Origin of the sequence: Mesorhizobium sp. SP-1A, from assembly GCF_032460275.1 — a bacterium.
GTDB lineage: Bacteria > Pseudomonadota > Alphaproteobacteria > Rhizobiales > Rhizobiaceae > Mesorhizobium.
In genome coordinates, this window is sequence record NZ_JAVXZD010000006.1 from 171,584 (window position 1) to 227,748 (window position 56,165).

The 56,165-nt window shown below is 62.2% G+C and carries 56 protein-coding genes and 1 pseudogene (2 of these 57 running past the window's edge); 18 read left to right on the plus strand and 39 right to left on the minus strand.

Going from position 1 to position 56,165, the window contains the following annotated elements:
- A protein-coding gene (locus tag QU595_RS24215; RefSeq protein WP_315926795.1) for a substrate-binding domain-containing protein crosses the window boundary here: on the plus strand, positions 1-853 show its 3' portion. Its footprint begins 119 nt before the window's first position; 853 of the gene's 972 nt are visible here — the last part of the coding sequence; its start codon lies beyond the left edge, outside the window; the stop codon is at positions 851-853.
- A gap of 774 nt (positions 854-1,627) precedes the next feature.
- Here the strand turns inward: QU595_RS24215 and QU595_RS24220 are convergent.
- The 14 genes and pseudogenes from QU595_RS24220 to cehI form a co-directional block, all read right to left on the minus strand.
- Positions 1,628-2,530, minus strand: coding sequence for a LysR family transcriptional regulator (locus tag QU595_RS24220; RefSeq protein ID WP_210205684.1), 903 nt, complete (start codon positions 2,528-2,530; stop codon positions 1,628-1,630).
- 247 nt (positions 2,531-2,777) lie between these two features.
- Positions 2,778-3,395: an isochorismatase family protein gene (locus QU595_RS24225; RefSeq protein WP_216331786.1), complete on the minus strand. Its 618-nt coding sequence runs from the start codon at positions 3,393-3,395 to the stop codon at positions 2,778-2,780.
- Positions 3,396-3,555: 160 nt separating this feature from the next.
- Complete coding sequence (locus tag QU595_RS24230) at positions 3,556-4,287, minus strand: SDR family NAD(P)-dependent oxidoreductase (RefSeq protein ID WP_216331785.1); 732 nt, start codon at positions 4,285-4,287, stop codon at positions 3,556-3,558.
- A gap of 99 nt (positions 4,288-4,386) precedes the next feature.
- Positions 4,387-5,154, minus strand: coding sequence for a pirin family protein (locus tag QU595_RS24235; protein ID WP_253204095.1), 768 nt, complete (start codon positions 5,152-5,154; stop codon positions 4,387-4,389).
- Positions 5,151-5,714, minus strand: a pseudogene (locus QU595_RS24240) (alkene reductase); the annotation flags it as partial. The gene QU595_RS24235 and the pseudogene QU595_RS24240, both read right to left, overlap by 4 nt.
- 90 nt (positions 5,715-5,804) lie before the next feature.
- Positions 5,805-6,584, minus strand: coding sequence for an IS21-like element ISRsp3 family helper ATPase IstB (gene istB / locus QU595_RS24245; RefSeq protein WP_006955904.1), 780 nt, complete (start codon positions 6,582-6,584; stop codon positions 5,805-5,807).
- Positions 6,574-8,094, minus strand: coding sequence for an IS21-like element ISRsp3 family transposase (gene istA, locus QU595_RS24250; protein WP_032490240.1), 1,521 nt, complete (start codon positions 8,092-8,094; stop codon positions 6,574-6,576). Before istA (QU595_RS24250) ends, istB (QU595_RS24245) begins: the two co-directional genes overlap by 11 nt.
- A 104-nt stretch (positions 8,095-8,198) precedes the next feature.
- Positions 8,199-10,190, minus strand: coding sequence for a TonB-dependent receptor (locus QU595_RS24255; protein ID WP_032490242.1), 1,992 nt, complete (start codon positions 10,188-10,190; stop codon positions 8,199-8,201).
- Between the two features lie 308 nt (positions 10,191-10,498).
- The gene (locus tag QU595_RS24260; RefSeq protein WP_054944279.1) at positions 10,499-10,954 is read right to left on the minus strand and encodes a hypothetical protein; all 456 of its coding nucleotides are present in this window, start codon (positions 10,952-10,954) and stop codon (positions 10,499-10,501) included.
- A complete protein-coding gene (cehA, locus tag QU595_RS24265; RefSeq protein WP_032490241.1) occupies positions 10,951-13,335 on the minus strand; it encodes a carbaryl hydrolase CehA in 2,385 nt (794 codons plus the stop codon). The genes QU595_RS24260 and cehA overlap by 4 nt, the downstream gene beginning before the upstream one ends.
- Positions 13,336-13,437: 102 nt before the next feature.
- Complete coding sequence (gene istB, locus QU595_RS24270; protein WP_006955904.1) at positions 13,438-14,217, minus strand: IS21-like element ISRsp3 family helper ATPase IstB; 780 nt, start codon at positions 14,215-14,217, stop codon at positions 13,438-13,440.
- Entirely contained in the window at positions 14,207-15,727 is a 1,521-nt protein-coding gene (gene istA, locus QU595_RS24275) for an IS21-like element ISRsp3 family transposase (protein WP_032490240.1), read from the minus strand. The genes istB (QU595_RS24270) and istA (QU595_RS24275) overlap by 11 nt, the downstream gene beginning before the upstream one ends.
- Before the next feature lie 451 nt (positions 15,728-16,178).
- Positions 16,179-16,964, minus strand: coding sequence for an IclR family transcriptional regulator (locus QU595_RS24280; RefSeq protein WP_216331784.1), 786 nt, complete (start codon positions 16,962-16,964; stop codon positions 16,179-16,181).
- On the minus strand, positions 16,961-17,365 hold the full coding sequence (gene cehI / locus QU595_RS24285; protein WP_216331783.1) for a gentisyl-CoA thioesterase: 405 nt from the start codon (positions 17,363-17,365) through the stop codon (positions 16,961-16,963). Before cehI ends, QU595_RS24280 begins: the two co-directional genes overlap by 4 nt.
- Positions 17,366-17,451: 86 nt before the next feature.
- On the opposite strand from cehI, the gene cehH reads away from it, so the two are divergent.
- From cehH to QU595_RS24325, 8 genes are all read left to right on the plus strand, one after another.
- The gene (cehH, locus tag QU595_RS24290; RefSeq protein ID WP_109614505.1) at positions 17,452-18,594 is read left to right on the plus strand and encodes a salicylyl-CoA hydroxylase; all 1,143 of its coding nucleotides are present in this window, start codon (positions 17,452-17,454) and stop codon (positions 18,592-18,594) included.
- Between the two features lie 116 nt (positions 18,595-18,710).
- Complete coding sequence (gene cehG, locus QU595_RS24295) at positions 18,711-20,360, plus strand: salicylyl--CoA ligase (RefSeq protein ID WP_216331782.1); 1,650 nt, start codon at positions 18,711-18,713, stop codon at positions 20,358-20,360.
- Between the two features lie 51 nt (positions 20,361-20,411).
- The gene (locus QU595_RS24300; RefSeq protein ID WP_109614504.1) at positions 20,412-21,110 is read left to right on the plus strand and encodes a fumarylacetoacetate hydrolase family protein; all 699 of its coding nucleotides are present in this window, start codon (positions 20,412-20,414) and stop codon (positions 21,108-21,110) included.
- A 3-nt stretch (positions 21,111-21,113) separates the two neighbouring features.
- Entirely contained in the window at positions 21,114-21,761 is a 648-nt protein-coding gene (maiA, locus tag QU595_RS24305) for a maleylacetoacetate isomerase (RefSeq protein ID WP_216331781.1), read from the plus strand.
- 31 nt (positions 21,762-21,792) lie between these two features.
- The gene (locus QU595_RS24310; protein ID WP_253204094.1) at positions 21,793-22,899 is read left to right on the plus strand and encodes a cupin domain-containing protein; all 1,107 of its coding nucleotides are present in this window, start codon (positions 21,793-21,795) and stop codon (positions 22,897-22,899) included.
- Positions 22,899-23,507, plus strand: a complete 609-nt coding sequence (locus tag QU595_RS24315) for a maleylpyruvate isomerase N-terminal domain-containing protein (RefSeq protein WP_216331780.1) — start codon at positions 22,899-22,901, stop codon at positions 23,505-23,507. Before QU595_RS24310 ends, QU595_RS24315 begins: the two co-directional genes overlap by 1 nt.
- A gap of 174 nt (positions 23,508-23,681) precedes the next feature.
- A complete protein-coding gene (locus QU595_RS24320; protein WP_315926823.1) occupies positions 23,682-24,551 on the plus strand; it encodes a transporter in 870 nt (289 codons plus the stop codon).
- Between the two features lie 121 nt (positions 24,552-24,672).
- Positions 24,673-25,560: a LysR substrate-binding domain-containing protein gene (locus QU595_RS24325; RefSeq protein ID WP_216331778.1), complete on the plus strand. Its 888-nt coding sequence runs from the start codon at positions 24,673-24,675 to the stop codon at positions 25,558-25,560.
- Between the two features lie 220 nt (positions 25,561-25,780).
- On the opposite strand, the gene QU595_RS24330 is transcribed toward QU595_RS24325, so the two are convergent.
- The gene (locus QU595_RS24330; RefSeq protein WP_145206853.1) at positions 25,781-26,527 is read right to left on the minus strand and encodes an IclR family transcriptional regulator; all 747 of its coding nucleotides are present in this window, start codon (positions 26,525-26,527) and stop codon (positions 25,781-25,783) included.
- A 175-nt stretch (positions 26,528-26,702) separates the two neighbouring features.
- Between QU595_RS24330 and QU595_RS24335 the strand changes: the two genes are divergently transcribed.
- The 8 genes from QU595_RS24335 to QU595_RS24370 all read left to right on the plus strand — a co-directional run bounded on the left by QU595_RS24335 (position 26,703) and on the right by QU595_RS24370 (position 34,633).
- The gene (locus QU595_RS24335) at positions 26,703-28,271 is read left to right on the plus strand and encodes a 4-hydroxyphenylacetate 3-hydroxylase N-terminal domain-containing protein (RefSeq protein WP_315926827.1); all 1,569 of its coding nucleotides are present in this window, start codon (positions 26,703-26,705) and stop codon (positions 28,269-28,271) included.
- Positions 28,272-28,368: 97 nt separating this feature from the next.
- Positions 28,369-28,962: an FAD synthetase family protein gene (locus QU595_RS24340; RefSeq protein ID WP_145206864.1), complete on the plus strand. Its 594-nt coding sequence runs from the start codon at positions 28,369-28,371 to the stop codon at positions 28,960-28,962.
- The gene (locus tag QU595_RS24345; protein WP_145206855.1) at positions 28,949-29,431 is read left to right on the plus strand and encodes a flavin reductase family protein; all 483 of its coding nucleotides are present in this window, start codon (positions 28,949-28,951) and stop codon (positions 29,429-29,431) included. Before QU595_RS24340 ends, QU595_RS24345 begins: the two co-directional genes overlap by 14 nt.
- 42 nt (positions 29,432-29,473) lie before the next feature.
- Positions 29,474-30,928: an aldehyde dehydrogenase gene (locus tag QU595_RS24350; RefSeq protein ID WP_216331776.1), complete on the plus strand. Its 1,455-nt coding sequence runs from the start codon at positions 29,474-29,476 to the stop codon at positions 30,926-30,928.
- 90 nt (positions 30,929-31,018) lie between these two features.
- Positions 31,019-32,014 (plus strand): dihydrodipicolinate synthase family protein, encoded by a 996-nt coding sequence (locus tag QU595_RS24355; RefSeq protein ID WP_216331775.1) that lies wholly within the window; start codon positions 31,019-31,021, stop codon positions 32,012-32,014.
- Positions 32,011-32,613, plus strand: a complete 603-nt coding sequence (locus QU595_RS24360; RefSeq protein ID WP_216331774.1) for a 2-hydroxychromene-2-carboxylate isomerase — start codon at positions 32,011-32,013, stop codon at positions 32,611-32,613. Before QU595_RS24355 ends, QU595_RS24360 begins: the two co-directional genes overlap by 4 nt.
- 35 nt (positions 32,614-32,648) lie before the next feature.
- The gene (locus QU595_RS24365; RefSeq protein WP_216331773.1) at positions 32,649-33,554 is read left to right on the plus strand and encodes a VOC family protein; all 906 of its coding nucleotides are present in this window, start codon (positions 32,649-32,651) and stop codon (positions 33,552-33,554) included.
- Between the two features lie 104 nt (positions 33,555-33,658).
- Positions 33,659-34,633 carry a LysR family transcriptional regulator gene (locus QU595_RS24370; protein WP_244916212.1) on the plus strand — a complete coding sequence of 325 codons (975 nt, stop codon included), beginning with the start codon at positions 33,659-33,661 and terminating at the stop codon, positions 34,631-34,633.
- Here the strand turns inward: QU595_RS24370 and QU595_RS24375 are convergent.
- From QU595_RS24375 to trbB, 11 genes are read right to left on the minus strand one after another with little or no spacing between them, the layout of a single operon-like run.
- The gene (locus tag QU595_RS24375; protein ID WP_109614488.1) at positions 34,578-34,811 is read right to left on the minus strand and encodes a DUF2274 domain-containing protein; all 234 of its coding nucleotides are present in this window, start codon (positions 34,809-34,811) and stop codon (positions 34,578-34,580) included. The genes QU595_RS24370 and QU595_RS24375 overlap by 56 nt on opposite strands.
- A 2-nt stretch (positions 34,812-34,813) precedes the next feature.
- Positions 34,814-35,944: a TrbI/VirB10 family protein gene (locus QU595_RS24380; RefSeq protein WP_109614487.1), complete on the minus strand. Its 1,131-nt coding sequence runs from the start codon at positions 35,942-35,944 to the stop codon at positions 34,814-34,816.
- A complete protein-coding gene (gene trbG / locus QU595_RS24385; RefSeq protein ID WP_109614486.1) occupies positions 35,941-36,969 on the minus strand; it encodes a P-type conjugative transfer protein TrbG in 1,029 nt (342 codons plus the stop codon). Before trbG ends, QU595_RS24380 begins: the two co-directional genes overlap by 4 nt.
- Positions 36,966-37,655, minus strand: a complete 690-nt coding sequence (gene trbF, locus QU595_RS24390) for a conjugal transfer protein TrbF (RefSeq protein ID WP_109614485.1) — start codon at positions 37,653-37,655, stop codon at positions 36,966-36,968. Before trbF ends, trbG begins: the two co-directional genes overlap by 4 nt.
- A complete protein-coding gene (gene trbL, locus QU595_RS24395; protein WP_216331772.1) occupies positions 37,652-39,010 on the minus strand; it encodes a P-type conjugative transfer protein TrbL in 1,359 nt (452 codons plus the stop codon). Before trbL ends, trbF begins: the two co-directional genes overlap by 4 nt.
- Positions 39,011-39,013: 3 nt before the next feature.
- Positions 39,014-39,301: a putative entry exclusion protein TrbK-alt gene (trbK-alt, locus tag QU595_RS24400; RefSeq protein WP_109614483.1), complete on the minus strand. Its 288-nt coding sequence runs from the start codon at positions 39,299-39,301 to the stop codon at positions 39,014-39,016.
- Between the two features lie 16 nt (positions 39,302-39,317).
- Complete coding sequence (trbJ, locus tag QU595_RS24405; protein ID WP_410000561.1) at positions 39,318-40,085, minus strand: P-type conjugative transfer protein TrbJ; 768 nt, start codon at positions 40,083-40,085, stop codon at positions 39,318-39,320.
- Positions 40,082-42,592, minus strand: a complete 2,511-nt coding sequence (trbE, locus tag QU595_RS24410) for a conjugal transfer protein TrbE (RefSeq protein ID WP_109614482.1) — start codon at positions 42,590-42,592, stop codon at positions 40,082-40,084. The genes trbJ and trbE overlap by 4 nt, the downstream gene beginning before the upstream one ends.
- A 10-nt stretch (positions 42,593-42,602) precedes the next feature.
- Positions 42,603-42,884: a VirB3 family type IV secretion system protein gene (locus QU595_RS24415; RefSeq protein WP_109614481.1), complete on the minus strand. Its 282-nt coding sequence runs from the start codon at positions 42,882-42,884 to the stop codon at positions 42,603-42,605.
- Complete coding sequence (locus QU595_RS24420) at positions 42,884-43,213, minus strand: TrbC/VirB2 family protein (protein ID WP_109614480.1); 330 nt, start codon at positions 43,211-43,213, stop codon at positions 42,884-42,886. The genes QU595_RS24415 and QU595_RS24420 overlap by 1 nt, the downstream gene beginning before the upstream one ends.
- The gene (gene trbB / locus QU595_RS24425) at positions 43,210-44,208 is read right to left on the minus strand and encodes a P-type conjugative transfer ATPase TrbB (RefSeq protein WP_216331771.1); all 999 of its coding nucleotides are present in this window, start codon (positions 44,206-44,208) and stop codon (positions 43,210-43,212) included. The genes QU595_RS24420 and trbB overlap by 4 nt, the downstream gene beginning before the upstream one ends.
- A 444-nt stretch (positions 44,209-44,652) precedes the next feature.
- Between trbB and QU595_RS24430 the strand changes: the two genes are divergently transcribed.
- Positions 44,653-45,939, plus strand: a complete 1,287-nt coding sequence (locus QU595_RS24430; protein ID WP_216331770.1) for a prolyl oligopeptidase family serine peptidase — start codon at positions 44,653-44,655, stop codon at positions 45,937-45,939.
- A gap of 56 nt (positions 45,940-45,995) precedes the next feature.
- Here the strand turns inward: QU595_RS24430 and QU595_RS24435 are convergent, their stop codons facing one another.
- The 13 genes from QU595_RS24435 to QU595_RS24495 all read right to left on the minus strand — a co-directional run.
- Positions 45,996-46,448, minus strand: a complete 453-nt coding sequence (locus QU595_RS24435; protein ID WP_109614477.1) for a CopG family transcriptional regulator — start codon at positions 46,446-46,448, stop codon at positions 45,996-45,998.
- Between the two features lie 4 nt (positions 46,449-46,452).
- A complete protein-coding gene (locus tag QU595_RS24440) occupies positions 46,453-48,438 on the minus strand; it encodes a conjugal transfer protein TraG (RefSeq protein WP_109614476.1) in 1,986 nt (661 codons plus the stop codon).
- 24 nt (positions 48,439-48,462) lie between these two features.
- The gene (locus QU595_RS24445; RefSeq protein ID WP_216331769.1) at positions 48,463-50,202 is read right to left on the minus strand and encodes a relaxase/mobilization nuclease domain-containing protein; all 1,740 of its coding nucleotides are present in this window, start codon (positions 50,200-50,202) and stop codon (positions 48,463-48,465) included.
- Positions 50,203-50,445: 243 nt separating this feature from the next.
- Positions 50,446-51,213, minus strand: coding sequence for a lytic transglycosylase domain-containing protein (locus tag QU595_RS24450; protein WP_315926843.1), 768 nt, complete (start codon positions 51,211-51,213; stop codon positions 50,446-50,448).
- Positions 51,214-51,549 (minus strand): DUF736 domain-containing protein, encoded by a 336-nt coding sequence (locus QU595_RS24455; protein ID WP_109614473.1) that lies wholly within the window; start codon positions 51,547-51,549, stop codon positions 51,214-51,216. It abuts the gene before it with no gap.
- 45 nt (positions 51,550-51,594) lie between these two features.
- Positions 51,595-52,140, minus strand: a complete 546-nt coding sequence (locus tag QU595_RS24460) for a S26 family signal peptidase (protein ID WP_109614472.1) — start codon at positions 52,138-52,140, stop codon at positions 51,595-51,597.
- Positions 52,137-52,622: a DUF2840 domain-containing protein gene (locus QU595_RS24465; RefSeq protein ID WP_315926846.1), complete on the minus strand. Its 486-nt coding sequence runs from the start codon at positions 52,620-52,622 to the stop codon at positions 52,137-52,139. The genes QU595_RS24460 and QU595_RS24465 overlap by 4 nt, the downstream gene beginning before the upstream one ends.
- Entirely contained in the window at positions 52,619-52,873 is a 255-nt protein-coding gene (locus tag QU595_RS24470) for a hypothetical protein (protein WP_109614470.1), read from the minus strand. The genes QU595_RS24465 and QU595_RS24470 overlap by 4 nt, the downstream gene beginning before the upstream one ends.
- The gene (locus tag QU595_RS24475; protein WP_109614469.1) at positions 52,870-53,613 is read right to left on the minus strand and encodes a DNA-methyltransferase; all 744 of its coding nucleotides are present in this window, start codon (positions 53,611-53,613) and stop codon (positions 52,870-52,872) included. The genes QU595_RS24470 and QU595_RS24475 overlap by 4 nt, the downstream gene beginning before the upstream one ends.
- Entirely contained in the window at positions 53,610-54,263 is a 654-nt protein-coding gene (gene parA, locus QU595_RS24480) for a ParA family partition ATPase (RefSeq protein WP_109614468.1), read from the minus strand. Before parA ends, QU595_RS24475 begins: the two co-directional genes overlap by 4 nt.
- The gene (locus QU595_RS24485) at positions 54,260-55,435 is read right to left on the minus strand and encodes a replication initiator protein A (RefSeq protein WP_315926850.1); all 1,176 of its coding nucleotides are present in this window, start codon (positions 55,433-55,435) and stop codon (positions 54,260-54,262) included. The genes parA and QU595_RS24485 overlap by 4 nt, the downstream gene beginning before the upstream one ends.
- An 18-nt stretch (positions 55,436-55,453) precedes the next feature.
- Entirely contained in the window at positions 55,454-55,735 is a 282-nt protein-coding gene (locus QU595_RS24490) for a helix-turn-helix transcriptional regulator (protein ID WP_109614466.1), read from the minus strand.
- A gap of 140 nt (positions 55,736-55,875) precedes the next feature.
- On the minus strand, positions 55,876-56,165 hold the 3' portion of the coding sequence (locus QU595_RS24495) for a DUF2285 domain-containing protein (protein WP_244916211.1). 217 nt of this gene lie beyond the right edge of the window; only the last 290 of its 507 coding nucleotides appear in the window; its start codon lies off the right edge, out of view — the gene reads right to left on this strand; the stop codon is at positions 55,876-55,878.

Below are 56,165 nucleotides of genomic sequence, written 5' to 3' on the forward strand. Positions count from 1 at the left end.
GGTCACCACCATCGAGCCGTGGCGCGCGCAGTTCAACAAGGACATATTGGCGGAAGCCGCCAAGCATCCGGACGTGAATCTCATCATCACCGACGGCGAGGACAAGACCGAGAAGCAGGTCGCCGATGTCGAGAACCTCATCCGCCAGCAGGTCGACGCCCTGCTGATTTCGCCGAAGGAATCGGCCGGACTGACAGGCGTCGTGCAGGAGGCGATCGAGGCCAAGATCCCCGTCTTCGTGCTCGACCGCAACGTCGACACCAAGGACTACACCCAGTTCGTCGGCGGCGACAACAAGCTGATCGGCCGCGCCGCGGGTGAATACGCCGTCGAGCTTCTGGGCGGCAAGGGCAAGGCCAAGGGCAACGTCGTCGAAATCTGGGGCGGCATGGGCACCGAGCCCGCGCATGATCGCCATGACGGCTTCCACGAGTTCACCGACAAGGAGCCTGGCATCAAATATCTGCTCGACAAGCAGTCGGGCGACTGGAAGCAGGATCAAGCCTACAACATCATGGCCACGGCACTGCGCAACAACGAGCACATCGATCTCGTCTACGGCCATAACGATCCGATGGCTTACGGGGCCTATCTGGCCGCCAAGGATGCCGGACGCGAGAAGGAGATGAAATTCATCGGCATCGACGGCCTGCCGAACGAGGGCGTGCAACTCGTCAACAAGGGGGAACTGACGGCAACCTTCGTCTACGCGACGCCGGGTGCGGAAGGGCTGCGTCAGGCGATCAAATATCTGAACGGCGAGAAGGTGGAAAAGGAAGTCATTCTGCCAACCAAGAAGATCACCAAGGAGAACGCCGCGGAGGTCCTGAAGGAAAACGGAATCAATCCGTGAGCCTGGCCGGCCCGACGGCACCGTCGGCATGTGTGCAGTTGCATCCATACCCGGCTGTCTGAGGCGGCTTGAGAGTGGTTGGCTTCAGTTTCCCCTGCGCTGATTTCGGCGGGCCATTTGGCGCCGGCTTTGAGGGTGGCTGGATCTGGCGCGAAGTGGATTGCGGATAGGCATGCAAAAGCGCCCCGGTTGGAGCCGGGGCGTTTGAGGTTGGGGAGTTTGGTTGCGGGGGCAGGATTTAATCTTTACTTGCGCTCGGCCTGTCCCCTCCACTCCATCCTACTATATTTGAAAAGGGTAGAGACTGGAGAATTACTTCGTGCAGCAGCGTAGGATCGGCGAAACACAACTAGGTTGTGAATGGGCGGCGTTTGGAAGACATGCTGACTGTTGCACTCAATAAAATTCTCACGAAGATATCCTACGCTAGCGCGAGCGCGATTGAAATCCCTTACCGCGGCAATCTCATCCCGACCTTCGACGGGGACCCGCAAGGCAAGATCACCCTCCCCCATGCCTCGACCCAATGGCGCAGCCGTTCCGGCCGTCGTGTCAAATGCCGCACCACGGGCCAAACAGCCAAAGTAATCAGGGCCAACGGGACCAGTGGAATCCGCCGCGGCTGGAAGGGTGGTGCAAAACGCACATTGAGGATGCCGCCTTGCGGCAGGGGAACCACCTTGTCGCAGTTGGCGCTGCAGCGGCGTGATGCGCAATGTTCCTGCCTGCGGCGTCGCGCAAGGTCAACTCACGCCCTACCCCGTGGTCTCAAAGTTATGAGGTAGGCTGAGCTATAGGCTGATTTTGCTTCGTACACTCACGCAGGAGTTCGATAAAGCGTTGGGTTTTGGCCGGCAGCAAGCGTGTCTCGGTAACCGCATAGACGGGAACCGGCGTAGCTTGCCACTCTGGTAGAACGCGGCGTAGCTGTCCGCTGGCCAAGTCCTCGGCGACGATTTCTTCCACCAGCATGACGATGCCCAGATCCAGCGCAGCGAGGCGACGCATCATTCCGATGCTGTTGAGCTGGAACCGACCCCCGACCGTGACGTCGACTGTCTCTGTTGCGTTATGCAGCGTCCAGATATTAGCGGACGGCCGCATGCGCAGGCATTCGTGGCCAGACAGATCGGCTGGCCTGCTGGGTTCGCCGTAAAGTTCCAAATAACGGGGCGATGCGTAAAGATAGCGCTGAAGAACGGCGATCTGGCGGGCGATGAGATTAGAATCCGGCTGCTCTCCTATGCGGATTGCCACATCGATGGGCTCGGTCACCAGATCTACACGGCGCGGCGTCAGGTCGAACTCGAAGCTTATGCCTGGATAGCGCCGGGAGAATTCGGCGATTTGGGGAGCGAGGAACGTCACCGCCAAATCCACCGGCAGGGAGACACGCAGCAAACCGCTCGGCTGAGCCAGCATTTCACCGAGATGCTCGTGGGCAAGCCTCGCTTCGTCAACGATCCGCTTGCATCGCTCGAAATAAATCTGGCCGGCTTCCGTCAGTTCGATCCGGCGCGTCGTGCGATGCAGCAGACGCAGACCGATCGCCTTCTCAAGCATGCCGATCCGGCGGGACAGGGTGGAGTTGGGCATTCCCATCGTTTCGGCCGCCCTGCGAAAACTGCGCGCCTTCACGACCTCGACGAAGAGAGCCATGTCATTCAGAAATGCCACATACATTGCTCCGTCAGCGGGTTAATTTGTGGACAGATGTCATTTTTATACCAGTTCCCACCTGATGAACAGCGCAACACCCCCCACGCCTGAGATGCAAGCGCGATTTAGCCATGCCGCTGCCCTCGCGATGCCGTTGCTGACCATCCTGTCCAAGCCATCGGACAGGATGGTTTCTGCTTTGTCACGATCAGCAAGCGTGTAAGGGATTCCCGAACACCGTACTGACGTGTTCGGATCTGGAGCCTCAGCCTTTTGCAGCGAAGAAGCTGGCAGCGAGATTGCCGTAGAAGGGCAGATGCTCGCCCATGATCTGTGCGAGATCCTGACCGGTAGCGTTACGCCAGTCGCCTTGCAGCTCGGCACCGACAGCGACCCAGGTGATCGGTTTGATGCCGGCCTGCACCATACGCGCCACTGCGACCTCCTGAACAAGCTTGTTCCAGGTGCCAGAAGCGTCGATCACCGCATAGACGTCATAGCCGGCCTTGATCGCCGACAGCGCGACAAAGGCGACGCAGACCTCGGTGGATACACCGGCCACAATCAGTTTCTTGCGGCCAGTCTTTTCGACGGCGGCGACGAACTCGGCATTGTCCCAGGCATTGATCTCGCCGGGACGAGAGATGACCGGAGCGTCAGGAAGCGTTTGGGTGATCACCGGCAGAACAGGGCCGTTCGGTCCATCGCTGGCGCTTGTCGTAATGATGGCGGGGAGCTTGAAAGCCTTGGCGAACTTCACCAGTCCGGCAACGGCAGTCAGGTATTCAGGGAGGCTCTGGTCCTGAACACCGTTCGACAGGCCGGTCTGATGGTCGACAAAAAGGACAGCGGCATTTTCCGGTGTAAGGCGGTCGTAGCTCATAATGATTTCTCCTTTGGTGATCCGGCGCCCTGGCCGGGTTTCGTTCGCTTGAATGCGAAGAGTAAGATGGAGAGGCTTTCAACAGGCGGCAGTCGCAAACTCCAAGATCGCGGCCCGAACGATCAGAAAGAGCCACCAACATAAGGGCCTAGATTTTAGCTCAGATTCTGACTTGTCCCCCGTCCGTCGCAATGGTCTGGCCCGTGACGAAACCGGAGTCCTTCGAGCAGAGGAAGGAGACGACACCCACCAGATCCTCGGGCTCGATTACGCGGGGAATGGCCTGCTGCTTGGGGAGGTATTCGAAGATATCCTCGTTTACACCCCGCATCGTTGCTGTGTTCGTCAGGCCGGGTGCGATAACGTTGGCCGTGACACCGTCGGCGCCGATCTCGCTGGCCAGCGCGCGGGTGAAGCCGATGACGCCGCCCTTGCTGGCGATATAGGCCGTCATCTGCGGCGCGTTCAGCCAGAAGGTCGTGCTGGCGACATTGACGATGCGGCCGTATTTGCGCGCCCTCATGCCCGGCAGGAAGGCCTTGCTCATCAGGAAGGGGCCGTCGAGATTGACGCCCAGCACCTTCTTCCATGTGGCGAAATCCGTGTCCTCGAACGATTTCCAGGGGTAGATTCCGGCATTGTTGACCAGCGCCGTCACCGGCGGCAGCGCCGCCTCGACGGCAGCGGCGAACTGAAGCGTCGAGTCCGGCGAGGTCACGTCGACGACGGCCGAGTAGAACTTCCTCCCCTCGGCTTCCACGATGGCGCGGGTGGCATTGGCTTCGGCGACATCGGCAACGGCGATGTCGAATCCGTCGGCGGCAAGCCGTTTTGCATAGAACTGGCCGATGCCGTTTGCGGCCCCTGTAATGACGGCGGTTCCTTGGGTCATTGTACGTCTCCTTCGAAAATCGGGTTGAGAGGAAGACGTGTCGAGGGCTGGATGGCAGGCGGGCCAAGCCTCGCGATCGGCACGTGTAGTTTTGTCGGTTCAGCGGGAAAGGACATTCCCGCTGAACATGCCGCCCTTGAAGACCGGCGCGGCGGTGTCGGTGGTGAACAGCACGAGATCGGTGTCGACCTCAGCCTCGATCACCTGGGCCTTGTCGTCCAGCACCAGGCTTTCGCCCTCGACCAGAGTGGTTGTCCCGACCGATGCGCGGCCCGCGAAGACATACAGCAGCCGTGTCGCGCCGGAGACCGGCGCGTCGGGCAACGCCAATGAGCCGCCGGCGGACAGATGGCTGTCGTGTACCCAGGCGGCGGCTCGCAGTTCCAGCGGCGCCTCGCCCTTTGGACCAGCGATCAACCGCCACTCATCAAGGCTGACCTCCTCGGGGAAGTCATGGAACTGCACCATTGGTTCCAGATCCGGATCACGTGGGCGGATGAAGATCTGGAGGCATTCGATGTCCTCGGTTCCCGTCATCTTTTCTTCGTGCTGGAACGTGTGTCCAGCATTCATCAGCATCAGCCGGGTCTTCGTCAGCGCTTCCTCGTTACCGACCGTGTCGCGGTGCAGCATGGTGCCGGCCCGCATATAGGTCAAAATCTCATCATCGCGGTGCGGATGCATCGCGATGAATCCTCCCGGCCCGATCCGCGCGTGATCGATCCGACCGATCGCACCGATGCCGCTGTCGCCCTGACCAAGCGTCACACCGGGAAAGAGGATCTCGATCCCGAATGCCCCTGCCCGGTGCCCACGCTTCATGCTGCGATCGAGTTTGACGGGTAAGATTTCCTTGACGAGGGTCATTTCGCACCCGCCATTTCGGATAACGTCGGGTAATCGATATAGCCCGCGCCGTCGGGGCTGCCGCCGTAGAAGCTGCCGCGGTCGGGCACGTTCATCGCAGCACCGATCTTGAGCCGCTCGACGAAATCGGGCGTCGACAGGACAAACTGGCCGTAGGCTTCCAGATCGGCGAGCCCAGACTTCACGTCCGAACCGACGTTTTCGAGCGCACGATCAGGGCGATTGAGAATCAGCGCCTGATCCCACAACCTGCGGATATCCGCGAGCAGCGCCTCGTTTCCGAAGTGCATGATGTGGACAAAGGCCAATCCCAGCTTATTCAGTTCGCGCACGAGATAGCGGTAGAGGTCCGGCCCTTCCGCACCCTCGTCGAGGCCACCGAGCGTCGCGCCGGGCGAAAGGCGGATGCCGGTGCGCTCCGCGCCGATCTCTTCCGCCACGGCCCGGGCCACCTCTATGGCGAAACGGGCACGATTCTCAATGCCGCCGCCATAGGCATCGGTGCGAAGGTTGGCATTGGGAGCGAAGAACTGCTGGATCAGATAGCCGCTGGCCCCATGGTGTTGAGTTGCACTGAGAAGTGACCCGGGATTTTCATTGAGAAGTGACCCGGGAGGGCGTGGATGATGTACTGCCTGCGACGAGCAGGGTCAAGCGGGTGATTTGTCCTTTCTGGATTTTGGGGCGGCGGAACTGGCTCTGAAGCGGAAGCTGTCATTGCCGGTTTCAAGGATATGGCAATGATGCGTGAGGCGATCCAGCAGGGCGGTGGTCATTTTGGCATCGCCAAAGATACTGGACCACTCGCTGAAGCTCAGGTTGGTGGTGATAACAACGCTGGTCCGCTCATAGAGTTTGCTGAGCAGATGGAACAGCATGGCCCCGCCTGAAGGGCTGAAGGGTAGATATCCCAGCTCATCAAGGATGACGAGGTCGAGGCGCAACAGACGCTCGGCCAACTGGCCCGCTCTGTTTGCGGCCTTTTCCTGCTCCAACGCATTGACCAGATCGACGGTGGAGAAGAAGCGGATCTTTTTGCGGTGATGCTCAACCGCCTGGACGCCCAAAGCCGTCGCGATGTGGCTTTTGCCGGTGCCTGGTCCGCCGATCAGTACGACGTTGTCGGCGCTATCCATAAAGTCACCACGGTGAAGTTGACGCACGAGCGCCTCGTTGACCTCACTGACGGCAAAGTCGAAGCCTGCCAGATCCTTGTAGGCCGGGAACCGGGCTGCCTTGATCTGGTAAGCAATGGACCTGACCTCCCGCTCGGACATCTCCGCCTTGAGAAGCTGTGAGAGGATCGGAACGGCAGCATCAAAGGCTGGCGCGCCCTGCTCGATCAGATCACCAGCGGCTTGCGCCATGCCATACATTTTGAGGCCACGTAGCATGACAACCACAGCGGCGCTGGCCGGATCATGACGCATGGCGTAACGCCCTCAGCGTGTCGTAGCGTTCGACATCGGCAACAGGCTCCTGGGCGAGGCGCAGGGCCTGCGGGGCATCGATTGGGGATGCCGGTGGAGCCTTGCCATCGATCAGGCGGTGCAGAACATTGAGGATGTGGGTTTTGGTCGGCACCCCAGCTTCGAGGGCCAGTTCGACGGCGCTGAGCACAGCCTGTTCGTTATGCTGTAGAACAAGGGCGAGGATTTCGACCATCTCCCTGTCACCACCGAGCCGCTTGAGCAGATGCCCCTGCAGTTGCCGGAAGGCTTCGGGCATTTCGAGGAATGGCGCCCCATTGCGCAAAGCGCCAGGCTTGCGCTGAACAACTGCCAGATAGTGCCGCCAGTCATAGATCGTCTGCCCCGGCTTCTGGTGAGAACGGTCGATAATCCGGTTGTGCTCGCACAAGATTTGCCCCTCGGCCGCGATGACCAACCGATCAGGATAGACCCGCAGGCTCACTGGCCGGTTCGCAAAGGATGCAGGAACGCTATAGCGATTGCGCTCGAACGCGATCAGGCAGGTCGGCGACACGCGCTTGGTATGTTCGACAAAGCCATCGAAGGCCCGCCCCATCGGCATCAGGCTGATAATCTCAACGGCGTGCACATCGGCAACTGTGCCGGGGAGGACGCCATGCTGGATTTCTCCCCATTGTGCGATGCACCGCTCTTCCAACCAGGCATTGAGGGCATCAAGATCTGGGAAGTTGGGCATTGGCTGCCATAACCGTCGACGCGCATCCTGAACGTTTTTCTCGACCTGACCTTTCTCCCAGCCTGAGGCCGGATTGCAAAAATCCGTTTCGAACAGGTAGTGGCTGGCCATGGCAGCGAACCGCGCATTGACCTGTCGGACTTTGCCCTGGCCGATCCGGTCTACAGCCGTCTTCATATTGTCGAATATTCCACGCTGAGGCACGCCGCCCAGCACCCGGAAGGCCTGCGTCAGTGCGTCGAACAACATCTCGTGCGTTTGCAGCAGATAGGCTCGCGTGATGAACGCCCGACTGTGGGAGAGCTTGGTATGGGCCACCTGCAGCTTGGTAGGCCGGCCATTCAGAAGGGCGTAATCTTCACTCCAATCGAACTGAAAGGCCTCACCGGGCTGGAAGATCAGCGGTACGAATGTGCCGCGCCCACTGGTTTGCTTTTCATATTGGCGTTCGGTCTTCCACGAGCGGGCGAAGGCGGCAACACGGCTGTATGATCCCTCGTAGCCCAGCTTAACCAGATCTGCATGTAGCTGCTTGGCTGTTCGCTTCTGTTTGCGCGACTTGCCAGATTCCACCCGCAGCCACGTCGTCAGTTTTTCTGCAAACTGATCAAGCTTGCTCGGCCGTTTGGGAACCTTGAACGTCGGCTCCACCGCGTCATCGCGCAGATATTTGCGGATCGTGTTGCGCGATAATCCAGTCCGCCGCCGGATCTCGCGAATGGGGATGCCTTGCCGAAAATGCCAGCGGCGGATCACACTGAGTAGGTCCATGTCGATCACTCCGATGCCTCCTGACTGTCAGCCAGGGGCGAGGAAAACATGGGTCAATTCTCAGTGAAAACTTATAACCCTCCCGGGTCACTTCTCAGTGCAACTCAACAACGTGACTTCCAATCATAGCGCCCGCCCACAGTAACAAGGCCAGAATCTATCGATATGTCGTAATAGGCACCAGCACTGACGGCATATTTAGGTGCGGTAGGAAGCCTGTTATCTTCAAGATCTATTCCTTGCACTGGGATACCGTTGATGATCTTAGTGTCTGGCAAGAAAGTAGGGCGCGAGTCATCGCGTGAGAAAAAATCGTCAAACCTAGCATCCAACCAAGAAGCATTCAGATCGACACGAAAAGCTTGGACCGGGCGAATTTTCAGCTCCGCTTCAAAACCATTTATCGTCGCACGGGCCGCATTTGTGACTAGAACGACGGCGCCCACGGCCTGATTTACCTGTAAATTCTTATACTTCATGTGGAAGCCCGCCAGATTCGCCTGCAGGGCGCCCCCGAGATAGTTCCCCTTGAGGCCTATCTCCATATTTGTATTGGTCTCGGGGTTGAACGCAATCGCATTAGCAGCGGCAGAATACCCTCCGCCCTTATAACCCGTGCCGTATTTTGCGTAACCAGTGACGTTCGCATTCACCTTCAGCGAAGCACCTAACTCATATGTCGTACGGCTCCAGCTTTCGCGACCTGCGGCCGGAGACACGCCAAAATTGCTATAATTCTCGATTGCTTTCCGATCGCGAGAATAGCGCAGGCCCGCGAAAACGCGAAACGCATCAGAGATCTTGTATTGCGCCTGTCCGAAGGCGGCATAGGACGTAGACTTGAGCGAGGATGCACCAGCATCATAAACGACCGGACCCAGGACATCGAGAGGCGGCGGCAGGGTGCTGATCGGTATTGAGAAGGCCTGCGACGAGCGCTCATGGAAATAGTTCGCGCCGAGAATCAGGCCCAACGGCCGTGCTGGATCCGATGCGTAAATGAGCTCTCCAAACGTTTGCTTGGCGTTATTCAGCGCGTAGGTCGACGTGTGGTCGACAGCGGTACCGTCTCCATCCGTCAGGGTCTCAATGCGCGTCTCTCCATATGAGGCAGTCGCCTTGATCTGCCCCTGCCCTATGTCGAGCGTCGATATGAGCGTGGCAAATTTTGCCTCATTATTCTTGTAACCGTAATTGTTATAAACCTGACGCTTATCGAGATTGCCCAACGGCGTGTTCGCAACGACCGGAGGCAACACGCCGCTTGGTGTGCCCGTCAGCCATATAGAGGGACCGGCCCCCTTATCCTTCATATATTCGAGCGACAGCCTCGTGACGAACGCTCCCGTTCCAGCTTCGAGCTGGGCGCGAATGGAAGCGCTGTCCGCATCGTCCAGCCTGGACGGCACCGCACTGGAGCCCGAGGACGCAACGAGATTCTTGGTATAACCCTTGTTATAATTTTGGCTGAGCGACAGGCGTCCGCGCAGCCCCTCGACGACGGAGCCGCTGACATAGGCCGAACTGCGCACCATCGCGGGATCGAGGCCGAACGATGCTTCGACGCCATAATGAAGATCTTCCGTCGGACGTTTGGGGATGATGTTGATCGCGCCGCCGGTCGCGTTGCGACCGAACAGAGTTCCTTGGGGACCGCGCAAAATTTCCACACGTTCGACATCGTTCATTGTTGCCAGCGCCAACACCGATTGGCCGAGATAGACACCATCGGAGTGGACAGCCACGCCGGCATCCGAACCCGCCGCGAATTGGCTGTTGCCAACACCTCGGATCGCGATGTTGGCGTTGTTGAACGAGGTGCTGATCTGGATGTTCGGAGTGGAAGAAGCTAGATCTGCCAGGTTGGCGATTTGATTTTCCCTCAGCGCATCTCCGCCGATAGCCGTGACAGCGATCGGCGTGTTTTTAACACTGTCACTGCGGCGCGAGGCTGTCACGACGATTTCGGCGCTGTCTCCATCTGCATCAGAAATTGAAGATGCCGTTTCAGCATTACCCGATAGGGCCTGAGCAACTGACGGGCTTGCGAGACCCGGCAATATGATCGAAGCACTTATCAATAAATAGCTGCGCATGTCGGTCTTCCCCCGCTTAATTTCGCCTGTGTTGGATCGACAGGTCGTTCGGCCGAGGCAGGGCGGACCGCCCCCACCGTATCGGTCGGCAGTGCGCGTGATGAACCTATTCTCGAACTTCCATCGATCGATACAGGTATTATCCGGCCAGCACCTTTATGGCTTGTGCGCGAGCGACGTTTCAGTTGTGCTGAAGGGAACGTTAGCTTGAGCTGGGTCAAGGCGCGTCGTCTCTTGCCAGACTGCGGATCCTGACTCCTCCGCCATGGGCCGGAAGGGATCAGGCATGGACAAAAATCGGGTTGAAGCTAAGGCCTACACCGCATCAGGATATGTACGCGATCACGCTTACCTTGATCACCAACATTGTGATCGAGGCTGAACGCAACTGTCACGTCGGAAGCGCGCTGATCAAGAGGGGTAAGGTGCAGCCGTCGGAGATCCCTCGCCCTGCCACTGAGCTTCTGCACATCCATATGAAGCGCGACACGGTCGCCTGCTCCATCAATGATGGCGGCACGCAACGGCGCTGTTACGAAGCCCTGATTGATGATCTCGACGCTGAAGTCTCTCGCATCGCCGCATTTCGGTTGGAGCGGTAAGGGCTGGTGTAGGGCCGCGCTTACGCGCGCCTCCGGATTGATGGTCACGACGATATGAGCATCCTGCCCGAGCGCTTCGGACTTGTCATTGTGATGCTGGTGATGGTCCTGCGCGCCGGCAACCGAGGCCATGAGCAGGAGCGGCCAGGCGATCCACTTCACGTTAAGTCGCTTTCGGCGATGATCCGATCATAAGTCTGGCGCGCATGATCATATGCCGCGGCCGCGTCGGCCAGTTCCGTATCGCGGATCAAACTGTGCTTCTCATTCCAGAGCGCATCCACGCAGGTGCGTAGCCATTCGGCGCTACGCCGCGAAGCACGGATCGGTTTGTTTCCGATGGTGACGAATACGGGATAGGTATGGCCGGACCCAAGCACCCGCATTGCGATCCAGGAACTGCGGTCGATCTTCTCCTTGAAGGAGATCTGCTGGAGCGAGCCATCGGCAAGCATTTCCTGGCGTTTCACCGCCACGCCATTGACGATAAGCTCGACCGCTACCTTACGGCTGTTGCCGATCCGCGCATGTTCGATGTGCCACGGCTCTTCCGAGGCGTTCTGCACCGTCTCAGGCGATGGAGTCAGTTCGAGCATCGCGGCTATCGTGGCGCTCACCCTGACGTTACTAGCGCGGACAAATGCGAGGGGCTGCTTGCCACTCTCCCGCCCGTTCACCGTGAAATGTAGAAAATGCGTTCTGCCGTCACCCCAGTAGAGGTGGCCATTCTCAAGACCGTCCACCCAGGCGCTGTAACCCGCATCGTCCACTGGCCTTTGTGGCAACTTCACGTAGGTGCGTCCGATCCCCGGCCGAGAGTCGACCGAAGGCACGATACACGGATAATCCGTCTCGCCTGCCATCATCAGCGTGTAACCGCAGTTGAGCAGATGATACCACGCATTGAGCTCAGCAGCAGGGGGACCATTGCAACCTGCCAAGAAATCGACCGCGCCGTGGGTCACGCCAACAATCGCTTCGTTCGTGCCGACGCTGTTGAAAGTTGGAATTTCGTAATTTGGTAGAGCGTTGGTGCCGACTATCATACCAAATGAACAATGGGTGTATCCTACCAGTGCTCCTTGGGCTTTCGCCCATTTCGCCACCGGGAGATTCCAAGATGGCCAGTCCTCCACCGCGTGCGTACCAGGGTAGCTAAGCTCCTTAAGTCTCATCAGGATCAAATGCCCGGAAAGACTTGACGGAAAACCCGAGATCTCGAGATCGTAGCGGAGCATGCTCTCTCGATCTTTCGGCGTGGGCATGGGCTTCCAGTCTGCGTTGTTAGCAGCCTGCAGTTGAGGATGTTCGAGCCGCGCCTCGGGACTGATCGCAGCACCGGAAAAGAACTGCTTCTGGTAGGAATAACCTCCAGCCCAGGTTAAGACCTCGCCAACGGAGAGAGCTTCGCCTCTTATGTGACGGATCATCGTTTCAGGTGCTACCCCTTCGGTAGGCAACATATAATGAGCACAACCTGCGGCGTGGAGATGCGTGTCGCCAGAGTACCAGCCCCATTTCGCCGGATCGATCCATCGTTTGAGCCGCACCGCTATTCGTGCGTCGCTCGCCGAAACGCGAACGGTGGCGCGCTGCACCAGATACTCAGGCCCCCTACGGACCATTATATGATACTCGCCGTCTGGCAGGCGGACGGTCTCGCCATCGGCTCGATATATGTGGGGTTGAAACGCAAGGTCGGGTGCTAGGCGCATCACCTGGGGCGGATAGATATGCTTATTGGCGTCATGGATCATCAGCGATGCCATGCAGCCGACACCATCATCATCGAGGATCTGCAGCTGAATATCGCGAGATGGTTGAGAGACAAAATCGGTTACGAGCGGGTTAGCTACCGATGCGCGACTTACGGCCCCCCAGGTAGGATTGTCCTGCAAAATTCCTGCCCCAAAGCCCAACCTGCCCGTCTTTCTTCCCCGGTCCCTGCTGTAAATCGTGGCGATCTTGTACTCCACGACATTGCCGCTCAGCACTGGCGAAGCTTCGATTTGCGACATCAGCCACATTCGTTCGATGAGGGCTTCCTTTCGAACGGTATCGGCAAGATAGGCCTTCTGCTCAGCGGCGAACTTCGAGGCCTGTGGGAACATCCGCGCAGGCATCGCACTGCCGCTGTAAATTTCGAATGCCTGCGTTAGCGATGATGGGTTAGAGACCCTCACCAAGAACGCGGTCCATCCCTGCTCGACCAAATGGCGCTTCGCTCCGCCTAACGCAGCGGCGCCCATGCCGCCTTTGTCGAGCGTGACCCTAGCGAGTGTATAGCGCTCGAGAAGCGCCTCGGCGGCAATAACTGCCTCAGCATCTTCCCTCGAGAACAGACTCGCCAGCCTGGCCATATCCGCATCGGCAATCGGCTGCCCCATTGCGGCCAGTTGCTCGACCGCGCGTTTCACGCTCGCGAAGTACGGCTGCGGCTCAATTGCGTCAGTCGAGGCGAAGACAGGCCAATGGCTGGCGCCCAGCAGCAATGTTGCGCCTGCCAGAAGTTGGCGACGATCTGGTTTGAATGGTTGGTCCAACGTTTCGCCTTCCTGTTGAGTTGCACTGAGAAGTGACCCGGGATTTTCATTGAGAAGTGACCCGGGTGGGCGTGGATGATGTACTGCCTGCGACGAGCAGGGTCAAGCGGGTGATTTGTCCTTTCTGGATTTTGGGGCGGCGGAACTGGCTCTGAAGCGGAAGCTGTCATTGCCGGTTTCAAGGATATGGCAATGATGCGTGAGGCGATCCAGCAGGGCGGTGGTCATTTTGGCATCGCCAAAGATACTGGACCACTCGCTGAAGCTCAGGTTGGTGGTGATAACAACGCTGGTCCGCTCATAGAGTTTGCTGAGCAGATGGAACAGCATGGCCCCGCCTGAAGGGCTGAAGGGTAGATATCCCAGCTCATCAAGGATGACGAGGTCGAGGCGCAACAGACGCTCGGCCAACTGGCCCGCTCTGTTTGCGGCCTTTTCCTGCTCCAACGCATTGACCAGATCGACGGTGGAGAAGAAGCGGATCTTTTTGCGGTGATGCTCAACCGCCTGGACGCCCAAAGCCGTCGCGATGTGGCTTTTGCCGGTGCCTGGTCCGCCGATCAGTACGACGTTGTCGGCGCTATCCATAAAGTCACCACGGTGAAGTTGACGCACGAGCGCCTCGTTGACCTCACTGACGGCAAAGTCGAAGCCTGCCAGATCCTTGTAGGCCGGGAACCGGGCTGCCTTGATCTGGTAAGCAATGGACCTGACCTCCCGCTCGGACATCTCCGCCTTGAGAAGCTGTGAGAGGATCGGAACGGCAGCATCAAAGGCTGGCGCGCCCTGCTCGATCAGATCACCAGCGGCTTGCGCCATGCCATACATTTTGAGGCCACGTAGCATGACAACCACAGCGGCGCTGGCCGGATCATGACGCATGGCGTAACGCCCTCAGCGTGTCGTAGCGTTCGACATCGGCAACAGGCTCCTGGGCGAGGCGCAGGGCCTGCGGGGCATCGATTGGGGATGCCGGTGGAGCCTTGCCATCGATCAGGCGGTGCAGAACATTGAGGATGTGGGTTTTGGTCGGCACCCCAGCTTCGAGGGCCAGTTCGACGGCGCTGAGCACAGCCTGTTCGTTATGCTGTAGAACAAGGGCGAGGATTTCGACCATCTCCCTGTCACCACCGAGCCGCTTGAGCAGATGCCCCTGCAGTTGCCGGAAGGCTTCGGGCATTTCGAGGAATGGCGCCCCATTGCGCAAAGCGCCAGGCTTGCGCTGAACAACTGCCAGATAGTGCCGCCAGTCATAGATCGTCTGCCCCGGCTTCTGGTGAGAACGGTCGATAATCCGGTTGTGCTCGCACAAGATTTGCCCCTCGGCCGCGATGACCAACCGATCAGGATAGACCCGCAGGCTCACTGGCCGGTTCGCAAAGGATGCAGGAACGCTATAGCGATTGCGCTCGAACGCGATCAGGCAGGTCGGCGACACGCGCTTGGTATGTTCGACAAAGCCATCGAAGGCCCGCCCCATCGGCATCAGGCTGATAATCTCAACGGCGTGCACATCGGCAACTGTGCCGGGGAGGACGCCATGCTGGATTTCTCCCCATTGTGCGATGCACCGCTCTTCCAACCAGGCATTGAGGGCATCAAGATCTGGGAAGTTGGGCATTGGCTGCCATAACCGTCGACGCGCATCCTGAACGTTTTTCTCGACCTGACCTTTCTCCCAGCCTGAGGCCGGATTGCAAAAATCCGTTTCGAACAGGTAGTGGCTGGCCATGGCAGCGAACCGCGCATTGACCTGTCGGACTTTGCCCTGGCCGATCCGGTCTACAGCCGTCTTCATATTGTCGAATATTCCACGCTGAGGCACGCCGCCCAGCACCCGGAAGGCCTGCGTCAGTGCGTCGAACAACATCTCGTGCGTTTGCAGCAGATAGGCTCGCGTGATGAACGCCCGACTGTGGGAGAGCTTGGTATGGGCCACCTGCAGCTTGGTAGGCCGGCCATTCAGAAGGGCGTAATCTTCACTCCAATCGAACTGAAAGGCCTCACCGGGCTGGAAGATCAGCGGTACGAATGTGCCGCGCCCACTGGTTTGCTTTTCATATTGGCGTTCGGTCTTCCACGAGCGGGCGAAGGCGGCAACACGGCTGTATGATCCCTCGTAGCCCAGCTTAACCAGATCTGCATGTAGCTGCTTGGCTGTTCGCTTCTGTTTGCGCGACTTGCCAGATTCCACCCGCAGCCACGTCGTCAGTTTTTCTGCAAACTGATCAAGCTTGCTCGGCCGTTTGGGAACCTTGAACGTCGGCTCCACCGCGTCATCGCGCAGATATTTGCGGATCGTGTTGCGCGATAATCCAGTCCGCCGCCGGATCTCGCGAATGGGGATGCCTTGCCGAAAATGCCAGCGGCGGATCACACTGAGTAGGTCCATGTCGATCACTCCGATGCCTCCTGACTGTCAGCCAGGGGCGAGGAAAACATGGGTCAATTCTCAGTGAAAACTTATAACCCTCCCGGGTCACTTCTCAGTGCAACTCAACAGCCCGTGCTCCATTCTTCATCTTGGGATCGGAAAGCCGCCGTCCGCTTGTTCGCGGTGCGTGCCGGCCCCTGTCCCACGATCAGCAGTAGCTTGGATCAGGAATTAAATCAATCATACGATTTAGTTTGTGCTTGATGAATGAGCCAGACCGGTGGGCTGGCCGGTATCCGGTTTTAGCGCTGCCAGCATTTCGTTCAGCTCGGCGCATCAAGCCGCGCGATGGCGGGCAGCGCTGCGATACCTGAAGCCTCCGCGCTGCCTGCCCATCGGTCACGCCCGATCCTGCTTGGGCTGTGACTGGTTCGCGTCGGCCGCTGACAGGTCTGGAGCGGTTGACGGATCAGTTCGGTTTCGGATTGTGAACTGAATGCTCGTCGCAGAATCTGAGAAGTGCTGCAACCTGTTGCGAACCGGCTTCGATGCCGGTCGGATCGACGCCGACAAGAGTCACGACGACCTGGGCCTCTCCTTGCCAGTCGAGGATCGGAGCGGCAGCGGCGACCAATCCGGGAATGAAACCTCCGTTCACCGAGGCAAATCCCTGTTCGCGGATGGCAGCCCGCAGCATTTCCAGCCCCTCTGCCGTCGAAGGGGTGTCGGGTAGCAGGGAGGGGTTCCGCGCGGCGCGGCGCAACTCGGTCTCGCGGGCCTTATGTATCGCGCCCCTGGGCGCATAGGTGAGAAAGATGCGCCCCGTGGCCGAAGTCAGAAGCGGCAATGTGGTGCCAAGTCCGATAGAAGTCACCGTTGGCGACAGGCCGCGCTGCCAGCGGACTACCGTTGCGCCTTCATTGGCCCAGACCGCCAGTAGCACGGTCATGCCGGTCTGAAGCGCAAGCTCGGGCAGGCCGTCCGCTGAATCGTTTACGAAATCGTGCCGGGCAATGGCGGCCAACCCCAACTGCATGGCCTCCGGTCCAAGGTCATACCGCCCCGAGCGTCCCTGCTGCCTGACCAGCCCCGCAATGACGAAAGAGGCGAGGTAGCGATGTGCCTTGCTTGGCGGCATGTCGCAGCCACGGGCGATATCGGAGAGTGTCATCGGGCCTTGCTGCCTCGCCATGAAGGCGAGGACGCCAAGCGCGATATCCAGCGATTTCAACCCGTGACCAAAGTCCTCCGTCATTTCGTCTTCTCCAGCTTGTCGCGCAGTGCACTGATGTCTCCCGCGACAATACCGCCATTCTCCCGAATGAAAAGGCAACGGACCTCCCGGGCCTCGAAGGCCAGACGCGTGCCGACGCGGCCTTCGTAGACGAGGGTGACGCTCCGGCGTGACCATTCCGCGATGGAGACGCTGACGTCCAGCACGTCGCCGTCTCGAATTGCGCTGCGGAAGTGGGCCTGCGCATCGACGAGGCCAAGACCGGCGCTGCCAAGTTCTTTGCAAATCCCGTGGTGCCCGCCGAGCGGCCGCAGAAGTTTGTGAAAGGCGGCGTCCAACCAGCGAAAAACGTTTGGATAGAAGACGATACCAGCCGGATCGCAGTCTCCGAAGGTGACGTCGGTGGTCAGAACAACCGTCATGATGATTTCCTTTATATAAAACTCATTGCACAATATAGAAAAATAGCTTAGAGAACGAAGAACGTCTAGCGAATTTGGGGGGAGCCATGTCGGCACTGGGCAAGATCGAAATCCTCGGTGGTGGGCCGGGGGGGCTTTACACGGCCATTCTCATCCGCAGGCTGTTGCCGCACGTGAAGGTGCGGGTAACGGAGCAGAACCCGGAAGGTGCAACCTTCGGTTTCGGCGTGGTTTTTTCCGATCGCGCGCTCGATTTCCTGAAGGCCGACGACCCGGATACTCATGACCTCATCCTGCCGCATATGGAGCGTTGGCAGGACATGACACTCAACCTTCCCGACGGCCGGGTGACGCTGGACGGTGTGGGCTTTACCGCCATAGGGCGCCTTGAGCTGATCGAAATCCTGAAGGATCGCGTGCGCGACCTCGGAGTTGAGATCCGCTTCGACACGGTGGTGGAATCGCTCGATGCATTCGATGCGGATCTGGTGATCGGGGCAGACGGGCTGAACTCGCTGACCCGCCGCTCGCTGGAGGCTCAGTTCAGGCCGACCATCGAATATTTCGACAATCATTTCGCCTGGTTCGGCGCATCAATTCCCTTCGATACGCTGACCCAGACCTTCATCAGGACCGAAAAGGGGCCGTTGAGCGCGCACCATTACCGCTTCGCGCCGGATCGCTCGACGTTCATCGTCGAATGCGAGGATGCAACCTTCAAAGCCTTTGGCTTCGACAGGATGGACGAAGGGCAGAGCGCGAAGCTGTGCAGCGATCTGTTCAGCGAGACTCTCGGGGGCACGCAACTGATCACCAACAAATCCATGTGGCGCCAGTTCCCTCGGCTGTGGTGCGAAAGCTGGATCGCCGGGCGAAATGTCCTGCTTGGCGATGCGGTGCACACCGCGCATTTTTCTATCGGATCGGGCACACGTCTGGCGATGGAAGATGCCATCGCGCTTGTTCATGCGCTCAAGGATTTCGGCGACGTGGACGAGGCGCTTGCCCATTATCAGGCCACCCGTCCGCCGATTGCCCGCAAGATCGTGGACGCCGCCAATACCTCGGCAAGCTGGTATGAGAATTTCGGCGAAAAGATGCGCCTCGCACCGATGGATTTCGCGCATGACTACCTGATGCGCTCGGGGCGGATGACCGAAGAGCGTCTGCAAAAAATCGCGCCGAAATTCGCAGCGGATTACGCCAGATACAGCGCCGTAGCCGGCTGATCGCCTGACGGGGCGCTCAGGCGCCTGGCGTTCTCGGAACAATAAACCGGACGGGGAAGCGCGTATCGCACCCGTGCCGGATTCCACCGCAATATCTGGGAGGATATATGACCGACATGACCACCGCATACGCGATCCTCGATCCCGTGGCCGATACGACGCCGGGGTCCAGGGAAATTGGTTACGTCAAAGCCGATCACGGAAACTGCTCGGAACTGCTCTGGCAAAACCTGACACGGAATCCCGACAAGCTGGCGGTGATCGGCCCACTCGGGAACCTGACCTATGCGGAGTTGATCGCCGAAGCCGCACGGTGGGGCAATGCCTTCATCGCCGCCGGCCTGACGCGGGGGGAAAGGATCGCATTTTTCCTCGATGACACCCCTGTCTTTCCGGCGGCCTTCTATGGCGCGGTTCGGGCGGGCTTCGTGCCGGTGCTGCTGAACATCCAGACGAAACCCGATGTGGTCAGCTATTTTCTCAAGGACAGCGGCGCGCGGTTCGCGATCGTCGATGCCGCGCTTGCCACGATCTTCTCCGGCGAAATGCTCGACGGCACCTGTCTCGAAACCACGATTGTCGCCAATGGCTGTGCCGCCGGTGCAGGGCAGATCGATGCCAGTGTATTTTTGTCCGGCCATGCCGATGAGATGGACGCGGCCGCCACTGGCCCGGACGACATGGCTTTCTGGATGTATTCCTCGGGATCGACCGGGCGCCCAAAGGGCATCGTCCACCTGCATCACGATATGGCCTATGTGCAACAAAGTTTTGGGGCACATGTACTGAAGCTTGACGGGGATGACATCTGCTATTCCGTGCCCAAGGCCTACTTTGCCTACGGGTTCGGAAACTCACTGATTTTCCCCGTTTCCGTTGGCGCGACGGCGCTGTGGATGCCGGGGCAACCGCGCCCAGAGGTGGTGCTTGGCGCGATCGAGAAGTATCGCCCGACCGTTCTTTTCGGCCTGCCGACACTTTATACCGCGCTCGCGCGGGCCGACGCGGTCACGCATCACGATCTGTCGTCGCTGCGCAAGTCGATGTCGGCGGCTGAGATCCTCTCGGAAGATATCTACAAGACCTGGAAATCGCTTGTCGGACATGGGCCGACCGAGGGGCTGGGCTCAACCGAGCTGCTGCATATCTACTTGTCGAACGCGCTTGACGATCATCGTATCGGTGCCGCCGGTGCACCGGTGCCCGGCTATGAAGTGCGGCTTGAAACCCCCGAGGGCAAGCCCGCAAGGCCCGGGGAAGAAGGCGTGATGTTCGTCCGTGGTCACTCCTCGACGCCGACCTACTGGAACCGACCCGACAAGACTGCCGAAACCGTGCGCGGAGACTGGATCTATACCGGCGACCGCTTCATCGAGCGAGATGGATACTACTATTTCCAGGGGCGCGCGGACGACCTGATCAAAGTTTCCGGGCAATGGATCTGGCCGATGGAGGTGGAGCGTTGCCTGAACGAACACCCTGACGTTCATGAATGCGCGGTTCTGGCGATTCAGCTTGAGGACAAACGCATGGCGTTGCGGGCTGTCGTCCGTCTTGCCGCAGGCGTCGAGGCCCGGGATGAGCAAACGCTCAAACTGCGGGATTACGTCAAGTCGCAACTCGCGCCGTTCAAATCGCCGCGCCTGTTCGACTACGTGGACGACCTGCCGAAAACCGGCACGGGAAAGATCGACAGGCAGGCCCTCGTGGCGGACCACGCAAAGCATGGCACGTCCGCCGCGCCCCAGACTGAAATGAAGGATTAACTCTCACCCCCGGTTCGAGGGGATGGGACATAATGAAAGAAAGTGCCGCCCATGTCTTACGTTTTTCCCCCAGCCGCACAGGCAAGCGTTGCCGTCGATGGTACGGATGATCGCTTCCCGGTCCGACGCATTTTCTGTGTTGGTCGCAACTATGCCGCCCATGCCCGCGAGATGGGTAAAGATCCCGAGCGCGATCCGCCCTTCTTCTTCACCAAGCCGGCCGACGCCGTGGTGGAGAGCGGCGAAACCGTCGCCTATCCGCCAGAGACCGGGAATTTTCACTACGAGGCGGAACTCGTCGTTGCTATCGGCAAAGGTGGCAGGAACATCGCGGAAAAGGACAGCCTTTCCCATGTCTGGGGTTACGCCGTCGGCAATGACCTGACCCGCCGCGACCTCCAGCTCAAGGCCCGCGAACAGGGCCGTCCGTGGGACTGGGGCAAGGCGTTCGACAGCTCTGCCGTCATCGGGTCCGTGTTTCCGGTCGAAAAGGTCGGGCATCCGTGCAAGGGGTCGATCCGGCTGACCGTCAACGGAGAGATCCGGCAGGACGCCGATCTGGCGGAGCTGATCTGGTCCGTGCCGGAGATCATCTCGATCCTGTCGCATTCCATGACCCTCGCCCCGGGCGATCTGATCATGACTGGCACCCCTGCCGGTGTTGGCCCTCTGGTGCCGGGCGATATCTGCGTCGTCGAGATCGAGGGGCTCGGCACGATCGAGACCCCAATCGGACCGCGTGAGGCATAAGCCATGACGCTGAGGCTGCACAACTTCTTCCGCTCCTCCACGTCAACGCGCCTGCGAGCCGCGCTGAACCTCAAGGGACTGGACTATGACTATGTTCCCTATGTCCTTCGCAACGGGGAAACGCGGACGCCCAATTATCTGGCGAAGAACCCGCAGGGACTGGTCCCTACCCTTGAAAAAGGGGACGGCACCTTCCTGACGCAATCCCTCGCCATCATGGAATGGCTGGAGGAAACCTACCCTCACCCCCCGCTTTTGCCTTCCGAACCGGATGCCCGCGCCAGGGTGCGCGCGCTTTCCTACATGATCGCGCTGGAAATCCACCCGCTGAACAATCTGCGTGTGCTTGCCCGTCTGCACGATCAGTTCGGCGCCGACGACGACGCCCAAAAAGCGTGGTTCACCCATTGGGTTACGCTTACCTTCGACGCGCTGGAAGAGGAACTTTCGCGCGCGAAGGAGACTGGCACCTGCTGCCACGGCGACACGCCCACCATGGCCGATTGCTGTCTCTATGCGCAGGTCTGGAACAACCGTCGTTTCGACATTCCGCTAGCCGGCTGGCCCACGATTTCCCGAATCTTCGGAAACCTCGACGGGCTTCCTGCCTTCACGCGGGCCGCCCCGCCCAATCAGCCGGACGCGGCCTGACCCGCGCCCCCATTCCGTCAAGGAGGTCCCTATGCAGAACGAACAACTCGATCACGAGAGCGTCACACAGGCGATGCAGCCGAAGGACACACCGGAACTGCGCGCGCTTTACAAGAGCTTTGAGGAAGAAAGTATCATTCCCCTCTGGACCCAGCTCGGGGATCTGATGCCGATCCACCCGAAGTCCAAGGCCGTGCCCCACGTGTGGAAATGGTCCACTCTTCTGCGGCTGGCCCGGAAATCCGGTGAACTCGTCCCGGTGGGCCGTGGAGGCGAGCGCCGAGCACTTGGCCTTGCGAACCCCGGCCTTGGCGGCAATGCCTATATCTCCCCGACGATGTGGGCGGCAATCCAGTATCTCGGTCCGCGTGAGACCGCGCCCGAACACCGCCATTCCCAGAACGCCTTCCGTTTCGTCGTGGAGGGCGAAGGCGTCTGGACCGTGGTGAACGGCGATCCGGTGCGCATGTCTCGTGGCGATCTTCTGCTGACGCCCGGCTGGTGCTTCCATGGCCACCACAACGACACCGATCAGCCGATGGCCTGGATCGACGGTCTCGACATTCCCTTTTCTCAACAGATGGATGTCGGCTTCTTCGAGTTCGGCTCCGACCGCGTGACCGACTACGCGACGCCGAACTTCTCTCGTGGCGAGCGTCTCTGGTGCCACCCCGGCCTGCGCCCGCTGTCGGGTCTGCAAAACACCGTGGCCTCGCCCATTGGAGCCTATCGCTGGGAATTCACCGACCGCGCCCTGACCGAGCAACTGCTTCTGGAGGATGAAGGCCAGCCCGCCACCGTCGCCCCGGGCCATGCTGCAATCCGATACGTCAACCCGACCACTGGGGGCGACGTAATGCCAACACTTCGTTGCGAATTTCATCGGCTACGTGCGGGCACCGAAACGGCGACGCGCAACGAGGTCGGCTCCACCGTGTTTCAAGTCTTCGAGGGGGCGGGCGCGGTCGTGATGAACGGCGAGACGACGAAGCTTGAGAAAGGCGACATGTTCGTAGTGCCGAGCTGGGTGCCGTGGTCGCTTCAGGCCGAGACGCAGTTCGATCTGTTCCGCTTCTCGGATGCCCCGATCATGGAGGCCCTGTCCTTCATGCGCACCAAGATCGAGGGGCAGAAGTGATGTCTCTTGCCGAGACGGATCTGGCCGCCCGTGAGGCCCTGAAGGCCCGCCAGGGCAAAGGGGCGCGTTACGACGCCCCCAATGCCCCGGCAGAAGATCTTCTGCTTGCGCGTCGCGGCACAGCCCATTTTGCGCGCAAGTTGATGGAATTGCCGGATGCGGAGCTGTATGCCCCCTCGGCCGTCGAGGGCCTGACCCGCGCCCATGTCGTCGCTCGGATCGGCTATGACGCCCGTCATCAGGCACTTGCGCTCGAAGCATTCGGCAAGGGCGAAATCTACACCCTGCCCGTGCTGGAAGAGCAACAACTGCCGTCGCTCGACCTTGCCGCAACTTTGCCGGCACGAGCTTTGCGGCACCTGTTCCAGCATTCGGAGGTGCATCTGAACGTCTGCTGGCGTGATCTGACGGAAGAGCAGTGGGACATGGAGGTGGTGTTGGTGGACGGCACGACAGTCCCGACCCGCGCACTCCCCGGTATCCGCGCCGCAGCCGTCTGGCAAGGAGCGCTGGATCTGGGCAATGGCATGCGCGACGCGGAATTGCCCGCCGTCGCTCTGCTCGCAGCAGTCCGATCACGGCCCATCGGCAAGATCGGCGGGTCCTGATCCCGGCGTTTTGCCCTCGACACTCCGGCAATGCCGGAAAAATGCGCATCCGACCCGAGGCAGGAATTGCCAAAGGGTGTCGCCCCAGGCTTCGGCTCTCGGCGCAAAAACAGATGCGGAACGGCAGGGACGGTTAGAGGAGACCGTTTCTATTTAACCAAGGGAGGAGAAAGAATGAAAGCCGAACTTATTGCGCTTCTCGCAGGCGCAACCCTGACACTTGCCGCCGCCCCGGCACGTGCTATCGACGTGGCACCGGGCGACTATGTAATTGCACCGTCGGGTACGAATATCGCTCTGCTTTATCTACAGCATCAGAGCGCCGACAGCTTCGAGCTGAACGGCAGCGACATTCCCGGCTCCGAACTCGGAGCCAACGTCATGGTGTTGCACGGGCTGCATTATTCCGAGGCTTTCGGAATGCCCGCGCTCTATCACGCTATTCTGCCTGTCGTGGGATTCGACACCGCGAGAATCGGCGGGGCGGACCAGGGCACATCCGAAGGTGTCGGAGACCTCACTCTGGGCTTTACAGTGTGGCCGGTGCAACCTGACAATCCCGATACCGGGACCACCTTGGGCGTGAGCATGTTCGTGACTGCACCGACAGGCAACTACGACGTGACCGAAATCGGCGCGGGGTCCGGCGCCTGGACGCTGACACCACAGATCGGCCTGGTTCAGGGGCTGGGAAACGGCTTCTTCCTCGACGGGGTCGTGGATGCTGCATTTTCCTTCGACCATGACGAGAATGGCGTGACGGTCTCACGTGAGACCGCCTATCAGGCGCAGATCGCGCTGCGCAAACAATTCTCGCCGACGACCTCGGTTTCGCTGGGCCTGTCCTCGCAAACGGGAGGCAAGGTCGAGATCGGTGGTGTCGATACTGGGTTGCGCACCCGGCGCGATCAGGTTCGGCTTTATGCGAACACATTCTTGACGCCGACAGTGCAACTGCAAGGAATGCTGGCCAAAGATATCGAGGTCGACGGCGGTTTCAAGAGCAGCTCGGTGATCGAACTTCGGCTTCTGAAGCTGTTTTGAGCAAAGCCGGATAGAGCCGCCTTTACTGTGCGGCTCTTCAACTTGCGCGATGCGGACCAGGGAGGCATGCTGAATCCGCTCGCGCTCGGCTCTGCCAAGCAGGACGGGGGGAGGAAGGCGCATGTATCTCAAGAGGTTGAAGTATTTTATCGCAGTTGCCGAAGAACTGAATATTGGCCGCGCGGCTACGAGGCTCGATATTGCACAGCCCCCCCTTTCACGCCAAATTGCCCTGCTTGAGGAGGAATTGGGGGTTCATCTTTTTGACCGCTCGCGCAGCCAGATCCAGCTTACCCAGGCCGGCTGCGTGCTGCGCGACCGGGCCCGCGAGATTATTGAGCGGCTTGAACTGGCCCTGAGCGAAACAAAACGCATCGGCTCGGGCTTGGCGGGACGGCTCAGCATCGGTTTTGTCGGATCGGCCTCTTACAGCGTGTTGCCGGCGTTGATCCGAATCTATCGGCGCGAGTACCCGGATGTGCATCTCAGCCTGCGGGAGATGAACAACGCCAATCTGCAACGTTCGCTGGTTCAACGCGAGATCGACGTTGCCGTGGCTCGGCCCGGGCTTGAGGACGATGAATTCCGCAAAGAACCACTGTGTGTCGAGAAATTCATTCTGGCGTTACCAGAAGGATCCGATTTAAGCAGCCGGGATACGATACGGCTTGCCGATCTGACCGATCAAACAATCATTCTATCTGTCACCCAGTCGCGCCCGAGCTATGGCGCCGTGGTCCTGGACATTCTTTCGCATGAGGGTGTTACGCCGGGCAGCACCGAACTGGCCCCAGATTTTCAGTCCCTGATCAGCCTCGTCTCTGTCGGAGTGGGGATCGCCTTGGTGCCCCAATCCCTAGGTCTCGGGGCGCGGCCGGGCCTGATCTTGCGCCCCTATGAAGGATATAATCCCGGCATAGGGCTGATGGTTCATACCCGTCTCGACAATCGGGCGCCGCAGGTCATGCAGTTTATGGACCTGACGCGGAGATTCGCACGCAAACTTTGAACCGCCCCTAAGCTGGCCAGTTCACGTCTGACGACTGCCTGCCGTTGTTCCATGATGGATCGGGCGGCTTTCGACAGGAACGCACGCGACCCTGGCTGGCGCGCTCGCAAGTCCGGTCTGCCAGGAAGCACTTTCAGAATGTTCCCCGACAGGCTCGACGCCTAGGCCCGAGGCTTTTCCGGCCGAACCAGCCTGACCCGGCGCCAGCGCAAGCCGCTTATTAGTTGGGATCGTGATGGCGCTGCAGACGCAGCGAGACACGCCGCGCGGCTTCCACGACGATGTTGCGAAAGGCCCGAGGCTGAATCTCGTGACGACTGCGCGGAACAACTAGAACCAGCGCCGCAACAGGCTGGGAAATGTGGTTTTGGATCATTGCGCTTACGCAGATGACATCTGGCTCGTTCGCGGGTGGACCGGCGAGAAACCCCTCGCTTGCTATGTCGGCGAGGCGGTTGCGGAAGCTCTCCCGATTGTGGAGTGCGTTTTCGGGCTGGGCGTAGTGATCGAGATATTCGTCTATCTGCTGGTGCGAGTATTGCGCCAGATGCAACAATCCCGGCGGGCTATCATGAAGCGTGACTCCGGTCCCAAGCATCTCGCGCGAGACGCGCAGGGCTTGCGTGCCTTCCAAGGCCTCCAGAATCAGCAGCCGCCCGTGGTCCTCCATCGTCAAATATACGGTCTCGCCATAGCCACGCAAAAGTTCGGCGAGGACCGGGCGGGCGGCCCCCATCAGGGGCGAACTATCCTCAAACGCGCGATGGAGCGTGGCCACTAGCGGCCCGAGGCGATACCGCCCCCGTTCGACCTTTCTGAGCAGGCCAATTCGCCCGAGCCCGTTCACAAGGTCATGCGTTCCGCTGACCGAATTGTTGATCGCACGCGCGAGATCCGTCACGGAATGCTCCGGCTGCTCTGCTGTGAACTGCCGCAACAGACTTCCGACCTTATGAAGCGTTTTCATGGGTACTCCCCTCCCTCCCCGCACCAGCTTTCCGGTATTACCGGAAAAGTATGCGGTATTTCAACATACCTTTCGACAGCCATGCAAATTTTGCAAGGTAGGGTGCTCATTACAGCAAGACGATACGGAATGAGACTTCGGCGCTTCGGTGGCCGGATCTTTGGGAGGAGGAAAAATGAAAGACGATGTCAAGCCCAACGCGGGGGTCAGTGCGACCCAGCCGTACACGGGGAGCGAATATCTCGACAGCCTGGACGACGGTCGCACGATCTTCATCCATGGGGAACGGGTCAAGAAGGTTGCTGACCATCCAGCCTTTCGTAACTCGGCACGCATGGTCGCGCGCTGGTACAACAGGCTGCACGAGAAGAAGGACCAGATCGGTCGGCCGACCGACACCGGCTCGGGCGGCTGGACGCACCCCTATTTCAAGGCAGCCAAGACGGCCGAGGAACTCATCGCGGGGCGAGACGCTATCGCCGAGACGCAGCGCGTGGCGCAGGGCTGGATGGGCCGCGCGCCGGACTACAAGGCCGCCTTCATGGGCACGCTGGGCGCCAATTCGTCTTTCTACGGGGAATATGCCGGCAACGCGAAGGCCTGGTATGCCCGCACGCAGGAACGGCTCGACTACTGGAACCACGCGATCGTCAACCCGCCGATCGACCGCCACCTGCCCGTCGAACAGGCCAGCGACGTCTATATGCAGGTCGAGAAGGAAACCGATGCCGGGGTGGTCGTCTCGGGCGCCAAGGTCGTCGCCACCGGCTCGGCGCTGACGCATTACAACTTCGTCGCCCATTACGGCGTTCCGATCAAGGACAAGAAGTTCGCCCTGATCTTCACCGCCCCGATGGACAGCCCCGGCGTGAAGTTGATCAGCCGCGCCAGCTATGAGCTGAATGCCGCGGTGATGGGAACGCCCTTCGACTATCCGTTGTCCAGCCGGCTGGACGAGAACGACGCGATCCTGGTGTTCGACAAGGTGCTGGTGCCCTGGGAAAACCTGTTCGTCTATGGCGACATCGAGAAGATCAACGCCTTCCTGCCCGCCTCGGGCTTCGGCGCGCGCTTCACCATGCACGGCAGCACGCGCCTCGCGGTCAAGCTCGACTTCATCGCCGGCCTGTTGTCCATGGCGCTTGACGCGACCGGGGTGTCGGCCTTCCGCGGCCCGCAGACCGCCGTGGGCGAGGTCGTGGCCTGGCGCAACATGATGTGGGCGCTGAACGACGCACTGGTGAAAAGCCCGGTGCCGTGGGTCGGGACCGACGGCTACGTCCATCCCAACCTGAATGCCGGCACCGCCTATCGTGTGCTTGCGCCGATGGCCTACATCCGGATCAAGGAACTGATCGAACGCCATGTCGCCTCGGGGCTGATCTATCTGCCCTCCTCGTCGCTGGACTTCGAATCCGAGGAGGTACGGCCCTATCTCGACCGCTACGTCCGCGGCTCGAACGGGATGGTCGCGCTGGACCGGGTGAAGCTGCTGAAACTGCTGTGGGATGCGATCGGATCGGAATTCGGCGGCCGGCACGAGCTTTACGAAACCAACTACGCCGGCAGCTACGAGGCGATCCGCGTCGAGACCATGATGGCGGCCCAAGCCTCGGGCGAGTTGGCGCAGATGCAGCAGACGGTCCGCGACTTCATGTCGGAATACGACCTGAACGGCTGGACAGCGCCCGACCTGATCAATCCCTGGGATGTCAACCGCCTGCGAGCCGGCTTCCAGAAATGAGAGCCGCGATGCGGCCGGTCCGGCCGGCCGCATCGCCGAACACTTGAAGGGGGGGTGGCCGTTGTCTCTGGATTATTCCGGGTGCCAAACGAATGTGATGCGTGACGATCAGTTGGCCCTGCCGGCCAGCATCGTGACGATCGGTGCCTTCGATGGCGTGCATCGCGGCCATCAGGAGCTGATCACCCGCGTCGTCGCCGAGGCGCGGGCGACCGGGCTGCCAGCGGTGGTCTGGACCTTCGATCCGCCGCCCAAGGTGTTCTTCGGCAAGGCGCGGCAATTGACGCCGGTGTCGGAAAAGCTGGCCCGGATCGCCCGGCTCGGTCCCGATTACATCGTACTTTCAAATTTCGGCCACAGCTATGCGGCGCGCAGTCCTGCGGATTTCCTGGCTGATCTATCCCGTATCGGGCCGAAGCGCATCCATGTCGGGGCCGATTTCCGCTTCGGCGCGCGGCAGGCTGGCGACACCGATCTTCTGGCGCGCCACTTCAAAGTCGTCCTTGCGCCCCCGGTGCTTTGCGAACGGGGCGTGACGATCTCGTCCAGCCGCATCCGCGCGCTGCACGAGAGCTGCCTGCTCAGCGAGGCGGCCTCGCTCCAAGGCGAGACTGCGCCTTCCGCCCTGCTCTGTGGGGCGCTGTTAACCAATGACATGAGGTATGAGGAGAGTTTCGATGTCTGGTTTTGACCCGCGCGAGTTGCGCGATGCCTGCGGCCGTTTCGCCACCGGCGTGACGGTAATCAGCACCCGCACCGAGGACGGCGATCACGGAATGACGGCCAATGCCTTCATGTCGGTCTCGCTCGACCCGCCCCTGATCACCATCTCGCTCGACCGCAAGAGCCGGATGCTGGAAAAGGTGCGCTCCTCCGGGCGCTATGCCGTGAATGTCCTGGCCCAGGACATGAAGCCGCTGGCGATGCATTTCGCCGGCAAGCACGACCCGGAGTTGGTCGGGGTCTTTTCCGAGCGTGACGGACTGCCGGTGATCCCGGATGCCCTGGCCGTGTTCCTGACCGATGTCGAGCAGGAAATCGAGGCCGGGGACCACACGCTCTTCATCGGCCGGGTGACGGACATCGGCCGTGAAAACGGAAACCAGCCGCTTGTCTTCAGCGGCGGAAAGTTTGCGACGCTCGCCACGGCCGACGAATAGGACCCGGCAGGCGGACTTATTACTAAAACAGGGAGGATACTCATGGAAACGACTCTGCATATCGACAACGAAGCCCGGCCGGCCAGCACGCAGGCCCGGTTCGAGCGCCGCTCGCCCGCATCGGGCGAGGTGGTGACGATCAGTGCCGCCGCCAATGCGCGCGACGCCAGCGCCGCCATCGAGGCGGCGGAGCGGGCATTCGCCTCGTGGTCGCAGACCGGCCCCGGCCTGCGCCGGGCCCTGCTGATGAAGGCGGCCGACGAGATCGAGGCACGCACCGAACAGTTCGTTGCCGCAATGAAGGCCGAGGTCGGCGCCGGCGAGCTGTGGTCGCGCTTCAACGTCATGCTGGCGGCGAACCTGTTCCGCGAGGCGGCCTCGCTGGCCACCCAGATCCAGGGCGAGACCATCCCCTCGGACAAGCCCGGCACGCTCTCGATGACTGTCCGCCAGCCGGTCGGCGTCATCCTCAGCATGGTGCCCTGGAACGGTCCGGTGGTGCTGGCGGCGCGGGCGATCGCCTATCCGCTGGTCTGCGGCAATACGGTGGTGTTCCGCGCCTCGGAAACCTCGCCCCGGACCCACGAGTTGATCGCCGAGGCGGTCTATGCCGCCGGCTTCCCGCCCAGCACGCTGAACTTCATCACCAACGACCCCAAGGACGCTCCCGAGCTGGTCGAAGCGATGATCGCCCATCCCGCCGTGCGCCGCGTGAACTTCACCGGCTCGACCCATGTCGGCCGGATCATCGCCGAAAAATGCGGCCGCTACCTCAAGCGCTGCATCCTGGAACTGGGCGACAAGTCGCCGATGGTCGTTCTGGGCGATGCCGACATCGAAGGCGCGGTGAACGCCACCATCTTCGGGGCCTTCCTCTATCAGGGCCAGATCTGCATGACGACCGAGCGGGTGATCGTCGAGGAGAGCATCGCCGACCGTTTCGTCGATCTTCTGGCCGAACGCGCCGCGACGCTTCAGGCTGGCGACCCGCGGGTCCAGGCCGCCTGCGCCCTGGGGCCGGTCATCAACCAGAATGCCGCCGACCGGCTGAACGCGCTGCTGAAGGACGCCACCGACAAGGGCGCCCGGCTGCGCGCCGGGGGCCATGCACAGAACACGCTGATGTCCGCCACCGTCCTGGACGGCGTCACCTCGGGGATGCGCATCTACAGCGAAGAGGCCTTCGGTCCGATCCTGCAGGTGATCCGCGTCAAGGACAGCGACGAGGCCGTCCGCGTCGCCAACGATACGGAATACGGCCTGTCTGCCGCCGTCTTCGCCACCGACATCAACAAGGCGGTGTCGGTCGCAATGCGGATTCAGACCGGGTCTGTTCACATCAACGGCTCGACCGTCGCAAACGACGCCCAGGCGCCCTATGGCGGAACCAAGGCCAGCGGCTGGGGCCGTTTTGACGGCGGCCGCGCGGTGATCGAGGAGTTCACCGAACTGAAATGGCTGACGATCGAGTCGCCCTCGCAACAGTATCCGCTCTGACGGCACGACCGGCACGGAGCAGTGTGACCGACGAGAAGATACGGATCAGGCCGGGTATCTGGCGCGATCCCAGAACCGAAAGTGGTAATTATGAAGAAAACTCTACTTACCGTCGATGACGTTACCGGGTGCTGGGCAATCATGCCCACACCTTCGAAACCCAACGCATCAGACATCAATGCAACCGATACCGTTGATCTGGATGAAACCGCCCGCGCCGCCGAGGCTCTGGTCGCGGCAGGCGTAAACGGCATCCTGACGCAGGGCACGCTTGGAGAAGCCGCGACAACGACCTGGGAAGAAAAGCAGGCGTTTCTGCGCACGGTGGTTGAAACGGTCGGAGGGCGGGTTCCAGTCTTCGGCGGCACGACCAGCCTGAACACCCGCGATACGATCCGCATGACCAGGGCCGTGCGTGAGATCGGTGTCGATGGTGTCATGCTCGGCCTTCCGATGTGGTGCACGCCTGACGTGCCGACGGCGGTTCAGTTCTACCGGGATGTCGCCTCTTCCTGCCCTGACGTGGCGATTTGCGCCTACGCCAATCCCGAAGCGTTCAAGTTTGAATTCCCACGGGCTTTCTGGGCACAGATCGCTGAAATCCCGCAGATCGTTTCCGCCAAATACATGAGCACGGCGGCTCTCTATACGGATATCAACCTGACGAAACGCCGGATTCGCCTGATGCCGCTCGATGTGGACTACTATGCGGCTGCGCGGATTGATCCGGAAGCCTGCACGGCGTTCTGGACCAGCGGTGCGGTCTGTGGTCCGTCGCCCGTGATCCAGTTGCGCGATCTCGTCTCGAACGCGCACAGGACGGGAGACTGGAGCAAGGCAAAAGCGCTGACGGACCGGATCGCTTTTACCTATCGCACCCTTTTCCCGAACGGGTCGTTCAGGGAATTCTCGGTCTACAACATCGGAATCGAGAAAGCGCGCATGGACGCTGCGGGCTGGATGACGGCCGGGCCATGCCGGCCGCCGTATCATGTCGTCCCCGAGCAGATTCTTGCCGGCGGCCGTGAATCGGGCCTTCAATGGGCAAAGCTCGCGGCCGAACTTGACGGCGGGAAACCGGCATGAGCAATCGTGCCCTTGATTTCTATTTCGATTTCATGAGCCCGTTTGCATATCTGGCGTTTCAAAAGCTGCCCGGGATATGTGAACGATACGGGCTGGAACTCCGGCCCCATGTCGTCGATCTGCCAAAACTGAAGCTGCTGGCTGGGAATACCGGGCCTGCGAATGTGGCCATTCCGACGAAGATTCGCTACCTCAAGACCGATCTTGATCGTTGGGCAGGCCGCTACGGGGTGCCTCTGAAATTTCCGAAGTCACTGGATACCGGCGCGCTCAACCGCAGTTTTTTGCATGCGCATGACGCGGGAAAAGGACCTGACTTCATCCGGCTCGCCTGGGATGGGGTGTGGGGGAAAGGTGGGGATCCGACAGATCCGGCCCTGCTGGACGATCTGGCCTCGACCTGCGGCCTGAACCCGGAAGAGCTTGCTGCCTGGACGGCCTCGGAGGAAGCCTTCGCACGTCTGAAAACTGCGACCCAGGCGGCGCATGAGGCCGGCGTTTTTGGTGTTCCGACCATGATCGTCGGCGATCAAATGTGGTGGGGCAACGACCGCCTTGCCTTCATGGAGGATGCCCTGAGCCAGGGCATCCGTATCTAACTTTCAATAAACTTCAAACGGAGGAGGAGCCTCTCATGTCCCTGCAAAAACTATCTCATGCGACGCTAAGGGTGAAAAACCTTGAGGAATCGCTGGAATTCCACACCAAGGTTCTCGGGCTGGAAGAGATCGCGCGTCAGGACGGACGTGTGTATCTGACCTGCGGCACGGACGGAACCTATGACCTCGCCGTGACCGAAGGAGGCACCGGCGTCATCAGCTTTGCGATCGCCGCGGATGATGAGGAAGATCTGGCGCACTATCGCCGCCGCGTGGAGGAGGCGGGTGTCGGAGTGCGCGAAATGACGGACCCGGACCCCGGCGTTGCGAAGGTGATCGAATTCGATCTTCCGCCGCAGAAGCAGAAGATGCAGATCGCCCTGCGCAAACCCGAGGTGCGTCAGCACTATTACAATCCGGCCCGGCGTGGGGCCAACCATCTCGGCGGTCTCGCGCCGGTGGATCTGGACCATATCACGTTGCGCGTGGGGCCTGACGCAACGCAAACGATCGAATTCCTCTCGAAGTACGTCGATTTTCATGCGTCCGACATCGTGGACTTTCCCGGCGGTAACGGTCGCCTGGCATCCTGGATGCATGTCGGCGACTACCACCATGATGTCGCGATGTTCGCCGGCGCGCCGCATGAAACCCTCGATCACCTCGCCTGGACCATCCCGAACCTCGAATACATGAAGATGATGCTCGACCAGGTCGCTCGCGGGGGCGTCATGACCGAAGCTGGTCCCGGACGTCATGGGGTCGGTTCCAACATCTACTCGTATTTCTGGACCCCCTGCGGTAACCGCTACGAACTGTCGGGCGAGATGCCGCGCTGCGTGGATCGTAAAGCCGGGCCGAAGATGTGGACTGCCGATCAGCCCACCATCTTCAGCTCGTGGGGGGCACCCTTCCCTGAAAGTTTCAAGACTGGCTCCTGAGCAAGAACTGGTCCGCGCCTCTATGGCGCGGACCAGCGCGATTTGAGCGTCTTTAGTTTTCTTAGGCTCCACTCCGCGCTAGCCGGCCGATGTTGGGGATATTAATGGATTGTGCCGAAACCGAAATGCCGAGGCATTCAGATTGGATTGAGCTTCGCCATCTCCGTTATTTTGTAGCTGCAGCCGAGCATGGAAGCTTTCGCAAAGCCGGCGCCGCACTCGGGCTTTCACAGTCGACAATAAGCCGGTGTATCGCCGACCTCGAAGACCAGATCGGCGCGTCTTTGTTTCACCGGCACACATGGGGCGTGTCGCAGACTTATGCCGGACAGCGTTTCCTTGTGCGAGCCAGGCAGGCCATCAGAACTGTCGGGATAGGAGCGCAAGATGTCGCCTCTGTCGGGCGATCCGAGCAAGGTCGTGTCAAGATCGGCATCTATTCCTCGATCGCTTCCGGCTTTCTTACTGAATTGCTGGTAAGCTTTGGCAAGCGCTACCGCAATGTTAGCATAGAGATGGTAGATGGGAACCCTGCCGAACATGTGGCGGCAATCCGGCAACTCAGCCTCGACGTCGCGTTCATTACCGGAACTCGGGAATGGCCAGACTGTGAACGCGCACCCTTGTGGTCGGAACGTGTGTTCGTTGTCCTGCCCGACAGTCACGCCCTGACCAAGAGGGAAGAACTGGTGTGGCGCGATCTCGCCGACGAAACCTTCATTGTGAGCGAAACCGCCCCAGGGCAGGAGATTCACGATCATTTGGTTCGCTGTTTGGCAGACCTCGGCCGGCATCCCGATATTCAGGTACAGCATATCAGCCGGGACAATCTCGTGCCATTGGTTGCGTTCGGCCGGGGGCTAACGCTGGTAAGCGAGGCCATGACCGTTGCACAGTTTCCTGGTGTTGTTTACCGGCCAATCCTCGGTGAGGTTCTGCCCTTCTCGGCCGTCTGGTCTGCAAGCAACGACAATCCCGCTTTCCGTCGGTTCCTTAGTCTGGCAAAGGCAATGGCCGTCAGACCTACACCTTTGGAGACCGGGCGGAGCGCCGTGCCTTCGCAAACCCCCGATCCGTAGCGATGAAGCGCTCCAGCATCGGCACTATCAGCCTGACGGGATCGGCGGCGGGCTGGCCGCTCTCGCGGGCGAGCACCTCGGCATAGGCGACCAGATCGCGGTGAAGCGGCGCGGGCAGCTCCACCATCACCTTGACGGGCTTGTCGTCGGGCAGCGGGCCGAGTTTCAGCTTGGTCATGGTCAACCTCCGGCGGGCTCGAATACAAGGTCGCGGGTGACGATGATCCTGACCGGGAAGCCCGGTCGGATGGTGAGCGTCGGCGCAACCTGCAACTGGCGCTGGACGATCTGCTGGCCGGCCTGATTGACGGTATCCTGCGCCCCGTCGCGGATGGCGCGGATCAGCCGATCTTCGTCGCTGGTCGCCAGCTCCGTGCCGACTGCGAGCAGCGTGGAGAGGCCAGCCGCCTTCATTAGATCCCACCAATGATAGTCGACGCCATCCTCAAGTCCGGCGTAGCCCGAAGCATCCGCGCCCGGCAGGCGCTCCAGAACGATGGAGCGGCCGCCCGGCAGGATCAGGCGATTCCACACCAAGAGCACCCTGCGCTGGCCGAAGGTCACGCCGTCATCGTATTGGCCGATGATGCGGGTGCCTTGCGGGATCAGCAACAGCGCGCCGGTCGGGCTGTCGTAAACGTTCTCGGTGACTTGCGCGGTGATCTGTCCGGGCAGATCGGAACGGATGCCGGTGATGAGCGCGGCCGGGATCACGGCCCCGGCCTGAAGGATATAGGGCGATGCCGGCGGCGCGACACGATCCGGGGCGACGGTTTGTCGATCCACCGGCCCGTTGAGGAAGGCGGCATGTCGGTTCTGCCCGGACCCATCGGGTTGTTGTCCGCCAATCCCGGCGATACCGGGCATGGCCGTTCCCGCTGTCCCGCCGGAACGCGGCCCCGACTGGAAGAACACGTTGCTGAGGCGGGCCGCTTCTTCCTCGGCAAGACGGCGCTGTTCCTCTGGATCAACGGCGGGCGTCGTGATCGCTGCCGGCATCACTGGCTGCCCTCTGTTCTGTGCCTCAAGGATCGGTCGGCCGAGATCGCCAGGCAGCGCCGGCCCCAGAACGGGGCCGGTGTAGTCGCGCGGCAGACCGGCTAGGCCGTCCGCTGTGGAACGATTTTCCGTTGAATACAGTTCTTCACCTCCAGGCCCTGCATCACGGATCTGGAGCGCATAGATCAGTGCGCCCGAGATGCCGAGAAGCGCGATCCCGCCAACGCCCGCCAGCACTCTCCTGGAAAGGCGAGTGACGCGGGGCGGTTCCGCACGAAGCCGCATGGGTGCGACGGTTTCGGTCTCACTCATGAGGACGATCCTCCTGTGGTCGTGCGGACCGGCGGGATCGCGGCCTGCGTTTGTTCCATACGAACGATCCTGACCACCTGCTGACGGTCGCCGCTGCCAAGGCGCAGCTCGGCCGCGCCGAAGAGGCGATCCACGATCAAAACGTTCTGGTGCACGCGGCTGTTGACGATCTGCGTTTCTCCGTTCGACCCGATGACGAACAGAGGCGGCATTTCGCCCTGCACGATACCGCGCGGGAAAACGACATAAACACGGCGGCCATCGTCGAAGACGGAAACAGGTCGCCATGGCGGGCTGTCGCCCCGCACCTGCAATCCGTAGCGATAATTACGGGCTGCCTCGGCGGGGATGGCGGGCGTGGTCGGCGTGGTCACTCGGCTCCCTGCCGGCGGCGCGGGATAAGCCCATGCCACGGAAGGCATGTAGAGCGCTTCCCGCGCACGCAACTCGATCATGTAGGTGCGCCGGTCGGTGGTCACGACAAGGTTAGTGGAAATGTCCGGGCGCGTCGGTTTCACCAGGATATGGACACGACGGTTCGAGCCTGAGCCGCTTTCGGTGTCGCCGATGATCCAGCGCGTCGTGTCGCCTGCCGCAATCGGTCCCGCCCCGGTCAGGCTCTCGCCCGGCTCCAGCGCGATATTGGTGATCTGGCCGGGCGCTGCATAGACCTGATAGAGCGCACCTTCCGACCACGGATAGATCTGGATCGCGTTGTAGTAGCCTTCTCGGCGCGGCTCGACGCGGGCGGCGGCATTGGCGTTCTCGACGCGGCCGGTCGGCGTGCCGGCTGTGGTGCCGCCGCGCGCCACGGTCCATGCCGGGGGAACGTGCAGGGGCCGGGGCCGGTTGTCCGTGGCGGCGGCCTGCACGGTGGGCAGCGGCAACACGTCGGCGTCGTAGCTGAATTGCGGCGGCTTGTTGGTCGCGCAGCCCGTCAGCATGGTGGCGGAAAGCAGCAAAGCCGCGAAGGCGGGTTTAAGGAAAGCCGGAAACGCGGCTTCGCGGAAAGGCGTGCGGGTCATTGGCTCATCTCCCGCGACCAGTTGATCGCGTTGACGTAGATTCCAAGGGGATTGGCGCGCAGGCGCTCGGCGTTGCGCGGGGTCTGGATCACGATGGTGAGGATCGCGGTCCACCTCTCCGTGGTGGAGAGCTGCCCGTTCTCATAGTGGCGTTCGGTCCAGGCAACCCGAAAGCTATCCGGCGAAGCCCGGATGACGGATGACACCTCGACGGCGACCTGCTGGCGGCCGACGCGGGTAAAGGGATCGTTGTTGCGGGCGTAGTCGTTCAAGGCGGCCGCGCCGCGATCGGTAGTCCACTCATAGGCACGGAGCCAGTTCTGCCGGACAATGATCGCATCTGCCGGGATCGCGCGGACTTGCTCGATGAAGCGGCCGAGATGGAAGGCGATCTGTGGATCGGTGGGGCGATAGTCGGCAACAGCAGGCGCGACGGTTTGCGCTTGGCCGAGACTATCTACTTGTACGACCCAGGGCACGACCGTCCCGCGCGCCGATTGCCAGACAAGAGCGCTGGCAAAGCCTGCGGACAGGATCAGGCAGCCGAAGGCCATGTAGCGCCAGTTCCGTGCCTGCAAACGGGCTGAGCCGATCCGCTCATCCCAGACCTGTGCGGCCTTCTGGTAAGGTGTCTCCGGTTCTGGCGTCTTGCCGTAATGGGTTGCTGGTCGTTTGAAGATGTTCATGTGCGGTCACTTTCGGAAAGACTGACGGAGGAACCGCCGCCGTGGCTGTCGCCGGAACGGACGGCATGGGCGACGGTGGAAGCGCCATGGCTCATGGCCCGGCCGCGCTGCATGCGCTGTGCCCAGGCTGGCGGACTATCGGTGGTCGCAGGAGATGCCGGCTCGCGGGATGTGGTGCCGCCGACCGTGCCCATCGAGGAGCTGCCACCGGAGGCTCCGAACCCGCCCTTGACGCCATCCGAATAACTGGATTTCAGGCTGTCGGTGGCGCGGGCGGCGGCATGCTTCAGGGGCGAGACGGTCGCTGACGCACCCGCGCGCGCTACACCGCCAAGCCCGGATGCGATACCGGCTGCGCCGGACCCGCCCATGGAGCCAAGGGTATAGGCTGATGAGGCAGCGCCGGCGGCGGAGGCGCCGCCGCGCGCGAATGCAGCACCACCGGAGAGTGCGGCGCCACCACCCTTCGCGGCGAGCATGGTCGCACCACCGGCAGCGATTGCCGCGCCACCAACGGCGAGACCCGTGCCGACAGCGGCACCGGCGCTGAGTTGCGGGCCACCAGACACGAGGCCCGTGGCGATGCCGGGTCCGAAAATGCCGAGGCCGAGAAGGGAAAGGGCCGCCAGCACGATGGCCATGGCATCATCGATAGTCGGCGTCGCGCCGCCGAAGCCGGCAGTAAATTGGCCGAAGAGCGTCGAACCGATACCGATTATGACGGCGAGGACCAGAACCTTGATACCACTGGAGATCACATTGCCGAGCACCCGTTCGGCCATGAAGGCGGTCTTGCCGAAGAGGCCGAAGGGAATCAGCACGAAGCCGGCGAGCGTGGTCAGCTTGAACTCGATCAGCGTCACGAAGAGCTGGATCGCCAGGATGAAGAAGGCGAGGATGACCAGCGCCCAGGCGAAGAACAGGCAGAGGATCTGCACGAGGTTTTCGAATACCGCGACCCAGCCCATCAGATCGGAGATGGATTCGAGCAGTGGCCGCCCGGCCTCGAGACCGGTCTGAGCGACGCGACCGGGTCGCAGAAGATCGGCGGCCGAAAACCCGGTGCCCGACGCCATCAGGCCAAGACCGGCAAAGCTCTCAAAGACGATCCGGGCGAGGTTGTTCCAGTTGGAAATGATGTAGGCGAAGACGCCGACGAACAGCGTCTTTTTCACCAGCCGGGCGACCACATCATCGTCAGCGCCCCATGCCCAAAACAGGGCGGCGAGTGTCACGTCGATGACAATGAGCGTCGTCGCGATAAAGGCAACCTCACCGCCAAGCAGGCCGAAGCCGGAGTCGATGTAGCTCGTGAAGATGCCAAGGAAGTTGTCGATGACCCCCGTTCCGCCCATGGTTTAACGCTCCCCGTTCGGGCCGGGAGCCGCCTGCGCGGGCGTCCGACCCAAGAAACGGTCACGGGTCTCGGACCAGGTGCGGAGGCAGTCGGGGTCACTAGCCGCGGCCTCACCCATTTGCTGGCAACGCCTCTGGTCGAGGCGCAGGGGATCGGGCGGAGTCTGACGCGCTGAAGCAGAAGGTGCTGGCGCGGGCGCTTCCTCGCGCGTCGTCTCGATGATCGCCGTGGTGATCGCAACAGCAACGAAAACGATGGCCGCGATCCGGGCCAGCACCTTTCTTTCCATGATCTTCTCCCCCGCCTCAGTTGAACATCTGTGCGTTGCCGGGCTGGTAGCCCGACCCCGGCGTCAGGAAGCGTTCGCGTTGGATGCGCCCCTGTTCGGCGGCGGTCGCCCGCTCCGCTTCCGACAAGGCATCGGCCCGGCCATTGGCCGAGATGACCGCGATCAGGTCGGAGAGCTGCTGCGATTGCAGGGCGAGGAGCTGGTTGCCGGCCTGGGTCGCCTGAAGCGCGCCGGTCGCTCCCTGGCTTTCGCCGACGAGCGTTGCCATCTCGGCACGGTTGGCGTCGATGTTGCCGACAACACCAGCCTGCACACGCATGGCGTCCTGCAAGCCGCCGACGGTGTTCTCCCAGCGAGAGCGGGCATCCGCGACCATTTGGGCGTCGGTCGCGGAGAGCGAGACATTGCCATATTGGCTCTGAAATGCCTGGTCGATCTGGCCGACCTCGAAGGCGAGATTCTGCGCCTGGCCCAGAAGCTGCTGGGTGCGCTGAACGTTCTGCTGGAGCGCCTGAAGCGAACTGTGCGGCAGGCTCGCGAGGTTGCGGGCCTGGTTGATCAGCATCTGCGCCTCGTTCTGAAGCGAGGTGATCTGGTTGTTGATCTGCTCCAGGGTGCGAGCCGCCGTCAGCACGTTTTGCGCGTAGTTGGACGGATCATAGACAATGCGCCAGGCATGGGCCGGGCTCGTCAGCACGGGCGTGAGCGTGACGGGAAAGGCCAGCGTCAGCGCAAACATGGAGGCGCTGGCCATGCGAGAAATCCGGGGCATCGTGCGCGTCATGGGGTAATCTCCTCTTCTTCCAGGGTGAACTCGAACTCGTCCTCATCGAGAATGAGGGACGACAGATCGTCGCTTTCGGTGGCCAGATTGCTGAGGTCCGGGATCAGATCGGCGGCCCAGTCGACGCCGCGCGCTTTGAGCCATGCGGCGAGGAAGCCATCGCGGCCGTGTTCGGCGAAGATCTCGTCGATCAGCGCCTGATCGGATTTTGATGAAACCGCGCAGAGCGCGAGGCCGACCTCGGACAGGCCCAGCTCGAACAGCCGGTTGCCGCGCCGGGACTGGCAGTAATAGTCCCGCTTCGGTGTAGCCCGTGCGAGGATCTCGATCTGTCGGTCATTGAGGCCGAAGCGGCGATAGATCGTGGTGATCTGTGGCTCGATGGCCCGCTCGTTCGGCAGCAGAAGCCGCGTCGGGCAGCTTTCGATGATGGCCGGGGCAATCTTGCTACCATCTATGTCGGACAGGCTCTGCGTAGCGAAGATGACGCTGGCGTTCTTTTTGCGCAGGGTTTTCAGCCATTCGCGGAGCTGTTCCGCGAAGGCGTCGTCATCCAGCGCCAGCCAACCCTCGTCGATGATCAGCAGCGTCGGCCGCCCGTCCAATTTGCCGCCGATGCGATGAAACAGGTAGGACAGGACGGCAGGCGCCGCGCCGGTCCCGACAAGGCCCTCGATCTCGAACGCCTGCACATCGGCGGAGCCGAGATGTTCTGCCTCGGCATCGAGCAGTCGGCCATAGGGACCACCTACGCAATAGGCGCGCAGCGCCTGCTTCAGATCGTTGGACTGAAGCAGCACAGCAAGGCCGGTGATCGTCCGTTCCCCAACGGGCGCAGAGGCAAGCGAGGTCAGCGCCGTCCAGATGTGTTCCTTCACCTCCGGCGTGATCTGGATATTCTCGCGCATCAGGATCGCGACGATCCAATCAGCGGCCCAGGCACGTTCGGCCGTCTCGTGGATGCGCGCCAGCGGTTGCAGCGAAACAGAAGTCTCGGAAGCGTCGGTCAGCTCGCCGCCGAGATCATGCCAGTCCCCACCCATCGCGAGCGATACGGCGCGGATGCTGCCGCCAAAATCGAATGCGAAGACCTGCGATCGCGCGTAGCGGCGGAACTGCAGCGCCATCAGTGCCAGCAACACCGACTTGCCCGCGCCGGTCGGCCCAACGACAAGCGTATGGCCGACATCCCCGACATGCAGGGAAAACCGGAACGGGGTCGATCCTTCGGTTCTGCCGTAGAGCAGCGGGGGTGCGCCGAAGTGGTCGTCCCGTTCCGGCCCCGCCCACACGGCAGACGAAGGGACCATGTGGGCAAGGTTGAGCGTCGAGACTGGCGGTTGCCGGACATTGGCATAGGCGTGTCCGGGCAGGCTGCCGAGCCAGGCGTCGACGGCATTGACCGTCTCAACCATGACGCTGAAATCGCGGGACTGGATGATCTTCTCGACCAGCCGCAGCTTTTCGTCTGCGCGGCGGGCGTCCTCGTCCCAGACGGTGACGGTCGCCGTGACATAGGCCATGCCGGCGATGTCCGCGCCGAGTTCCTGCAAGGCCATGTCCGCATCGGCGGCCTTGTTCGCTGCATCAGTATCGACCAGCGCGGATTGCTCGTTGGTCATCACCTCTTTCAGGATGGCGGCGATGGACTTACGCTTGGCGAACCATTGCCGCCGGATCTTCGTCAGCAGCCGGGTCGCGTCAGTCTTGTCCATAAGGATGGCGCGGGTGGACCAGCGATAGGGAAACGCCAGCCGGTTCATCTCGTCGAGCAGGCCGGGTGTGGTCGTGCCCGGAAAGCCGGTGATGGTCAGTACCCGAAGGTGCTGATTGCCCAGGCGCGGCTCCAGCCCGCCGGTCAACGGCTGGTCAGCCAACAGCGCATCGAGATAGATCGGCGTCTCCGGCACGCAGACACGATGCCGATTGGTCGAGATCGTCGAATGGAGATAAGTCAGCGTCTCGGGATCATCGAGCCAGCGGCATTCGGGCATGAAGCCGTCGAGCAGCGCCAGCACGCGGTCGGTACGATCGGCAAAGCTGCGCGCCAATTCCCATGGATTTACACCCGAGGTCTCGCGCCCCTCATAAAGCCAGGATTCCGAACGCGCGGCGTCTTCGGCTGGAGGAAGCCACAGGAAGGTGAGAAAGTAGCCCGAGACGAAATGGCTGCCTTCCTCCTCGAAATCAGCTTTCCGCTCGGCATCGACCAGCGCCGAGGCCGGATCGGGGAAACGGCTCGCCGGGTAGATTGCAGCTTCCGACCGCTGTGCCTCGACGAAGATGGCCCAGCCCGAGCCAAGCCGGCGGAAGGCATTGTTCAGCCGTCCGGCCACCGCGACCAGCTCGGCCGCGACGGCGGAATCCAGGTCCGGCCCACGAAACTTTGCCGTGCGCTGGAACGAGCCGTCCTTGTTGAGGACAACACCCTCCCCCACAAGCGCCACCCAGGGCAGATAATCGGCAAGGCGGTATGCGGTGCGGCGGTATTCTGCAAGATTCATCATGGCACGTGCCTCACACCGAGAGATGGCCGGGAATACGGAGATGACGGCGCGCAACCTCGACGAAGAGCGGATCGCGTTTTGCCGCCCAGACGGCTGCAATGTGGCCGACCGCCCAGATCAGGATGCCGGCGAACCAGAGCTGGAGGCCGAGGCCCACGGCCCCGGCCAGCGTGCCATTCAGGATGGCGACGCTTCGCGGTGCGCCGCCGAGCAGGATCGGCTCGGTCAGGGCGCGGTGGACCGTCACGCTGAAGCCCGGCACTGCATCGAGCGCCTCGAAACTCGCCGCCATCACACCAGCGCTCCGCCGCCGAAGCTGAAGAACGAAAGGAAGAAGCTGGACGCGGCGAAGGCGATCGAGATGCCGAAGACGATCTGGATCAGGCGCCGGAAGCCGCCGCCGGTATCGCCGAATGCCAGCGTCAGGCCCGTGACGATGATGATGATCACCGCGACGATTTTGGCCACCGGCCCTTCAACGGATTCGAGGATGGACTGCAGCGGGGCCTCCCAGGGCATGGAGGAGCCCGAGGCAAAGGCCGGTGTCGTCATCAGGCTCACCCAAGCAAAGGTGGCGGCAGTTGCGACATGGTGACGGATAGGGAAGGCGCAACGGATCATGCAGGTTCTCCAGTGGTGTGAGTGGTGTCGGGTTCTGAAAAAGCGGGGGAAATCCGGTAGTCGCCGTCCGGCCCGAGCCCATTGACGCGGGCAAGTTCGGACAGCCGGCGCGCGGAGCCGCGACCGGAGAGGACAGCAACAAGATCGATGGTCTCCGCGATCATGGCGCGCGGCACGGTGACGACGGCTTCCTGGATAAGCTGTTCGAGGCGGCGCAGGGCACCGATGCCGGAACCGGCATGGATGGTGCCGATGCCGCCCGGATGGCCGGTGCCCCAGGCTTTGAGGAGATCGAGCGCCTCGGCGCCGCGCACCTCGCCGATGGGAATGCGGTCCGGGCGCAGGCGCAGCGACGACCGCACCAGATCAGACAAGCTGGCGACGCCATCCTTGGTCCGCATGGCGACGAGGTTGGGCGCGGCGCATTGCAGCTCTCTGGTATCTTCGATGATGACGACGCGATCATGCGTCTTCGCCACCTCGGCGAGCAGCGCATTGGTAAGGGTCGTCTTCCCGGTGGACGTGCCGCCCGCGACGAGAATGTTGGCGCGGGATGTGACAGCCGTGCGTAGCGTTTCCGCCTGGCCTGCGGTCATGATGGCGGCGGCCACATAATCTTCGAGCGTGAACACCGCGACTGCGGGTTTACGGATCGCGAAGGCGGGTGCAGCTACGACGGGCGGCAACAAACCCTCAAACCGCTCACCTGTTTCCGGCAATTCTGCCGAGACGCGCGGGCTCCGGGCATGCACTTCCACACCGACATGATGGGCGACCAGCCGCACGATGCGTTCCCCATCGGCAGCGGACAGCATCGCGCCGGTGTCGGCCAGCCCGGCGGACAGGCGGTCCACCCAGATCCGGCCATCGGGGTTCAGCATGACCTCGACAACGGACGGATCTTGCAACAAGGTTGAGATGGCAGGCCCGAGCGCCGTCCGGAGCATACGTGCGCCGCGGTCCACCGTTGCTTGTTTGTGTTTGATGCCTGCCATCTCGTCCCCGTTCCACCGGGGAGGCGAGAGACGATCCCCGGATGGGGATGACTAAAAGAGACCCAAAACGGGTTGGTTCAACAAGTATCTAGCGTCGTAGTAGTGTGGGTTAAAAATACAGGAGAACGGCGGTGTAGTCTGTCCCGCCTTGAACACTGCAAGCGACTCATAGCGATCTCCAGCCCAGCCAATTGATTCGATGAAAATGGCTGTTCGCGAGAGTTGTCCGTCTTCCGCCGCAGGAGCGGAGCGTGATTGGCAAGCGCAGGACAAAACGGAAATCCTGTGCTTCCTTGCGACGGGACTACCTGACGCAGACGTGTAGGCGGATAAGGTTGCAATGCGGGCCGTATGGGTGATGGTCGCTCAGGTCGCCTCCGTCCCACAGATGCGCATGATCGACATCAATCCGGCCCGTGAGCCGGCAAGCCGAGGATCCGGGCCATGAAGTTCGCTTACCTTTTCACCCTTCTGGTCCTTTCCATCCCGCCTGCAGCCATAGCACAGGAGCCGGGCGGCGGCGGGCCGGCGGTGAACCGCAGTGTCTTTGTCACCGACACTATCGCGAGCGTCACAGCCGTGACGCAGGTGTTCGGGCGCAGCCAGAACGTGACCGCGGCCATCGTCGAATTCGCGGCCCCGCTGTCGGCCGCCGCCCTGTCGCCCGACAGCTTTGCCGTGGACGGCCGCCGCATCCTGTCGGTCCGGGTGACGACCGTGCCGGACCTCGACGCGCCCGCCGCGGATGGCCGCTTCGCAATCCTCGAACTCGATCCGGCGGACGAGGCCGCAGTCGTCTTCGCCCCCGGTGTGGACGAAGCGCCGCAGTTGATCGTGCATCTGGCAGCCCCGTTAACGCTGGCCGATGGCGGGGTGCTGGCAGCCACGGACAAGGGCGTCATCAACACCCGCGTTACCAACCTGATCGTCGACGATTTCCGCCAGTTCCGCTTCACCGATCCCGAAACCGGCCTGCTGCTGGACTACAACCTGTATATCCCCGCGGGCGCCGAGGCCGGGCAGGACTATCCGCTGGTGATGTTCCTGCACGATGCCGGCGTGACCGGATCGAACCCGCGCCGCACCCTGCAACAGGGGCTGGGCGCCGTGTCCTTCGCCAGCCCCGAGGATCAGGCGCGGCACCCGGCCTTTGTGCTGGCGCCGCAGTTCCCGGTGCCGCTGGCCAACGATGCCTCGCAGACCTCGGTCTATGTCGCGATGCTGCCGCGACTGCTGGAGGCGCTGGCCGCCGAGCATGCCATCGACCGCGACCGCATCTATACCACCGGCCAGTCGGGCGGCTGCATGACCAGCATCGCGCTGGGGGTGGCGCATCCCGACCTGTTCGCCGGCACCCTGTGCGTCGCCGGGCAATGGGACCCCGCCGTCACCGCGCCCTTGGCCCACGACAACCTCTGGGTCATCGTGTCCGAGGACGACACCAAGGCGTTCCCCGGCATGACCGCCATCATGGAGGTGCTAAAGGCCAACGGGGCCAAGGTCGCGCGCGGCAGCCTGGATGCCAGGGCCGCACCCAAGGCGCAGGCCGAGGCGGTGGCCGCCATCCGGGCGGCGGGGGCGGACAGCAACGTGTTCTTCACCACCTTTACCCCCGGCTCTGTGCTGCCCGAAGGCGGCGCAAACACGGGCGGCGCGGGCCATGTCAACACATGGATCTACGCCTACGACATCCCCGCCGTCCGCGACTGGCTGTTCGAGCAGCGTAGGTGAAACGGCCTCGCCCACATCTGATTCATTCTGACCGAACGCCGGAACCGGGTTCAAAGCTAAGGTCCGTTCAACTCTTCTGTTGACGGGTTTGCTCCGGCCATGTCCTCGGAAATCTCCTGCCGCAGCTTCGGCCCCTGTGCGAGACGGCGCCCGAGCGCGGTGATGAACGCCTCGTACCGCTCGCCAACCTTGGCCTTCGCCGCCTGCGCGGCAGGTTCCGGCAGGGCTGGCGTGGTCGTTAGCCAGAAGCGGATAAAGACGGCCAGGGTCTCGACGGCGATGCCTATGTCGCGCTCCGTTCGGCTCATGCGGCGGTCGAGTTGGTCGAGACGTCGGGCGATGATCGCTTCCCGGCGCTCTGCATCGTCCGGCGACAGGAACGAGGCGATGGCGGCTTCCGCGATCATGGATTGCGACTGATCCCGGCGCGCGGCGAAATCCGCCAGGATCTTCTCGATGTTCGGGTCCAGATAAACTGAGACCTTTTTCTTCTTCCGAGGGTTGGTCATAGCACTACAGATCCATGCCATCATTGGGGTCCATCGCCACTTGGCGCGCGATGCCTTGCACATGACGAATCATGCGTTGGTTCTGGACAACCTCCTCATCGAGGTCATCCGACAACCCAGCCTCAAACTCGTTCTCGATAGGCTTTTTCTTCTCCACCGGCTTCGCACGGCTAAGTTCCGGTTGCAGCCGGCGTTCGGATTCGGTGGGATCTTCATCATCGACCGATAGATCGGAAGAAGCCTCAGCGCTCTCCGGCCGCGCCGGGATCGGCAGCGAGGTCCAGTCGTCGGGACGGGCTTCGTCGGGCTGCTTCAATTCCGGTGGCGCCAGGAGGCGCTCCCGAAGCCGGGCATCTTCGTAATAGCGTGCTTTCGTCGCCCGGATCGGTGGGATGCCCGCCACCATGACGATCTCTTCGGTGGGCGGAAGCTGCATGATCTCGCCCGGTGTGAGCAACTGGCGGGCTGTCTCCGAGCGCGAGACCATGAGATGCCCGAGCCAGGGCGACAATCTGTGGCCAGCGTAGTTCTTCATGGCCTTCATCTCGGTGGCGGTGCCGAGGGCATCGGATACACGCTTGGCGGTGCGTTCGTCATTCGTCGCAAAGCTCACGCGGACATGGCAGTTGTCGAGGATCGAATTGTTCGGTCCATAGGCTTTCTCGATCTGGTTCAGCGACTGCGCGATCAGAAACGATTTCAGCCCGTAGCCCGCCATGAAGGCCAGGGCCGTCTCGAAGAAATCCAGCCGCCCCAAGGCCGGAAACTCGTCCAGCATCAGCAGCAGCCGGTGTCGCCCGACGTTCGCCTGCAGATCCTCGGTCAGGCGGCGGCCAACCTGATTCAGCAGCAACCGCATCAGCGGCTTGGTGCGGTTGATGTCGGACGGCGGCACGACAAGGTAGAGTGTGGTCGGTTGCTCGCCGCCGACTATATCGCTGATCCGCCAGTCGCACCGGCGCGTAACCTCGGCGACGACGGGGTCGCGATAAAGCCCCAGGAAAGACATGGCCGTCGACAAGACTCCCGAGCGTTCGTTGTCGGATTTGTTGAGCAGTTCGCGTGCTGCGCTGGCAACAACCGGGTGCGGCCCGGCCTCACCGAGATGCCGGGTTTCCATCATGGCGCGCAGTGTAGATTCGACCGGACGCTTCGGATCGGAAAGGAACCTGGCAACACCGGCCATGGTTTTGTTGGGCTCCGCATACAAAACATGCAGGATCGCGCCGACGAGAAGCGAATGGCTGGTCTTTTCCCAATGGTTCCGTTTGTCGAGGCTGCCTTCGGGATCGACGAGGATGTCGGCGATGTTCTGAACGTCCCGCACTTCCCACTCGCCGCGTCGCACCTCGAGCAGCGGATTGTAGGCCGAGGATTTGGAGTTGGTCGGGTCGAAGAGCAGGACACGGCCATGGCGCGACCGAAAGCCGGAGGTGAGCTGCCAGTTCTCACCCTTGATGTCATGGACGATGGCAGAGCCCGGCCAAGTCAGCAGCGACGGGACGACGAGGCCGACGCCTTTGCCGGATCGGGTCGGCGCGAAGCAGAGCACATGCTCCGGCCCGTCATGGCGCAGGTATTCCTTTTCGTAGCGGCCGAGAACCACGCCATCGGGATCGAGGAGGCCAGCGTCCTTGATCTCGTTCTTCTCGGCCCATCGTGCCGAGCCGTAGGTGGCAACGTTCTTGGCCTCGCGCGCCCGCCAGACCGACATGCCGATGGCGACGGCGATGGCGATGAAGCCGCCTGACGCTGCGATGATCCCGCCCTTGGCGAAGATCGGCGGCGCATAGGCTTCGTAGAAATACCACCACCAGAAGAGCGTGGGCGGATAATAGACCGGCACACCGAACAGCACGAACCAGGGCGGCCCGAGCTGCGGCTGATAGCCGAGGCTCCAGGCAACATACTGTGTCGCGCCCCAGGTGGTGACGAGGATGATGAGAAAGACAACGGTGATCTGTCCCCAGAGGATCTTGGTCGCGGACATTGCATTGGTCCTTTCCGGTTGAGGCTAGAGGCCGAGGCCGCGCTTGCGCCCGAAATCCCAATCGACGCCGCCATCGTCGCGGGCGACGCCGGAGACATGGCGGCCGATCTGCTTTTCGAGGGAGGGCGACCAAGGCACGAGCTGGAAGCCGAGGCCGTCATCGAGCATGGCGAAGCGCCCGGAAGCGAGGGCAAGGCGCTGGCGATAGGTGCCGGCGACATATTCGCCGCTTCCGGTGCGGTTGAACGGCATGCCGGTCTCGGAGGCGAGTTGCTCTCCGACTGCCCGCAGTTCCCGATTGCGGAGCGTGTTGAGCAGCCGGCGCGCGAAGACGACGCGGCCGCCCTGCCGCTCGGCGAGGTTTTCACCGATGAGATGCTCGGCACGCGCGTCCATCGCCTGACGGACTTCCGCGCCGAAACCGCTGTCCGACAGGGCAATAGGCTCGCGGGCGATGGCCTGCCGGTCGAGCCAGGTCGCGCCGGTGGCGCCGACCTGTGCGGCGAGATCGAGATCAGAGCGGACGGCCAGTGCGACCCGGCGCTGCCCGTTCGCATCCTCGTAGGCGCGCAACTCAACGATCGAACCGGGCGGGCTATCGCCGGCAGCGTCGATATGCGGCAGCTTGATGTGATGGCTGCGCCCATCGACGCCATCGACGACGGCATAGGCCGTGCCCTTCAGCTCGTCATCAAGTCCGCGCTCGACCAGGCGGCCGATGACGGGAACGTCGAGGCTCTCGCCTGCGAGGACATAGCTGGCCGAGCCCCGCTCGATGCCGCGCTCGGTCAGGGCACGGTGCATGCGCTTGATGATGTCGCCACGCTCGCCGAGTTCGCGCAGCACCTTTTCAGCCTCGGGCTTGATGAACCATTGCGAATGCCCGACCTGACCAGCCACGCCGAGGATTTCGAGGGTGCGCAGCCGACCGACCTTCAGCGTGTGAAGCGCATCTGGCTGCCGGTCGGCAAGCGGGGCGAGATCGAGTATGCCCGACTTCCCGGCATCGCGAACAAGCTGCCGGTCAAGTACCGTCCAGCGTTCCGCCTCGACCTGCCGCTCCAGATTGCGATGGATCTCCAGATCGGTACGCTGGCCGAGTTCCTGCGTGACGAGATCCTGCGCGCGGGCGCGCATGCCTTCCTTGATGTAGTCGCGGGAGATCACGAGGTCCTGACCGTCATCCGCGCGGCCGCGCAGGATGATATGAATATGGGGATTGTCGGTGTTCCAGTGATCGACGGCGACCCAATCGAGGCGCGTGCCGAGATCCTTCTCCATCTGGCCCATCAGCTCTCGGGCATGGGCCTTGAGGTCGGTCATGTCCGCCGCGTCCTCCGGGGAGACGATGAAGCGGAAATGATGCCGGTCATCCCCGCATCGCTCGGCGAAAGCGCGGGCATCCATGTCGTCGTTCTCCGGGCCGAACATCCGCGCCCTTCCCCCATCGCGGGTCACACCGTCGCGGCGCAGGTAATTGAGGTGCGCGCCGAGCGGGGCGGAACGTGCGGTATGACGCACCACGCGGGTCTTGATCACGACGATGCGCGAGCGCCCGGTGAGGAGACGATTGGCTTGGATACTGGCGCGCTGGCCGCGCCCGAAGCGGGATCGCTTGCCGGAGGTGATCTTGCCGGAGCGCGAGACCCGCCCGCCGGCCTTCTGCGCGGCGGCGAGCGCCTGGGCGATGAAAGGCCGGACCTGCTGCGCACGGGTCGAGCGGATGCGCCCCGGACGGATGCGGAACTCGCGCTCATCGGACATGGCGCTGGCCCGCACGGTGCAGAACAGGATGTAAATTCAAGAAGATGGGTGCGCAGCGCACGGTGCGCGCCAGCGCCGCACGGTGCGGAACGCACCGGAAAACCCCGCAAAAACAACCGCCCAACCGAAGCGCACCGTGCGCCTTTTTATCTCGCCATCTTCCGGTCGTGGTGCCTGCCGACACCCCCAGCGCCGTCCATGATGCGCCAGAGCCCGATGCAGCGCGAAAAACTGCGGAGCCGCTCATGGTCGGTCCTCACCGGCATTGCGGGCGACGAAGAGCCCCTCGGGCTGCAAGTCGGTGAGCGCCTCGGGTGCCGCCGGAACGAGGGAATTGGTATCGTCCTGCGCGCGGTCGAGCGTAGCCGGATCGGCGGAGGAAGCGTCACCGCCGCGCGAAACGAAGAGCCCCGCCTCGCGCCAGTCGAGCGGCCTAGCGACAGCGGATGCGTCGCCCGAAGGCTGCTCGCCGAACAGCATGGGCGCAAGCGTAGCGACATAGGCGCGCGTTTCAGTGGGTAGCGGACGATCCGCCATCCGGTATTCGTCATAGCGGGCGGGACCGGCATTGTAGGCCGCGAGCATCGCGGCCACATTGCCGTAGCGGTCCCACATCTCACGCAGATAGGCGGTGCCTGCGAGGATATTGTCGCGCGGGTCATAAGGATCGCGGCCGAGACCATAGCGGATGCGCAGTTCGGCCCAGGTGTCGGGCATGACCTGCATCAGCCCCATCGCGCCTGCCGAAGACACGGCGCGCACATGGCCCGCACTTTCGGCCCGCATCACAGTGACAATCCATGCCGCCGGGATGCCGAAACGCTGCGATGCTTCGGTGATGTGCGCCGCGTGCGGATGCGCTGCTGAAGCGCGCGATAGTGGCAAGACCTGTGCAAGCACAGCGGGCGACGCGGCTGAGGTGAAGATAAGGCCGGAAAGAAGAAAGAGGAGCGCTGAGCGCCGGACGGTGGAATCGCGTCCGGCGCGTGCGCGGTGTCGGACCGCCGCCATTCAGTCCTCCTGCCGCTTTTTGGAAGGCAGGTTGGTGTGCAGCACCCAAGCGGAATCGTCGTCACCAGCCCGGAAGAGATTTGCGCGGAAAGTGCCGCCAAGGAGCGGGCTGTAGATCGTGATTGAGACGAACTCACCAGCGCGTTCACCGACATGTTTCCAGCCCGCTCCGATATCGAGGCCTTCGTCGCCGCCGAGCAGGACGCGATATTTCGGCGCGTTCTCGACCTCCGACGGCTCGGCGGGAACGAGCGCGATGTTTTCGCGGATGCCGAGCGTCCGAAACTCGCCTTCGAAGCCGGATTGAGTGCGTGTGAAATGTCCAATCTGGGCCATGATCGTGGTCTCCTGTTGTGCGGTGAGGTTGCGAATGACACGCCGTCACCGCATCGGCGCGCGCCAGACGAAGCGGCCATCGCCGTCTTCGTCGGTGAAAAGCGGGGTGGCCCGGCCGATCACGGTCGAGGCAGGCAGAGGGCCGAAATAGCGGCCGTCGAGACTGTCGCGGACATCCAGATTCATGAGGAAGAGTTGGCCCTCGGCGATGACGCGGCAGCCCTGCCAGACCGGCAGGTCGCGGCCGAATCTGTCGCGCTCCAACGCCTCGCCCATCTCGATCCCGTCCACGGTGATCGTGTGGCCGTTGCGGCATACGCGCTGTCCCGGCAAGCCGAGGACGCGCTTCAGGAGCGGCACGTCGCGGGCGACGTAGCCGCGCTCCATCATGAAGGCGGAGAGCGGTTCGGGCGGCATGACTGCGACCAGATCGGACACGTCGAGCCCATCCGCCGGAGCGATGGTGTAGAAGCCGATCGGCACGCTGGCCGATGCGTTCCAGACCAGTCTGGGCGCGATCTGGATACCGCTGGCGAGGGCGACAGTGAACACGGCCGCGACCGTCACGACGAGATAACGGGCGCGGGTCATAGCCCCATCCCCCGGCGGCGTAGCCATGCGGAATGGCGCTCCATCGTGTAGGGACGCGGCGCTTCGCCCGCGTTCATCCAGTGGGCGACATGGCGCCAGTGATCGGGATCGACCTCGGCAGGATCGACTCCGAAGGCCTCGATCGCCTGGACATGGCGAAGAACGGACTCGACCTTGGGCCAGCCCTCGATCTTCAGCAGGATCTCGCCGCCCGGCCGCACGAAGGGCAGCGTCTGATAGGCGCTGCCGGGCGTTATCGCGCGCAGGATGTCGATACGCGAGATGACGGTGCCGTAGTCATTCGACGCCCAACGCACGAAAGCAAAGACTGCACCGGGAGAGAACGAGACGACGCGGCGGCTGCGGTCGAGAATCTGCTCACCAGTCGCGTGGCCGAACCTTATCCAGTATTCGATCTTCTTCTCCACCCACGTCAGTTCGACACGGGTGAGATCATCGTCATGGGAACCGATGCCAATCATGGGCGATCTCCTGACGTGTCGGGAAATTCGCGCGCGAGCAGTTCGCGCAGCATGTCGGCGACCGTGATGCCGCGATTGAACGCCGCAACCTTGATGCGGCCACGCATTGCGGGCGTGACGTCGATGGTCAGCCGGGCGGTGTTGGCCGGCGCAGTGCATTCGCGCGCTGTGGATGCGTCACCGGCCTTGATCCAGCCGTCCGGATCGGTCGGGCGCGCTGCAAACCCGCGCCTGTCGCTGCGCACCGTCATGACGCGCCTCCGTCATGGAACGGCAGCACCGTGGCGATGCGCGCCCGCGCACGTTCGGCCATGTCAGGGTCGATCTCGCAGCCGATGTAGCGCCGGCCGGAGAGCCGGCAGGCTTCTCCGGCAGCGCCCGAACCGGCGAACCAGTCGCCGACCAGGCCGCCTTCCGGGCAACTGGTGCGGATAAGGATTTCCAGGAGTGCCGACGGCTTTTCGGTCGGATGGATTGCCCGGCCGTGGCAATTGCGCAAATAGATGACCGAACGCATCAGGCGCGGCCCGCCATCGTGGCTAACGTAATGCCCGGCGTCGATCTGGCCTGTATGGGGCGGGCGACGCTTGCGGCGAACCGTCCGCGCCGTTGCATCGGGCGTGGTCTGGACGTCGTTGTAGATGTCCCGCCAGGCCGTCTCGGCCGGGTAGAACTGCACGGCCAGCTCATGCACACGCTTGAAGCGGTCGGCATGAAACCCGGTGCCGTTCTGCTTTTCCCAGACGATCTCCTGCGCGATCCGCAAGCCGGCATCGGCGAAGCGGTCGGCGGTCGCCATGAAGCAGCGCAGCGAGCCGAAGACCCAGAGCGAGCCGGTCGGCCGGAGGGCGGCGCGCGCCAGCGCAATCCAGCCCTCGACGCGCCGATCCCAGGCGAGCGAGGTGTCGCCATAGGGCGGATCGGCAAGGATCATGTCATAGGGGGCGTGCCAGGGCATTTCTTCGCGGCAATCGCCGGTGAGGATGGTCATCGCGCGGCCCTCCCGATGCCCAGCCCTTCGATTTCGGTGGTGAGCGCCGCGATCTCGCGGGCGGCGGGAGACTGGCGGTCGATCTCGCGAACCAGCCGCCCGGCCTGCGCCGCGTCGGCGAAGACGACGCGCTGGCCGATGGCGGTGGCGAGCATCGGCGGATCGTGGTCGGCGAGCGTTTCGGCCGTCTCGCGGGCGATGACGGTGCGGGCGCCGCAGCGATTGAGCGCGAAGCGGGCGACGAGCTGGGGCCGGTAGATGCGGGCCTCTGCCAGGAGGGCCAGCATCTCGGCCGAGGCCCAGCCATCGAGAGGCGACGGTTGCACCGGGATCAGCACCAGGTCGGCGGCGAGAAGCGCGGAGCGCATGAGGCCGGCGACGCGGGGCGGGCCGTCGATGACGACGTGATCGGCATCGCGGGCCAGCTCCGGTGCTTCCCGGTGCAGCGTGTCGCGCGCGAGGCCGATGGTGCCGAAAAGCCGGGGCAGACCCTCGCGGGCACGCTGCTGCGACCAGTCGAGCGACGATCCCTGCGGATCGGCGTCGACCAAGGTGACGCGATTGCCTCGGCCGGCCAGTTCACCGGCGATGTGCAGCGCCAGTGTCGTCTTGCCGACGCCGCCTTTCTGGTTGAGGAGCGCGATGATCATTTGCCACCTCCCGGAAGATCGAGAGGAAGGCGTGGTGCTCCGGCGGCGTCGAGGCCTGTCGTCGCCTCCTGATCGGAGGCGGATCGAGATGCCGGAGGGGCGGCGGATGCCTTCTTCTTTGCCTCTACGCGGAGGCTTCGGGCGGTGTCGCGGATGAGGTTTTCCACATCGCGCGCGCGCTCTTCAAGGTTAGAGTCTATGTTAGACTCTAAGTTAAGGGCGATATTTCGTGATTGTTTTCCGTGCGTTAGGGCCGGTTTCGGTTCCCGATAGCACGATGGTCCGGTTCCCGATAGCACGATAGCCTGGGTTCCCGATAGCACGAGGCCATTCACAGGTTTTCCACAGGGCGGAACGGGCTCGAATGCGAGCAGCATCCGCCCGCCGATCTCGGCCTCCAGGAACAGCGTGTAGCCCGGCAGCGGCTGGCGGCGGATGATGTCGCGCAACTCGAAGGCGAAGCGCTTGAAGGGCGACAGGCTGCCGGATTTCTGGTGGAGGTGGTGGAAGTCGAAGCGCCAGCCACCCGGCTGACGGCCGCCGTGCTTGCGCACCAGGCGGTAGAGCCAGCGGTCGAGGCCGCCGGTCAGGTCGAAATAGGTCCGGTCAATAGTCAGCACGAGGGCATCGTCGAGGACGGCCTGGTAGAACCAGTCTGGCACGATCATCTCGATGCCGTCCGGGCGGCCGTTGCGATCGGTGCGCTCCTGCCACTCGTTGATCCAAGAGAAGCGGTGGCGGCGGCCTTCGGCCGGTTGCCGGATCGAGGTGGAAATCGTTGTCGATTGCAGCCGGTCGAGTGCGGCCTTCAGGCGCTGGTAGTCTCGAAGCGACGTGCCGCGACCGACATAGGTGAGGATTTCATAGGGCGTGGCGGCCATCAGCCGGGAAGTTCGGAGCCCGTTGTCGCGGGCTTCGACGATCTGGCTGGCGGCCCAGATCAGGATGTCGGCATCCCAGATGGTGGCCATGCCATGATCGGGGACCGCCTCGACCCTGATCGTGACGTTGCCGGCGGCGAAGTCGATGGGCGCAACGCGCTTCGACTTGGCGAGGGAGAAGAAGGGATAGGCCATGAGATCCTGCGCGTCTCGTGGAGCGAAGTCGCCCGGGAGCGCCCTGAACAGGTCGAGCTGCCCACGTTCGGCAAGGGAACGACGTCGCACCGTCATGAAGGGAACTGCAAGCGGTCAGCGCGCGTAGCGGCCGGCCCGGGGCCCGGAGCCGACCGATTGGCGTCTCGGCGGCGACACCCTCCCACGCGGGTCGGAGGTGGACGTCACCGCGCCGCGATCGGCCCAGGTCTCCAGATCGTCGATCGCATAGACGACACGCCCGCCGAGCTTGCGATAGGCCGGGCCGGTGCCGTAGGTGCGGTGTTTTTCGAGGGTGCGGGCGGAGAGACTGAGGAATTCGGCGGCTTCCTTGGTGCGAAGAAAGCGCGGCGGCAAAACGACAGGTTCGTGCGGCATGGAACGGGCCTCCGTGGTGTTGAGACGGCCGCTGCGGATCAGCGGCGGGCAACGACCACGGTGGCGAAGAAGAACCGGCGAGTTGCAGGGCGAAATTGGGGGGTATCGAAATCGCCCACCATCGGGAGCGCGGAATCGCGTTAGCGGGGGCGGCGATGACGCAGGAGTTTCCGATAGCCGCCCGCGACCATGGATCGGGCATCGCGCAGGAGCGCCTTGATGGTATGACGGGCCGAGGATGCCTGCCATTCGTCACGGCTGAGTCTAGGAATGTTGAGGAGTTCTTCCGCGATCTCCTGCTGCGTTGCCCCGGCTTTATGGCCGTCGAAAGCGCGTAGCATCCGTCGCAGGCGTGCACGTTGCTGCCGGGTCAATCGTGTGTCCGGTGGGATCGCGCGGCCATGCAAAGCTGAGAGGAGCCGGCGAACGG

Bases quoted from the DNA above. Each gene is read 5' to 3' on its own strand.
- cehG (WP_216331782.1), top strand. From the start codon at position 18,711: ATGACCACCGCATACGCGATCCTCGATCCCGTGGCCGATACGACGCCG.
- istB (WP_006955904.1), bottom strand. From the start codon at position 6,584: ATGCGTCATGATCCGGCCAGCGCCGCTGTGGTTGTCATGCTACGTGGC.
- QU595_RS24350 (WP_216331776.1), top strand. From the start codon at position 29,474: ATGGAAACGACTCTGCATATCGACAACGAAGCCCGGCCGGCCAGCACG.
- trbJ (WP_410000561.1), bottom strand. From the start codon at position 40,085: ATGACGCGCACGATGCCCCGGATTTCTCGCATGGCCAGCGCCTCCATG.
- istB (WP_006955904.1), bottom strand. From the start codon at position 14,217: ATGCGTCATGATCCGGCCAGCGCCGCTGTGGTTGTCATGCTACGTGGC.
- trbE (WP_109614482.1), bottom strand. From the start codon at position 42,592: ATGATGAATCTTGCAGAATACCGCCGCACCGCATACCGCCTTGCCGAT.
- parA (WP_109614468.1), bottom strand. From the start codon at position 54,263: ATGATCATCGCGCTCCTCAACCAGAAAGGCGGCGTCGGCAAGACGACA.
- istA (WP_032490240.1), bottom strand. From the start codon at position 15,727: ATGGACCTACTCAGTGTGATCCGCCGCTGGCATTTTCGGCAAGGCATC.
- QU595_RS24430 (WP_216331770.1), top strand. From the start codon at position 44,653: ATGAAGTTCGCTTACCTTTTCACCCTTCTGGTCCTTTCCATCCCGCCT.
- cehI (WP_216331783.1), bottom strand. From the start codon at position 17,365: ATGACGGTTGTTCTGACCACCGACGTCACCTTCGGAGACTGCGATCCG.
- trbB (WP_216331771.1), bottom strand. From the start codon at position 44,208: ATGGCAGGCATCAAACACAAACAAGCAACGGTGGACCGCGGCGCACGT.
- QU595_RS24325 (WP_216331778.1), top strand. From the start codon at position 24,673: ATGTATCTCAAGAGGTTGAAGTATTTTATCGCAGTTGCCGAAGAACTG.
- QU595_RS24235 (WP_253204095.1), bottom strand. From the start codon at position 5,154: ATGACCCTCGTCAAGGAAATCTTACCCGTCAAACTCGATCGCAGCATG.
- QU595_RS24345 (WP_145206855.1), top strand. From the start codon at position 28,949: ATGTCTGGTTTTGACCCGCGCGAGTTGCGCGATGCCTGCGGCCGTTTC.
- QU595_RS24455 (WP_109614473.1), bottom strand. From the start codon at position 51,549: ATGGCCCAGATTGGACATTTCACACGCACTCAATCCGGCTTCGAAGGC.
- maiA (WP_216331781.1), top strand. From the start codon at position 21,114: ATGACGCTGAGGCTGCACAACTTCTTCCGCTCCTCCACGTCAACGCGC.
- QU595_RS24300 (WP_109614504.1), top strand. From the start codon at position 20,412: ATGTCTTACGTTTTTCCCCCAGCCGCACAGGCAAGCGTTGCCGTCGAT.
- QU595_RS24340 (WP_145206864.1), top strand. From the start codon at position 28,369: ATGCGTGACGATCAGTTGGCCCTGCCGGCCAGCATCGTGACGATCGGT.
- QU595_RS24435 (WP_109614477.1), bottom strand. From the start codon at position 46,448: ATGACCAACCCTCGGAAGAAGAAAAAGGTCTCAGTTTATCTGGACCCG.
- QU595_RS24360 (WP_216331774.1), top strand. From the start codon at position 32,011: ATGAGCAATCGTGCCCTTGATTTCTATTTCGATTTCATGAGCCCGTTT.
- QU595_RS24320 (WP_315926823.1), top strand. From the start codon at position 23,682: ATGAAAGCCGAACTTATTGCGCTTCTCGCAGGCGCAACCCTGACACTT.
- QU595_RS24280 (WP_216331784.1), bottom strand. From the start codon at position 16,964: ATGACGGAGGACTTTGGTCACGGGTTGAAATCGCTGGATATCGCGCTT.
- QU595_RS24230 (WP_216331785.1), bottom strand. From the start codon at position 4,287: ATGACCCAAGGAACCGCCGTCATTACAGGGGCCGCAAACGGCATCGGC.
- QU595_RS24465 (WP_315926846.1), bottom strand. From the start codon at position 52,622: ATGATTGGCATCGGTTCCCATGACGATGATCTCACCCGTGTCGAACTG.
- QU595_RS24375 (WP_109614488.1), bottom strand. From the start codon at position 34,811: ATGACCAAGCTGAAACTCGGCCCGCTGCCCGACGACAAGCCCGTCAAG.
- trbK-alt (WP_109614483.1), bottom strand. From the start codon at position 39,301: ATGGAAAGAAAGGTGCTGGCCCGGATCGCGGCCATCGTTTTCGTTGCT.
- QU595_RS24370 (WP_244916212.1), top strand. From the start codon at position 33,659: ATGGATTGTGCCGAAACCGAAATGCCGAGGCATTCAGATTGGATTGAG.
- QU595_RS24225 (WP_216331786.1), bottom strand. From the start codon at position 3,395: ATGAGCTACGACCGCCTTACACCGGAAAATGCCGCTGTCCTTTTTGTC.
- QU595_RS24355 (WP_216331775.1), top strand. From the start codon at position 31,019: ATGAAGAAAACTCTACTTACCGTCGATGACGTTACCGGGTGCTGGGCA.
- QU595_RS24335 (WP_315926827.1), top strand. From the start codon at position 26,703: ATGAAAGACGATGTCAAGCCCAACGCGGGGGTCAGTGCGACCCAGCCG.
- QU595_RS24450 (WP_315926843.1), bottom strand. From the start codon at position 51,213: ATGGCGGCGGTCCGACACCGCGCACGCGCCGGACGCGATTCCACCGTC.
- QU595_RS24365 (WP_216331773.1), top strand. From the start codon at position 32,649: ATGTCCCTGCAAAAACTATCTCATGCGACGCTAAGGGTGAAAAACCTT.
- QU595_RS24315 (WP_216331780.1), top strand. From the start codon at position 22,899: ATGTCTCTTGCCGAGACGGATCTGGCCGCCCGTGAGGCCCTGAAGGCC.
- QU595_RS24330 (WP_145206853.1), bottom strand. From the start codon at position 26,527: ATGAAAACGCTTCATAAGGTCGGAAGTCTGTTGCGGCAGTTCACAGCA.
- QU595_RS24420 (WP_109614480.1), bottom strand. From the start codon at position 43,213: ATGATCCGTTGCGCCTTCCCTATCCGTCACCATGTCGCAACTGCCGCC.
- cehH (WP_109614505.1), top strand. From the start codon at position 17,452: ATGTCGGCACTGGGCAAGATCGAAATCCTCGGTGGTGGGCCGGGGGGG.
- QU595_RS24445 (WP_216331769.1), bottom strand. From the start codon at position 50,202: ATGTCCGATGAGCGCGAGTTCCGCATCCGTCCGGGGCGCATCCGCTCG.
- QU595_RS24475 (WP_109614469.1), bottom strand. From the start codon at position 53,613: ATGACCATCCTCACCGGCGATTGCCGCGAAGAAATGCCCTGGCACGCC.
- QU595_RS24415 (WP_109614481.1), bottom strand. From the start codon at position 42,884: ATGGCGGCGAGTTTCGAGGCGCTCGATGCAGTGCCGGGCTTCAGCGTG.
- QU595_RS24485 (WP_315926850.1), bottom strand. From the start codon at position 55,435: ATGACGGTGCGACGTCGTTCCCTTGCCGAACGTGGGCAGCTCGACCTG.
- QU595_RS24310 (WP_253204094.1), top strand. From the start codon at position 21,793: ATGCAGAACGAACAACTCGATCACGAGAGCGTCACACAGGCGATGCAG.
- QU595_RS24440 (WP_109614476.1), bottom strand. From the start codon at position 48,438: ATGTCCGCGACCAAGATCCTCTGGGGACAGATCACCGTTGTCTTTCTC.
- QU595_RS24255 (WP_032490242.1), bottom strand. From the start codon at position 10,190: ATGCGCAGCTATTTATTGATAAGTGCTTCGATCATATTGCCGGGTCTC.
- QU595_RS24490 (WP_109614466.1), bottom strand. From the start codon at position 55,735: ATGCCGCACGAACCTGTCGTTTTGCCGCCGCGCTTTCTTCGCACCAAG.
- trbL (WP_216331772.1), bottom strand. From the start codon at position 39,010: ATGGGCGGAACGGGGGTCATCGACAACTTCCTTGGCATCTTCACGAGC.
- istA (WP_032490240.1), bottom strand. From the start codon at position 8,094: ATGGACCTACTCAGTGTGATCCGCCGCTGGCATTTTCGGCAAGGCATC.
- QU595_RS24470 (WP_109614470.1), bottom strand. From the start codon at position 52,873: ATGACGGTGCGCAGCGACAGGCGCGGGTTTGCAGCGCGCCCGACCGAT.
- QU595_RS24380 (WP_109614487.1), bottom strand. From the start codon at position 35,944: ATGAGTGAGACCGAAACCGTCGCACCCATGCGGCTTCGTGCGGAACCG.
- QU595_RS24460 (WP_109614472.1), bottom strand. From the start codon at position 52,140: ATGACCCGCGCCCGTTATCTCGTCGTGACGGTCGCGGCCGTGTTCACT.
- trbG (WP_109614486.1), bottom strand. From the start codon at position 36,969: ATGACCCGCACGCCTTTCCGCGAAGCCGCGTTTCCGGCTTTCCTTAAA.
- trbF (WP_109614485.1), bottom strand. From the start codon at position 37,655: ATGAACATCTTCAAACGACCAGCAACCCATTACGGCAAGACGCCAGAA.